Origin of the sequence: Flavobacterium alkalisoli (genome assembly GCF_008000935.1) — a bacterium.
Taxonomy (GTDB): domain Bacteria; phylum Bacteroidota; class Bacteroidia; order Flavobacteriales; family Flavobacteriaceae; genus Flavobacterium; species Flavobacterium alkalisoli.
This window is the reverse complement of sequence record NZ_CP042831.1, coordinates 2,479,027-2,534,862: the sequence shown is the minus strand read 5'-3', so window position 1 is coordinate 2,534,862 and position 55,836 is coordinate 2,479,027. Positions and strand designations below refer to the sequence as shown.

At 39.3% G+C, this 55,836-nt stretch carries 63 protein-coding genes, 2 tRNA genes and 3 rRNA genes; 34 read left to right on the top strand and 34 right to left on the bottom strand.

The window, feature by feature from the left end:
* The first annotated feature begins 177 nt into the window (after positions 1 to 177).
* A complete protein-coding gene (locus tag FUA48_RS11465) occupies positions 178 to 651 on the top strand; it encodes a hypothetical protein (protein ID WP_147583657.1) in 474 nt (157 codons plus the stop codon).
* An 85-nt stretch (positions 652 to 736) separates the two neighbouring features.
* On the opposite strand, the gene FUA48_RS11460 is transcribed toward FUA48_RS11465, so the two are convergent.
* Entirely contained in the window at positions 737 to 1,111 is a 375-nt protein-coding gene (locus FUA48_RS11460) for a Fur family transcriptional regulator (protein WP_129751243.1), read from the bottom strand.
* A 112-nt stretch (positions 1,112 to 1,223) separates the two neighbouring features.
* On the opposite strand from FUA48_RS11460, the gene FUA48_RS11455 reads away from it, so the two are divergent.
* From FUA48_RS11455 to FUA48_RS11435, 5 genes are all read left to right on the top strand, one after another.
* Positions 1,224 to 2,126: an NAD(P)/FAD-dependent oxidoreductase gene (locus FUA48_RS11455; protein WP_147583656.1), complete on the top strand. Its 903-nt coding sequence runs from the start codon at positions 1,224 to 1,226 to the stop codon at positions 2,124 to 2,126.
* A gap of 28 nt (positions 2,127 to 2,154) precedes the next feature.
* Positions 2,155 to 2,973: a helix-turn-helix transcriptional regulator gene (locus FUA48_RS11450; protein ID WP_147583655.1), complete on the top strand. Its 819-nt coding sequence runs from the start codon at positions 2,155 to 2,157 to the stop codon at positions 2,971 to 2,973.
* A gap of 68 nt (positions 2,974 to 3,041) precedes the next feature.
* Positions 3,042 to 3,563 carry a DUF6265 family protein gene (locus FUA48_RS11445; RefSeq protein WP_147583654.1) on the top strand — a complete coding sequence of 174 codons (522 nt, stop codon included), beginning with the start codon at positions 3,042 to 3,044 and terminating at the stop codon, positions 3,561 to 3,563.
* Positions 3,564 to 3,637: 74 nt separating this feature from the next.
* Entirely contained in the window at positions 3,638 to 4,204 is a 567-nt protein-coding gene (locus tag FUA48_RS11440) for a pentapeptide repeat-containing protein (protein ID WP_147583653.1), read from the top strand.
* Positions 4,205 to 4,302: 98 nt separating this feature from the next.
* Positions 4,303 to 4,680, top strand: a complete 378-nt coding sequence (locus FUA48_RS11435; protein WP_147583652.1) for a hypothetical protein — start codon at positions 4,303 to 4,305, stop codon at positions 4,678 to 4,680.
* Between the two features lie 51 nt (positions 4,681 to 4,731).
* Here the strand turns inward: FUA48_RS11435 and FUA48_RS11430 are convergent, their stop codons facing one another.
* The 5 genes from FUA48_RS11430 to FUA48_RS11410 form a co-directional block, all read right to left on the bottom strand.
* A complete protein-coding gene (locus tag FUA48_RS11430) occupies positions 4,732 to 6,975 on the bottom strand; it encodes a hypothetical protein (protein WP_147583651.1) in 2,244 nt (747 codons plus the stop codon).
* Positions 6,935 to 7,960 (bottom strand): hypothetical protein, encoded by a 1,026-nt coding sequence (locus FUA48_RS11425; RefSeq protein WP_147583650.1) that lies wholly within the window; start codon positions 7,958 to 7,960, stop codon positions 6,935 to 6,937. The genes FUA48_RS11430 and FUA48_RS11425 overlap by 41 nt, the downstream gene beginning before the upstream one ends.
* Positions 7,961 to 8,085: 125 nt before the next feature.
* Positions 8,086 to 9,552, bottom strand: coding sequence for an aminoacyl-histidine dipeptidase (locus FUA48_RS11420; RefSeq protein ID WP_147583649.1), 1,467 nt, complete (start codon positions 9,550 to 9,552; stop codon positions 8,086 to 8,088).
* A 134-nt stretch (positions 9,553 to 9,686) separates the two neighbouring features.
* Entirely contained in the window at positions 9,687 to 10,373 is a 687-nt protein-coding gene (locus FUA48_RS11415) for a hypothetical protein (protein WP_147583648.1), read from the bottom strand.
* A gap of 55 nt (positions 10,374 to 10,428) precedes the next feature.
* Positions 10,429 to 10,692, bottom strand: a complete 264-nt coding sequence (locus FUA48_RS11410; protein ID WP_147583647.1) for a (2Fe-2S) ferredoxin domain-containing protein — start codon at positions 10,690 to 10,692, stop codon at positions 10,429 to 10,431.
* Between the two features lie 71 nt (positions 10,693 to 10,763).
* Here FUA48_RS11410 and FUA48_RS11405 point away from each other — a divergent pair, with 71 nt between their 5' ends.
* The 5 genes from FUA48_RS11405 (at position 10,764) to FUA48_RS11385 (ending at position 16,072) form a co-directional block, all read left to right on the top strand.
* Entirely contained in the window at positions 10,764 to 11,825 is a 1,062-nt protein-coding gene (locus FUA48_RS11405) for a DUF3810 domain-containing protein (protein ID WP_147583646.1), read from the top strand.
* Positions 11,826 to 11,865: 40 nt separating this feature from the next.
* A complete protein-coding gene (locus FUA48_RS11400; protein WP_129751232.1) occupies positions 11,866 to 12,360 on the top strand; it encodes an RNA polymerase sigma factor in 495 nt (164 codons plus the stop codon).
* A gap of 12 nt (positions 12,361 to 12,372) precedes the next feature.
* The gene (locus tag FUA48_RS11395; RefSeq protein WP_147583645.1) at positions 12,373 to 13,014 is read left to right on the top strand and encodes a hypothetical protein; all 642 of its coding nucleotides are present in this window, start codon (positions 12,373 to 12,375) and stop codon (positions 13,012 to 13,014) included.
* Positions 13,015 to 13,023: 9 nt separating this feature from the next.
* Positions 13,024 to 13,878, top strand: a complete 855-nt coding sequence (locus FUA48_RS11390) for a TraB/GumN family protein (RefSeq protein ID WP_147583644.1) — start codon at positions 13,024 to 13,026, stop codon at positions 13,876 to 13,878.
* 85 nt (positions 13,879 to 13,963) lie between these two features.
* Positions 13,964 to 16,072 carry a TonB-dependent receptor domain-containing protein gene (locus tag FUA48_RS11385; protein WP_147583643.1) on the top strand — a complete coding sequence of 703 codons (2,109 nt, stop codon included), beginning with the start codon at positions 13,964 to 13,966 and terminating at the stop codon, positions 16,070 to 16,072.
* A gap of 227 nt (positions 16,073 to 16,299) precedes the next feature.
* On the opposite strand, the gene FUA48_RS11380 is transcribed toward FUA48_RS11385, so the two are convergent.
* Entirely contained in the window at positions 16,300 to 17,103 is an 804-nt protein-coding gene (locus tag FUA48_RS11380; protein ID WP_129751228.1) for a lysophospholipid acyltransferase family protein, read from the bottom strand.
* Between the two features lie 45 nt (positions 17,104 to 17,148).
* Positions 17,149 to 17,787, bottom strand: coding sequence for an NUDIX hydrolase (locus tag FUA48_RS11375; RefSeq protein ID WP_147583642.1), 639 nt, complete (start codon positions 17,785 to 17,787; stop codon positions 17,149 to 17,151).
* 63 nt (positions 17,788 to 17,850) lie between these two features.
* Between FUA48_RS11375 and FUA48_RS11370 the strand changes: the two genes are divergently transcribed.
* Both FUA48_RS11370 and FUA48_RS11365 read left to right on the top strand, forming a co-directional pair.
* Positions 17,851 to 18,294 carry a DUF4268 domain-containing protein gene (locus tag FUA48_RS11370; RefSeq protein WP_147583641.1) on the top strand — a complete coding sequence of 148 codons (444 nt, stop codon included), beginning with the start codon at positions 17,851 to 17,853 and terminating at the stop codon, positions 18,292 to 18,294.
* Between the two features lie 5 nt (positions 18,295 to 18,299).
* Positions 18,300 to 18,863 (top strand): hypothetical protein, encoded by a 564-nt coding sequence (locus FUA48_RS11365; RefSeq protein ID WP_147583640.1) that lies wholly within the window; start codon positions 18,300 to 18,302, stop codon positions 18,861 to 18,863.
* Between the two features lie 80 nt (positions 18,864 to 18,943).
* Here FUA48_RS11365 and FUA48_RS11355 read toward each other — a convergent pair whose 3' ends face one another.
* The 7 genes from FUA48_RS11355 to FUA48_RS11325 all read right to left on the bottom strand — a co-directional run bounded on the left by FUA48_RS11355 (position 18,944) and on the right by FUA48_RS11325 (position 28,118).
* Positions 18,944 to 19,309, bottom strand: coding sequence for a hypothetical protein (locus FUA48_RS11355; protein ID WP_147583639.1), 366 nt, complete (start codon positions 19,307 to 19,309; stop codon positions 18,944 to 18,946).
* Between the two features lie 63 nt (positions 19,310 to 19,372).
* Positions 19,373 to 22,621, bottom strand: a complete 3,249-nt coding sequence (locus tag FUA48_RS11350; RefSeq protein ID WP_168196975.1) for a T9SS type B sorting domain-containing protein — start codon at positions 22,619 to 22,621, stop codon at positions 19,373 to 19,375.
* A 323-nt stretch (positions 22,622 to 22,944) separates the two neighbouring features.
* Positions 22,945 to 23,053: ribosomal RNA gene (gene rrf / locus FUA48_RS11345) — 5S ribosomal RNA — on the bottom strand.
* A 135-nt stretch (positions 23,054 to 23,188) separates the two neighbouring features.
* Positions 23,189 to 26,069: ribosomal RNA gene (locus tag FUA48_RS11340) — 23S ribosomal RNA — on the bottom strand.
* Positions 26,070 to 26,200: 131 nt separating this feature from the next.
* Positions 26,201 to 26,274, bottom strand: a tRNA-Ala gene (locus tag FUA48_RS11335).
* Between the two features lie 109 nt (positions 26,275 to 26,383).
* Positions 26,384 to 26,457 (bottom strand) — tRNA-Ile (locus FUA48_RS11330).
* 144 nt (positions 26,458 to 26,601) lie between these two features.
* A 16S ribosomal RNA gene (locus FUA48_RS11325) occupies positions 26,602 to 28,118 on the bottom strand.
* Together the 16S, 23S and 5S rRNA genes with 2 tRNA genes alongside form the textbook arrangement of a ribosomal RNA operon.
* Positions 28,119 to 29,154: 1,036 nt before the next feature.
* Between FUA48_RS11325 and FUA48_RS11320 the strand changes: the two genes are divergently transcribed.
* The gene (locus tag FUA48_RS11320; protein WP_147583637.1) at positions 29,155 to 29,439 is read left to right on the top strand and encodes a polysaccharide biosynthesis protein; all 285 of its coding nucleotides are present in this window, start codon (positions 29,155 to 29,157) and stop codon (positions 29,437 to 29,439) included.
* Here FUA48_RS11320 and FUA48_RS11315 read toward each other — a convergent pair.
* The 12 genes from FUA48_RS11315 to FUA48_RS11260 all read right to left on the bottom strand — a co-directional run bounded on the left by FUA48_RS11315 (position 29,422) and on the right by FUA48_RS11260 (position 36,611).
* Positions 29,422 to 30,015: a hypothetical protein gene (locus FUA48_RS11315; RefSeq protein ID WP_147583636.1), complete on the bottom strand. Its 594-nt coding sequence runs from the start codon at positions 30,013 to 30,015 to the stop codon at positions 29,422 to 29,424. The two genes, FUA48_RS11320 and FUA48_RS11315, sit on opposite strands and share 18 nt — an antisense overlap.
* Positions 30,016 to 30,164: 149 nt before the next feature.
* The gene (locus FUA48_RS11310; RefSeq protein WP_147583635.1) at positions 30,165 to 30,512 is read right to left on the bottom strand and encodes a heavy-metal-associated domain-containing protein; all 348 of its coding nucleotides are present in this window, start codon (positions 30,510 to 30,512) and stop codon (positions 30,165 to 30,167) included.
* Between the two features lie 143 nt (positions 30,513 to 30,655).
* Complete coding sequence (locus FUA48_RS11305) at positions 30,656 to 31,171, bottom strand: hypothetical protein (protein WP_147583634.1); 516 nt, start codon at positions 31,169 to 31,171, stop codon at positions 30,656 to 30,658.
* 567 nt (positions 31,172 to 31,738) lie between these two features.
* Positions 31,739 to 32,110 carry a hypothetical protein gene (locus FUA48_RS11300; RefSeq protein ID WP_147583633.1) on the bottom strand — a complete coding sequence of 124 codons (372 nt, stop codon included), beginning with the start codon at positions 32,108 to 32,110 and terminating at the stop codon, positions 31,739 to 31,741.
* 102 nt (positions 32,111 to 32,212) lie between these two features.
* Positions 32,213 to 32,602, bottom strand: coding sequence for a hypothetical protein (locus FUA48_RS11295; protein WP_147583632.1), 390 nt, complete (start codon positions 32,600 to 32,602; stop codon positions 32,213 to 32,215).
* Between the two features lie 66 nt (positions 32,603 to 32,668).
* On the bottom strand, positions 32,669 to 33,067 hold the full coding sequence (locus FUA48_RS11290) for a hypothetical protein (RefSeq protein WP_147583631.1): 399 nt from the start codon (positions 33,065 to 33,067) through the stop codon (positions 32,669 to 32,671).
* Between the two features lie 14 nt (positions 33,068 to 33,081).
* On the bottom strand, positions 33,082 to 33,474 hold the full coding sequence (locus FUA48_RS11285; protein ID WP_147583630.1) for a hypothetical protein: 393 nt from the start codon (positions 33,472 to 33,474) through the stop codon (positions 33,082 to 33,084).
* 4 nt (positions 33,475 to 33,478) lie between these two features.
* Entirely contained in the window at positions 33,479 to 34,252 is a 774-nt protein-coding gene (locus tag FUA48_RS11280; protein WP_147583629.1) for a hypothetical protein, read from the bottom strand.
* Positions 34,253 to 34,595: 343 nt separating this feature from the next.
* Positions 34,596 to 34,880, bottom strand: coding sequence for a hypothetical protein (locus FUA48_RS11275; protein ID WP_147583628.1), 285 nt, complete (start codon positions 34,878 to 34,880; stop codon positions 34,596 to 34,598).
* A gap of 224 nt (positions 34,881 to 35,104) precedes the next feature.
* Positions 35,105 to 35,365, bottom strand: coding sequence for a hypothetical protein (locus FUA48_RS11270; protein ID WP_147583627.1), 261 nt, complete (start codon positions 35,363 to 35,365; stop codon positions 35,105 to 35,107).
* A 43-nt stretch (positions 35,366 to 35,408) separates the two neighbouring features.
* Positions 35,409 to 35,816, bottom strand: coding sequence for a hypothetical protein (locus tag FUA48_RS11265; protein WP_147583626.1), 408 nt, complete (start codon positions 35,814 to 35,816; stop codon positions 35,409 to 35,411).
* 60 nt (positions 35,817 to 35,876) lie between these two features.
* Complete coding sequence (locus FUA48_RS11260) at positions 35,877 to 36,611, bottom strand: helix-turn-helix transcriptional regulator (RefSeq protein WP_147583625.1); 735 nt, start codon at positions 36,609 to 36,611, stop codon at positions 35,877 to 35,879.
* Positions 36,612 to 36,740: 129 nt separating this feature from the next.
* Between FUA48_RS11260 and FUA48_RS11255 the strand changes: the two genes are divergently transcribed.
* From FUA48_RS11255 to FUA48_RS11220, 8 genes are all read left to right on the top strand, one after another.
* Positions 36,741 to 37,043 (top strand): hypothetical protein, encoded by a 303-nt coding sequence (locus FUA48_RS11255; RefSeq protein ID WP_147583624.1) that lies wholly within the window; start codon positions 36,741 to 36,743, stop codon positions 37,041 to 37,043.
* 93 nt (positions 37,044 to 37,136) lie between these two features.
* The gene (locus FUA48_RS11250) at positions 37,137 to 37,388 is read left to right on the top strand and encodes a hypothetical protein (RefSeq protein ID WP_147583623.1); all 252 of its coding nucleotides are present in this window, start codon (positions 37,137 to 37,139) and stop codon (positions 37,386 to 37,388) included.
* A 108-nt stretch (positions 37,389 to 37,496) separates the two neighbouring features.
* Positions 37,497 to 37,754, top strand: a complete 258-nt coding sequence (locus tag FUA48_RS11245; RefSeq protein WP_147583622.1) for a hypothetical protein — start codon at positions 37,497 to 37,499, stop codon at positions 37,752 to 37,754.
* A gap of 375 nt (positions 37,755 to 38,129) precedes the next feature.
* Positions 38,130 to 38,378, top strand: coding sequence for a hypothetical protein (locus tag FUA48_RS11240; RefSeq protein WP_147583621.1), 249 nt, complete (start codon positions 38,130 to 38,132; stop codon positions 38,376 to 38,378).
* Between the two features lie 228 nt (positions 38,379 to 38,606).
* Complete coding sequence (locus FUA48_RS11235) at positions 38,607 to 38,855, top strand: hypothetical protein (RefSeq protein ID WP_129750317.1); 249 nt, start codon at positions 38,607 to 38,609, stop codon at positions 38,853 to 38,855.
* Between the two features lie 51 nt (positions 38,856 to 38,906).
* Positions 38,907 to 39,701: a hypothetical protein gene (locus FUA48_RS11230; protein ID WP_147583620.1), complete on the top strand. Its 795-nt coding sequence runs from the start codon at positions 38,907 to 38,909 to the stop codon at positions 39,699 to 39,701.
* A 4-nt stretch (positions 39,702 to 39,705) separates the two neighbouring features.
* Positions 39,706 to 40,158: a hypothetical protein gene (locus FUA48_RS11225; RefSeq protein WP_147583619.1), complete on the top strand. Its 453-nt coding sequence runs from the start codon at positions 39,706 to 39,708 to the stop codon at positions 40,156 to 40,158.
* Between the two features lie 428 nt (positions 40,159 to 40,586).
* A complete protein-coding gene (locus FUA48_RS11220) occupies positions 40,587 to 40,895 on the top strand; it encodes a GIY-YIG nuclease family protein (RefSeq protein WP_147583618.1) in 309 nt (102 codons plus the stop codon).
* A gap of 492 nt (positions 40,896 to 41,387) precedes the next feature.
* On the opposite strand, the gene FUA48_RS11215 is transcribed toward FUA48_RS11220, so the two are convergent.
* From FUA48_RS11215 to FUA48_RS11205, 3 genes are all read right to left on the bottom strand, one after another.
* Positions 41,388 to 42,002, bottom strand: coding sequence for a hypothetical protein (locus FUA48_RS11215; RefSeq protein WP_147583617.1), 615 nt, complete (start codon positions 42,000 to 42,002; stop codon positions 41,388 to 41,390).
* A gap of 246 nt (positions 42,003 to 42,248) precedes the next feature.
* Positions 42,249 to 42,668: a hypothetical protein gene (locus tag FUA48_RS11210; RefSeq protein ID WP_147583616.1), complete on the bottom strand. Its 420-nt coding sequence runs from the start codon at positions 42,666 to 42,668 to the stop codon at positions 42,249 to 42,251.
* A gap of 113 nt (positions 42,669 to 42,781) precedes the next feature.
* Positions 42,782 to 43,201, bottom strand: a complete 420-nt coding sequence (locus FUA48_RS11205) for a hypothetical protein (protein ID WP_147583615.1) — start codon at positions 43,199 to 43,201, stop codon at positions 42,782 to 42,784.
* Positions 43,202 to 43,370: 169 nt separating this feature from the next.
* Between FUA48_RS11205 and FUA48_RS11200 the strand changes: the two genes are divergently transcribed.
* Positions 43,371 to 43,874 carry a hypothetical protein gene (locus FUA48_RS11200; RefSeq protein WP_147583614.1) on the top strand — a complete coding sequence of 168 codons (504 nt, stop codon included), beginning with the start codon at positions 43,371 to 43,373 and terminating at the stop codon, positions 43,872 to 43,874.
* 144 nt (positions 43,875 to 44,018) lie between these two features.
* On the opposite strand, the gene FUA48_RS11195 is transcribed toward FUA48_RS11200, so the two are convergent.
* Positions 44,019 to 44,399 carry an endonuclease domain-containing protein gene (locus FUA48_RS11195; protein ID WP_240732447.1) on the bottom strand — a complete coding sequence of 127 codons (381 nt, stop codon included), beginning with the start codon at positions 44,397 to 44,399 and terminating at the stop codon, positions 44,019 to 44,021.
* Between the two features lie 284 nt (positions 44,400 to 44,683).
* Between FUA48_RS11195 and FUA48_RS11190 the strand changes: the two genes are divergently transcribed.
* The 4 genes from FUA48_RS11190 to FUA48_RS11175 all read left to right on the top strand — a co-directional run bounded on the left by FUA48_RS11190 (position 44,684) and on the right by FUA48_RS11175 (position 48,522).
* On the top strand, positions 44,684 to 45,190 hold the full coding sequence (locus FUA48_RS11190) for a hypothetical protein (RefSeq protein WP_147583612.1): 507 nt from the start codon (positions 44,684 to 44,686) through the stop codon (positions 45,188 to 45,190).
* Positions 45,174 to 46,502, top strand: coding sequence for a phage terminase large subunit (locus FUA48_RS11185; RefSeq protein ID WP_147583611.1), 1,329 nt, complete (start codon positions 45,174 to 45,176; stop codon positions 46,500 to 46,502). The genes FUA48_RS11190 and FUA48_RS11185 overlap by 17 nt, the downstream gene beginning before the upstream one ends.
* Positions 46,503 to 47,044: 542 nt before the next feature.
* Entirely contained in the window at positions 47,045 to 47,629 is a 585-nt protein-coding gene (locus FUA48_RS11180) for a hypothetical protein (RefSeq protein WP_147583610.1), read from the top strand.
* A 425-nt stretch (positions 47,630 to 48,054) separates the two neighbouring features.
* Positions 48,055 to 48,522 carry a DinB family protein gene (locus tag FUA48_RS11175; RefSeq protein ID WP_147583609.1) on the top strand — a complete coding sequence of 156 codons (468 nt, stop codon included), beginning with the start codon at positions 48,055 to 48,057 and terminating at the stop codon, positions 48,520 to 48,522.
* Between the two features lie 8 nt (positions 48,523 to 48,530).
* Here the strand turns inward: FUA48_RS11175 and FUA48_RS11170 are convergent, their stop codons facing one another.
* Positions 48,531 to 49,622 (bottom strand): hypothetical protein, encoded by a 1,092-nt coding sequence (locus FUA48_RS11170; RefSeq protein ID WP_147583608.1) that lies wholly within the window; start codon positions 49,620 to 49,622, stop codon positions 48,531 to 48,533.
* Positions 49,623 to 49,800: 178 nt separating this feature from the next.
* Here FUA48_RS11170 and FUA48_RS11165 point away from each other — a divergent pair, with 178 nt between their 5' ends.
* Complete coding sequence (locus FUA48_RS11165; protein WP_147583607.1) at positions 49,801 to 50,340, top strand: hypothetical protein; 540 nt, start codon at positions 49,801 to 49,803, stop codon at positions 50,338 to 50,340.
* 194 nt (positions 50,341 to 50,534) lie between these two features.
* Here the strand turns inward: FUA48_RS11165 and FUA48_RS11160 are convergent, their stop codons facing one another.
* Together FUA48_RS11160 and FUA48_RS11155 are read right to left on the bottom strand one after the other, a co-directional pair.
* A complete protein-coding gene (locus FUA48_RS11160) occupies positions 50,535 to 50,969 on the bottom strand; it encodes a hypothetical protein (protein WP_147583606.1) in 435 nt (144 codons plus the stop codon).
* 10 nt (positions 50,970 to 50,979) lie between these two features.
* Positions 50,980 to 51,447 (bottom strand): hypothetical protein, encoded by a 468-nt coding sequence (locus FUA48_RS11155; RefSeq protein ID WP_147583605.1) that lies wholly within the window; start codon positions 51,445 to 51,447, stop codon positions 50,980 to 50,982.
* A gap of 490 nt (positions 51,448 to 51,937) precedes the next feature.
* Here FUA48_RS11155 and FUA48_RS11150 point away from each other — a divergent pair, with 490 nt between their 5' ends.
* From FUA48_RS11150 to FUA48_RS11125, 6 genes are all read left to right on the top strand, one after another.
* The gene (locus FUA48_RS11150) at positions 51,938 to 52,393 is read left to right on the top strand and encodes a hypothetical protein (RefSeq protein WP_147583604.1); all 456 of its coding nucleotides are present in this window, start codon (positions 51,938 to 51,940) and stop codon (positions 52,391 to 52,393) included.
* On the top strand, positions 52,377 to 52,847 hold the full coding sequence (locus FUA48_RS11145; protein WP_147583603.1) for a hypothetical protein: 471 nt from the start codon (positions 52,377 to 52,379) through the stop codon (positions 52,845 to 52,847). Before FUA48_RS11150 ends, FUA48_RS11145 begins: the two co-directional genes overlap by 17 nt.
* Positions 52,844 to 53,986, top strand: a complete 1,143-nt coding sequence (locus FUA48_RS11140; RefSeq protein ID WP_147583602.1) for a hypothetical protein — start codon at positions 52,844 to 52,846, stop codon at positions 53,984 to 53,986. Before FUA48_RS11145 ends, FUA48_RS11140 begins: the two co-directional genes overlap by 4 nt.
* A gap of 201 nt (positions 53,987 to 54,187) precedes the next feature.
* Positions 54,188 to 54,559, top strand: a complete 372-nt coding sequence (locus FUA48_RS11135; protein WP_147583601.1) for a hypothetical protein — start codon at positions 54,188 to 54,190, stop codon at positions 54,557 to 54,559.
* Between the two features lie 39 nt (positions 54,560 to 54,598).
* Positions 54,599 to 55,093, top strand: a complete 495-nt coding sequence (locus FUA48_RS11130) for a hypothetical protein (RefSeq protein WP_147583600.1) — start codon at positions 54,599 to 54,601, stop codon at positions 55,091 to 55,093.
* A gap of 99 nt (positions 55,094 to 55,192) precedes the next feature.
* A complete protein-coding gene (locus tag FUA48_RS11125) occupies positions 55,193 to 55,729 on the top strand; it encodes a DUF4468 domain-containing protein (RefSeq protein WP_147583599.1) in 537 nt (178 codons plus the stop codon).
* Positions 55,730 to 55,836 lie beyond the last annotated feature (107 nt).

Here is a 55,836-nt window from a genome sequence, read left to right as displayed (position 1 = left end):
TTATTTACAGTATTTTACGCAAACCGTTACAAAGTGTTTGTTAACGCATTGTTTACTAAGTCTTTTCTTACAATTAAACACTTAACTGTCAATTAATTAACATTTGTTACATCTGCAATTCTTTATTTAGCGTATATCTTTGCACCCCCTCCTTACAAGAATACACGTTAAATAATTATGCAAAGCTTAAAAAAAGGATTTTTAACTCTTGCTCCGCTATTTTTACTATTATTGGTTACTGCCTGTAGCGGGGAAGATGACAACACAATGGCAGGAACCGATAAAACATCGCAACAACCAGCATCTATTTTTGGCGTTTGGAAAGCAACAGGAACCATGTATGACGGAGTTTATACTCCTATTGCCGACGAGTGCCAGAGAGAAATTTTCTTAATCCAGCAGGACGGAACCGGAGCCTTCAGGAAAAACTGCCCGGATGGTACGCACATTCAGGCACTAACCTGGACACAGGTAGAAGGTGATGTTTATGCTATTGACACCGAATCGACTTACTGGCCTGTAAACTACAAACTGACTTTCCCTGAAGGGAATAACAAGATGTATTTTACATATGCCAACCCACAGCCTCATGAATTTTCTAAAATCTATGAAAAGATAGCAGAAGTAGAGGCGCAATCATCAACACTATAATTCAAATTCAAATTTTTTTAAAACTTTGTAAGGAAAGGGGCACCTACCAATGAATAAAAAAAGGAGACAGTTTTGTCTCCTTTTTTTATGAACAGTTTTTGCATTCTCCGGTTACCCAGCTGTTTATGCTCTTCATTACATAACCGTCGGGCAGTTTAATGGTTACCTGCTCGTCCAGGCATTCTACCTTTTCACATTTGGTACACCTAAAGTGAAAATGATCGTGGTTGTGTACCTCATCGTTACAGCTGTCGCAAAGCGCAAAATAATATTTACCGTTATCGGCAAGTATCTTGTGGGTTATACCGTCTTCACAAAAGCTGTTAAGCACACGGTATATGGTTACCCTGTCCATATCCCCTTTTACCTTCTCCTCTATCATATCCTGACTAAGGGCCGACTCTGCCGACTTAAGCAGTGTCATTATAGTACTTTTTGCCGGTGTGTTACGTCTTTTCATTACTAATGCAATTTTGTTGCGATAAATTAATGCAATCGCATTGCAATAATACAAAATTTATATACATTTGCCAAACAATCCCGGTTCAATCATCAATCAAAAAATCAAATTTATGCAAACAGATTACGAAGTTATCATCATTGGCGGAAGCTACTCAGGGCTTTCGGCAGCAATGGCATTAGGGCGTTCACAACGAAAAGTTTTGGTTATAGACAGCGGTAAGCCCTGCAACAGGCATACGCCCCACTCCCACAACTTTATAACTAACGACGGTAAAACACCTGCCGATATTGCACAAAGGGCTAAGGCAGAAGTATTGACCTATCCTACCGTAAGTTTTTTAAATGATACCGTTACCGATGCCCAAAAGCGTAACGATACTTTTAGCGTACAAACCAAAGGAGGCAAAACAGTCACTGCATTTAAATTACTTTTTACAACCGGAGTAGCCGATGACCTGCCTGCAATAGACAACTTTGAGGACTGCTGGGGAATATCTGTAGTGCATTGCCCCTACTGCCACGGCTATGAGGCAAGAAATAAAAAAACAGGTATAGTGGGTAACGGCGAAGCTGCCCATCACTATGCTGCCTTACTGCTGCAACTTACCAATGACATTACCATTTACACAAACGGCCCCGCCGAGTTTAACGACGATCAGTTAAAGCAGTTTGCCAAACATAATATTACCATTATAGAAGACAGGATAATAAAGGTAAAACACACTAAAGGACAGGCAGAGGCGCTTATCTCTGCCAGCGGAAAGGCTTTTCCTCTTGGAGTGGTGTATTACAGGCCAACGCCTAAACAGCATTGTACGCTGCCCGAAAAACTGGGCTGCGAGCTGGACGAAATGGGTTACCTAAAGGCAGACTTCCTGCAAAAGACTACTGTAGAAGGTATTTATGCTGCCGGAGATAACACAACACCTATGCGAAGTGTGGCAACCGCAGTGGCAACGGGCAACAAAGCCGGAGCGGCGATAAATGGCATACTTGCTATAGAGACATTTTAATGTCTTTTTTTTTGGTTAATTTGGAGGCATGGAATATAAGACCTACAAACCTAACCCACAATTAACAAAACAGGTAAAGCTGTACTGGAGTATAGAAGATATGGAAGAAGGCTTTCAGCATGAAAGGGAGCGTATTTTTCCCGATGGCTGCATCGAGCTTATCTTTAACTACAGCGACCGTTGGCGGAAATATGATACGGAAACAGAATTCCATATTCAGGAGCCCTGCTTTATACACGGGCAGCTAAAAACCTTTTTTGAGTTACAGGCAATGGGTAAAATAGGCGTTTTTAGTGCCAGGATGCATCCCGCCGGATTACAGCCTTTTATAGATTTTGATGTAGACACCTTTACAGGCAATACTCTTACCACAGCTCAGGTTTGGGGTAAAGACGGTGAGGCGCTGGAAAAACGGATGCTTGCCTGCTCCACAAACGAAGAACGGGTTGCCGTTTTAGAGGAGTTTCTTTTAGGCAAAAGAAAAGAATATAAGGTAGACAATGCCCCTGTGGAGCACTGTGTAGATGCCATGATAAAAAGTGTAGGCAACATAGCTGTAGACGAATTGGCCGATGAGCTTAAAATAAGTAAGCGCCAGCTGGAACGCAGGTTTACTGCGGCTGTGGGTATTACACCAAAACTGTTTGCCCGTATAACCCGTTTTCAAAACATGCTTCAGCTTATAGAGAATAAGGAGTTTAAAAGCTTTACCACCATTGCTTATGAGGGAGGCTTTTATGATCAGGCACATTTTATTAAAGACTTTAAAGATTTTACCGGACTTAACCCTAAGCAATACTTCTCTGAAAATCTCGAAATGGTAAAACATTTCAGTTTTGATGACTGATGACGCTTTTTTACAATTTTTGTTTTAAGGCAAACCTCATCTTTGCCTTATAAAACAAAACTATAATCATGAAAAGAAACATTACCCTATTATTTGCAATAGCACTGGGCTGCATTGCTTTTTCCTGCAAGAAAGAAACAACACAAAATGCCGAAGCCGTTCCTGTTACACAAGCCAAGACTTACAAGGAGCTTGAAAAAGCCAACTGGCTTTTAGGCGAATGGGGAAGCGTAAGCGAAGAAGGCGAACTTACCGAACGATGGAAAAAGGAAAACGATTCGGTTTACAAAGGGGAATCCTACTTTGTAATTAACAGCAAAGACACTGTTTTTGCCGAAAAGGCAGATCTTGTGGAAGCCAACGGAAAGCTTACTTACATTGTTACCGTACCCGGACAAAATAACGAACAGCCTGTAGGTTTTGAAATGACGGCTGCAACCGATGCACAGATTGTTTTTGAAAATCCGGCACACGACTATCCCAACAAAATTGTTTACAACAAGATATCGGCAGACTCAATTATGGCAGAGATATTTGGTACTAAAAACGGTAAACCGGCAACAGAACAATTTCCTCTTCAAAGAAGATAATTTGTTTTTTATTAATACATAAACCCCCTGCTATTACAGGGGTTTTCTTATTTTAGCACTTCAATAAAATAGTTATGGAATTTACAGAAGGTATCGATTTTAAAGGTAAAGATTGCACCACCTCAGCATTTGCCGGAGGCGAATATGAAAACTGCACGTTTACGGGTTGTAATTTCTCGGGAACAGATTTAACGGGTGTAGTATTTACCGAATGTGAGTTTACCGATTGTAATTTTAGTAATGCCAAATGCAAAGGCACAGGGTTTAAGGAGGTGTTTTTTAAAGACTGCAAACTAACGGGGCTTAACTTTAGCATTGCCGATCCGTTTTTGATGGTCATGAATTTTACCGACTGCTACCTAAACCTTACTTCGTTCTATCAGCTTAAGCTTAAAAAGTCGCGCTTTATAAACTGCAACCTGCAGGAAGCCGACCTTACAGAAACCGATTTTACCGAAGCATCGTTTACCAATTGCGATTTTAAAAATGCCATATTTGAAAATACCATATTGGAAAAAGCCGATTTGCGTTCTTCAATAAACTACTCCATAGACCCGGAACAGAACCGCATTAAAAAAGCTAAATTCTCACTACCTGCCGTAACCGGCTTATTGGATAAGTTTAATATCGTTATAGAATAACATTAAGTTAGATTTATTACTATTTTATTTACAAAAAAAGCTTTTGTTTAGTTAAAGTTTTTATATTTATAAAATTATAAACCAAAAACCTTACACAAATGAAAAAAGCTTTCTATTTGATTATTCCGGCATTTTTACTTTTTGCATGTTCAAGCGATGATTCATCAGAAGCCGTTAACGACGGAATAAATCAAAGTTTTATTTACGGAACCTGGTATCCTAACCCTGATAACCCATTAGACTATGCTTCAAAGTATTTTGGAGAAGATGGTGTATACATTCAGGATCAGTCCAATTTCGGATTAGGTCAGGGAGTTGGTCAGTGGGAATGGGTTGACGACCACACACTAAAAGTTACACCTGTTTCGGGTATAGTAGGTGGCTCTGTAGAAGCTCAGGTATTTAAATTAACTGCAGACTCTCTGGTATTTATCAGTTCAAGCTACAGGTATTCGCACACACCGCCACAAGACTAAATAAACAATATCATACTATAAAAAATCCCCGCAATAGCGGGGATTTTTGTTTTATCGTCTTGCTTTAAAATAATCTGCAAATCGTGTACAGTTAGAGGTTAGATCCTCATACATTTCCTTACTTGTTGCAAATTTAAGTAACTCTTTATCATCTTCATTCTTATTACAGTTAGCTATCATTCTTAAGCAAAGTGCCTTAAACTTATCTGTCTTAGCATGTTCAAAGGCTTTGTAATAATACTTTTTAGCCAAAACACAATCGTAATACTCCTCATCATCTTCTAGCCCTCTTACCTCGGCATAACTTTGATAATAACGCCTCATCATCCATGAGTTACCGTAATTGGTCATATTATAATAACAGTTGGCCACAAGGAAATAATAATAGTCCCTGTCCTTTTCATTTTTATCCTCTGCTTTCGCCAGATAATTGATAAGCTGTTTTGTTACCGTATACTTGTTCAATTTAATTGTATCACGCATCGGGATAAACTCCGGAGTATATTTAAGCGTATAGAAAGGATTTTGATCAAACTGATTCCCATTACTAAAAAATGACTTCCTTTCCCAAAAACCATAGTTGTCTTCCCAGTGCCTGTTCCCCGCCTTTTCATATGCAGCGGCAGCTTCTTCAAGTTTATTTAACCTTATATATTTTGTTCCCAATAAGTCATATAGAACACTTAGTTTAGTCGTTATCCAGGAATACTTCCACTCAGAAAACGAATCGTTAGCCTTATTGTTATTTATGTTTTGTATAAGCTCTTCTATTTGCTGCGGCGTATAATTAAAATTAATGTAACTAAACCAGTCGCTATAGTAGTCGTAATCATTGCCTGTATTTTTTCCGTCTTTCCAAAAAACATAACTCCATCTGTTTTCTTCTCCATAATACTCACTATCAAGATTACAGTACATTAAAGCCGCATCGGTAGTGTTGCCTTTATATTCCAACTCCCTGCCAATAGCAAAAACAAACCTTTGGTCTTTCTTAAACTTTAGTAGCAGTGGTTTTACCTTTTCAGGAATTACGGCCTTACCTTTTTGCTGAGAAGCCGTTAGTGCCAAAGCATATATCTTTTCAATCTGGTTTTTGGCTTCGATACTATCAAATTTCTTTTTACTCAGCTTTTTTACAGTCTGTAAACATTCCTTATACTGTTGGGTAAGCAACTCTAAATTAGCCTTTACCTGTAACCAGTACACATCGTCGGTCTTCATAGAATTTACAAACAAGAGCACCTCGCGGGCATACTGTCTGTCTTCCTCCACCCTTTTCATTATAACTCCTTCTGTACTTTCAGGATAATTTTCTGTTGTTACTGCCGGAGTAAAAAGTGTATAGTAAGGTGTATGTATCCAGTCTTCAAGTTTGTTTACTTCCCTTAGCATTATAAAGCCAAGGCCCTCATTATTAGGGTCCAGTTTATATGCTTTCTCCATATAATCTAAAGTCCTGTCAAGTTTCCTAAGAGCAGCTAAAACATAAATATTAGCTTTTTCCTTATCGTTTTGGGCAAAGCGTAAAACCTCATCCAGCGGCTGATCCTTTTCAAACGAGCTATAAACCGCAAAACGTTTGTCGGGTGCATTGGCAAATACCTGTGCTGCATAATAGGCTGCTTCGGCTTTGTCTTCAATAGTTAATGTATAAAAATGCATTGCCCAGTAATATATCACATCTTTGTTTGCCGATTGTGAAAACACTTCTTTATACAAACTGCGAATGGTATCATAATTACCGTTGTAATAAGCCAGGCGTATGGCTAAAAAAGCATAACGCAGCTTAAATTCCTTTTTACCGGATGCCTCACTATACTCAATAGCCTTTGCTATAAGTGCCTGTCTTTGTTTTACCAAGCTTTCTTCATCCTTTTCCCACGGATCATCATAAATCCCGTTAGCAGGCTCACACTGTTTGGCAAATCTTAAATAATTGAGGGCAATGGTATCATTGGCATTAATAAGATGCTGAACCATACCGTTAAGTGAAGCCTTGTCTAAATCATTGGCAGGAAGAGAATAAACACACTCTTTTACAACCGGCATAGGTACTTTACCATTACAGTAGTTATACCAAAAAATATCGTTAGGCAAATCATGTGTGCCGTTATCTGCCTCAATGTCGTTAAAATACTGTGAGGTATAAAAAAATGGTGAATAATAGTCGTAATCCTGACTTTCAGGCTTAAAAAAGCACATGCGTACATCATCGCCATAAGGGTAATACCCGCAGGGATACCCTATAATACAGCTACTTAGTAAAACCAGTATAAAAAGCTGAAATCTCTTCATGGGTATAAGGGCTTAGTTGTGTTTCGTCAAGATGGAAAAAGCTTACCGTAATGTTTTTATCAAAAGGCACTTTCTTAGTTATAACGGCAATCGCTTTATTAATATAGTCGGCGCTCATTTCTTCAATTTTTACTTTATCGCCTTTCCTTAAGTAAAAATCGTTTACCTCTATATCTTCGGTAACTTCATACCACAGGTCTTTTTGTGGTTTAAGGGACTTTTTAAGCTCCTTAATATCAGTATACAATACCTGTACAAACTGATTGTTTTGATACACATGCGCCCAGGAATACAGCGGTAAAGCCACATCAAGGTGAAGCGGGTAATTAAAATCTCCCAGGTAAGACGACAGTTCATCAATATCTAATATCGAATTCTTGTCGTGGTTTTTCATTGGGTTAATAAGGTTGTAGCACATAAGCATGGCGCTGTCTACAGGAGGTACTCCCATCTTATCGGCATACTTATAGGGATAGAGCCTTAGCGTACAGCTTATTTTTTTACCCGAAAGCTCTTTTATCTTTTTAAGGAAATAGAAGTAATTTTCTTTAGTAGACGGTGTCCAGTCGCAATCCATTTGGTACTCTGTAACCGCATCGGGCACCAACTTATCATTGACATACTTATCTATCAGATAGTTTACATTATTAGCCAGGGTATCAAGTGAGGCTTTATCTATTTTAGAAAAAACATCGTTATGCAAATAAACCGTAGGAACAAAAGTAAAGTAATCCTTTACATCGTAAAAACGCAATGATGTTTTTGAAATGGGAATATTACCCATAACATCATTCTTTTCCACTTCAAAAAACTTTACATAAACTTTAGTGACCTGAGCCGAGTCAAGTACCTTTCTTTCCATATCACTAATATACGATCTGTTACTTTTCCAATAGTAAAAGGCACGCTCTACCGTTTCCGGTTTGTTTTGTTTACAGGAAAACAAGATGCAGGCAAACAATGCCGCAAATAGTATCTTTTTCATTAAATAAGGTGGTTTATTGAATAACGCTAAAAGCGATTTAAAGGTATATATTTTACGATAGTTTTTAATAAAAAAAATCCCCGCTGTTGCGGGGATTTTAATTTACTGTAAATAAACAGCTTATATTAGTTTTTCATCGGGATATTTTCTAATATCTCAAGTACGAATTTCCAGTATTTTTGAGCCGATTTAATGCTTGCCCTTTCATCCGGAGAGTGAGCCCCTTTAATGGTAGGGCCAAACGATATCATGTCCATATCAGGGTAGTTAGTACCTAATATACCACACTCAAGCCCTGCGTGGCATGCCACAACGTGAGGTTTCTCGTTATTCTGCTTTTCGTATATCTCTTTTAGTACCTCAAGTATAGGCGAGCTAACGTTAGGTGTCCATCCCGGGTAAGTACCGGAGAAAGTTACCTCACAGCCTATAAGTTCGAATGCCGAACGAAGTGCATTGGCAAGGTCAAACTTAGATGTTTCTACAGACGAACGCGTTAAGCACCCAATGTGTATCTTACCGTCTTTTACAATTACCCTTGCAATGTTGTTTGACGTTTCCACAAGGTTTTCCATATCGGCACTCATGCGGTATACCCCGTTGTGTGCAGCATAAAGCGCACGCACAAGGCCTTCCTGCACACCAAGTTCCATAACCTTAGCAGGTGTATCGCCCGATTTTTCAATCTTAACTTCAAGGTTAGGCTCGGTAGTTTTGAATTCTGTTTTAATATCGTTGATAACCTCCTGCATATCAAACACAAAAGCCTCATCAAATACGCTCGAAATGATAACCTTAGCAAAGCTCTCACGCGGAATAGCATTACGAAGGCTTCCTCCGTTAATCTCAACAATCTGAAGGCCGAAGTTCTCAAAACTGTCAAATAACAGGCGGTTCATAATTTTATTGGCATTCCCTAAACCCTTGTCTATATCCATACCGCTGTGTCCGCCGTTAAGGCCTTTTACGGTAATGGTATACCCTACAGAGTTTTCCGGAGCTTCCTCTTCATTGTATGTTCTTTCGGCAGTTACATCAACACCACCTGCACATCCTATATCAATTTCATCATCCTCTTCGGTATCAAGGTTAAGCAGTATCTCACCGTTTAGCAGTCCGCCTTTAAGGCCCATTGCCCCTGTCATGCCTGTTTCTTCATCAATGGTAAAAAGGGCTTCTATAGCTGGATGCTTAATATCTGTGCTTTCTAAAACAGCCATAATGGTAGCAACACCTAAACCGTTATCTGCCCCCAGGGTTGTACCTTTAGCACGTACCCAGTCGCCATCCACATACATCTCGATACCCTGAGTATCAAAATCAAAAACCGTATCGGCATTTTTTTGGTGCACCATATCAAGGTGCGACTGCATAACAATGGTTTTGCGGTTTTTCATGCCCGGTGTGGCAGGCTTTTTTATAATAACATTACCTACTTCGTCTTCTATGGTTTCCAGCCCCAGTTTAGCACCAAAGTCTTTCATAAAGGCAATTACCCTTTCTTCTTTTTTAGAAGGCCTTGGTACGGCATTCAGGTCGGCAAATTTGTTCCAGAGCGCTTTAGGCTCAAGGTTTCTTACTTCCTGGCTCATTAATAGTGATATTTATCTTTTTAATAATTCATTTCATGTCCGTTACAAAAACGGAGACACAAAGGTAAAAAATTGAAAGTTCAATAGCCTAAGTATTTAAAGAAACAGCTACTATTTATTACCGTTATATATAATTACTCAAAATCTTGATTGGTAAGATTAATTTCAAATTCGGTTGGGGCTGTAGTGTTTGTTGGAGGAAATTCAAAAACAGCTTTCTGGAGGGTTTCATCCGGCAATTCCCTGTAAAACTTCACTTCAACCTTATAGCTTTTACTAATAGCTATTTCCCTTATACTTTGGGTACCTGCTTCTTCAATTACTTCAAGATTTGGGTAAGTGAAATAATGCCCTATGCCTATGGGCGCATATTCAAGATCGGGAGCCGTGTTTATTATCAGGGTAGCAGGATACAAATGAATAAAACTAAAGTTCACTTCGTTAGATATGTCCTGATCAAGCTTTACAGGGCTAATATCATTCGTCCATACAGAATCAAAATCCTGATTTTCATAATCATAATAAATATAATAAGTATCGCCTTCACCTGTGGTCATAAAAGTAAGGTCATAATACCCTTCCTGATCGGTATAAACCGTGCCAACATTTCCTATATATTCTTCTGTATATCCGGGCGGACTAAAAATAGATTCTCTGTTAAACTCCATTACCACGAGTTTAAAATCGTTAAAAGGTTCATCGGTATAGCTATCGGTAACACGTCCGTGAACGTGAATAGGCATGACTTCAAGGGTAGTATCTTCTTTCAGGCATCCTGTAAAGAGTAGAGGAAAAACAAGGCATAAAATAATTTTTCTCATAAGGTGGTGTGATTTAGTCCCTCAAGATACTAAAACACTGATTATGTGACAAAAACTATTTTAAAAAATAATCTTTCACTAGTTGCGGTACGCCCTTTTCGCTTACTTCGGCAAGCCATACGTTTTGCGGCTGCAGGCTTATTACGGGAGCATTCTTACAATTATCGGTACAATCCATACGTATAATCTCCACGTCCTTTTTAAGCCCTGCTTCTTTAAGTTCCTCCTTAAAGCATTTGCGCAACGACTTGTTGTAGCGGCCACATTTTTTTCCGTCACACATAAAAATAACCTTCTCGGGAGCATCAATCTTTTTCATCGGGTTAACACAGTAACAGTTTATCAGTACAAAAATACTACTTATATTTACAACTCATAGACATTAACCTGATGAAGAAAAAGATTATACTGAGTATTTTACTGTTTGTACAGATATTGATTGTAAACGTATTATCTTTTTTCCCCGAATTTGTTGAGAATTATTACAGCAACGGCCTCTACCCTTTTATCGCAAAATGCTCCCGTACTTTTTTCGGATTATTCGGTTTCTCGGTGGGCGATATCATTTACGGTATTGTTATTTTCTTTATTCTTCGCTGGCTCTGGAAAACCCGAAAAACATGGCGCAGGGAGTACAAAACGAATATTTTAAGCATACTTAGCTTTTTCTCGGTATTCTACTTTTTGTTCTATTCACTTTGGGCGGTAAATTACCACAGGATTCCCCTGAATAAAAAAATGGGATTTGAAAAAAAATACACTCAGGATGATCTGCTGGCCTTTACCAAACGCCTTATTGTAAAGGCCAATAACATGCATAACCTTATTGAGCCAAACGACAGCCTGAAAGTGGTAAACCCGTATACCGTAAGCCAGATTTATGATAAGGCCCTAAACGGATACGATAACCTTTCAAAGGTATATCCGTTTTTTACTTATAAGACCGAAAGCGTTAAGTCCTCGCTTATAAGTACGCCGCTGTCTTACATGGGCTTTGGCGGATACCTTAACCCTTTTACCAACGAGGCTCAGGTAAACTACAACCTACCGTTGTACAATTATCCTACCACCACCTGCCACGAGATGTCGCACCAGTTGGGTTATGCCAGCGAAAGCGAGGCCAACTTTATTGGGTATATGGCATCTATACATAACGACGATTTGTACTTTAAATATTCCGGATACGTGTTTGCCTTAAAATACTGTTTAAGGAATATAGAAAAGCTGGATGAAGAACAGGCAAAAAGCCTGCTGCCGCTTATTAATAACGGCATACTGCGCAACTTTGAGGAAAGCGAACAGTTTAACGATTATTACTCCTCTTTTATAGAAGTTATTTTTAAAGGTTTTTATGATAATTACCTGAAAATGAACCACCAGAAAGACGGACTTGAAACCTACAGTAAGTTTGTGGGGTATTTGGTAAATTATTATAAAGAAAAAGATTTATAACAACGTGTAACATTTTTACATTTCCATATACCAATACATCATGGGATCGGAATTAGAAAGGTCATTTGTCGAACAGCTTCAGGAAAATCAAAACCTGATACACAAAATCTGCAGGCTCTACACGGATAGTGAAGACGCCCACAAAGACCTTTTTCAGGAAATTACCATACAGCTATGGAAAGCGTTTCCGCAATTTAGGGGCGACTCTAAATTTACTACCTGGGCATACAGGGTGGCACTTAATACGGCCATTACCCTATACCGAAAAAAATCCAGAACGGTTAATACCGTAGAGTTTAACAACACCATACATAAAGTAAACCAGGAGGAATATGATTATGAAGAAGAAGAACACCTTAAACTCCTCTACCAGGCGGTGCATCAGCTTAACGATATAGAAAAGGCACTGGTGTTTATGTACCTTGAGGATAAGGACTATGGCGAGATTGCCGACACCCTTGGTATCAGCGAAGTGAACGCAAGGGTAAAAATGAACAGAATAAAAGGGAAACTCAAAAAAATATTAAATCCGTAACAAGGATATAAGATGGACGTATTAGATAAATTAAAAAATGACTGGCAGAAGAACGGAGACCGCTACCCAAGGATCTCTGAGCACGAAATTTATGGCATGCTCCATAAAAAGTCGTCTTCTATAGTAAAATGGATATTGCTTATAAGCATTATTGAATTTGCGGTTTTCCTAACACTTTCATTAATGCTAAGCGATACTCAAAACGCAAAAACAATGGTAAACTATATGGGTGAGGTTCTAAACATAACCTTTACCGTTATAGATATGGGTATAAATGTAGTTTTCATGTACCTGTTTTATATTAACTACAAAAAAATTAAAAATACAGATAAGGTTAAAAACCTAATGGCTAACATTTTAAAGTCCAGAAAAATTGTTTCCCGTTATATAATGGTAAAACTTATTGCTACTTTTATCCTGGCATTAATTTCCATTCAATATGTACATACTTATGACCCTAAGTGGATTGAATTATTCCAGGAAGCAGAACAGGAAGGAAAAGGTTTTGTAATTAACCTGCTTTATTATGGTGTAGGTATAATAGCTATTTTGCTGTTTGTAGCACTATTTTGGTTATTCTATAAGCTTATATATGGCTTCCTGCTTAAACGCCTTAACAGAAACTATCAGGAACTTAAAAAAATAGAAATATAAAGAGATACCATGAAGAAACTTCTTATCGCCGCTATATCACTTTTTACCATTGGCTTAAATGCACAGCAGCTTGAAAAATCACTGTTATGGAAAATTTCCGGTAACGGTATTAAGGAGCCTTCCTATATTTTTGGCACCATACACGTTACCTGCGATGCCACTCTGGACGAACACGTAATAAAAGCCCTAAACGATACCAAGCAGCTATACTTAGAGCTCGATATGGACGACCCTGCCATGAAAGCGGGAATGATGGGCGGTATGATGATGAAAGATGGCGTAACCCTCGATTCCCTTGCTACAACAGAAGACCTTGCGGTATTAGATACTTTTATTACCAAAGAACTGGGTATACCGCTTAAAATGATGAATCGTTTTAAGCCTTCTATGATAAGCATGTCACTTATGCCTAAATACATGGACTGCCCTATGCAATCTTTTGAAGATGAACTCATGAAGGTTACCCACGAGCAGAAAGAAGAGGTTTACGGACTGGAAACTTTAGAGGAGCAGTTGGCAGTATTTGACGATATTTCCTATGAGGAACAAATGAACGAACTGATTAAAACGGCAAAAGACGGTATTGAAAAAGACAAGGCAGAATTTGATAAAATGCAGGAGGTTTACCGTACTAAAGACCTTAACGCGATTATGAAATTTATGGCCGACAGCGAAAATAAAATGTACGGCGACAATGCCGACGTGCTGCTTAATAACCGTAACAAAAACTGGATTCCTAAAATAGAGGAAACAGCTAAACAAACCCCTACCTTTTTTGGTGTAGGCGCTGCCCACCTGGGCGGTAAAGAAGGCGTAATTATGCTCCTTAGAAAAAAAGGTTATAAGGTAGAAGCGGTTAAGTAATTATCTGCTAAACATATCGTTTTGGCAATTAGTACAATAAATCCTATATTTATTGCCAATCATCAATCAACCTAAAACACGCCTTATGAAGTTCTTCTACACGCTACTGTTTACAGTACTATCAATCAGTATGTTTGCTCAGGATAAAACCGCAAACGACAGCATTAAGCAAATGGACTCTGAACTTAATGAAGTGGTTATTGATAAAAAGAAAAAAGCTGTAGAGAGAAGAGCAGACCGTGTTATTTTTGATTTTTCCGAACAGGATTATCTTAATTCGGGTTCACTTATGGAAGGGCTTAGAAAACTTCCGGGGCTTTTCATTTCAGAAGTTGGCGGTGCGATATATCAGGGTAAAGCCCTTCAGGTTTATATGGATGGCCGTCCTTTAAACATTTACTCAAACGAGTTAATGACCTATTTAGAGTCAATGCCCGCTAATACCGTAGAAAAGGTAGAGATAATTACGAATCCCGGTGCAGAATTCCCTGCTACTTCCGGCGGGGCAATTATAAATATAATAACCGCTAAAAATGCTAAAAAAGACCTGAGTGCCACCTACTCTAACGGATACAGTTATACCAATTATGACAAGGCAAGACACAGGTTTAACAACAGTGTTACTTTAAGTGCCGCAAACAAACTTTTTAGCTGGCAGATACAGGGTGGGCAATCTTACGGCGAAAGCTACAACAGAGGCAATTTTTACAGCCCTGACGTAATTATTACCAATAACTATTCTGACAGGTATAACAGGTTCTACTACCTGAGAACAGGTGTAAAGTTTGACTTTAAGTACGACAGGTTGCTTGTTAACTACAACATTACCACAAGCAATAACAGCTCTTATGTTGAAGCATCGGGTCTAGGGTTTACCGCAAGCGACAAAAGCCATACTAAGAACTTTTATAACGATGTGGCGCTTACTTACCAAAAACGCTTTGAAAACCCTTTAAAAAAACTGGACTTCCTTTTCAATTACAATAACAACGACGGTAATTTCGATCAGCAGTCAAGAATCACCCAAAACGATGTTTTAAGCAACGACAGCAATCAGGATTTCTATCAGTTTAAGACTGATTATTCGCAGGACATAAGCCTTTTAGACAAGGGAAAAATAAGTGCAGGGGTCTTAGCCGATCTACTCGATTTTCAGGCAATGAGTTTTGGTACTACAAATCTGGATTACAGGCGAAGCACGTATGCTGCCTATGCCGAAGCACAGACTACCTACAAAAAGCTTGAGTTTATTGCCGGCGGTCGCCTCGAGTCCTATAACATAGAAGGAAATACCGATACCGATGACCTTATTCCGTTTAACCAAACACGTTTCTTTTACAACGGTACAGTACAATACACATTAATTCCTCAAATATATGCCAAGGCAAACTATAACAAAAAGATAAGCCTGCCCGATACATCTGCACTAAATCCAAACAACACGAACTACCAGAACCCCAATATAGAGTTTTACGGAAATCCTAACCTGGAGCCTACCATATACAACAATTACGAAATAGAATTAAATGCTTTTGAATACTTTTTTATAAACTACTCCATTACCGAAGCCAATAACGAAATTACAACACGTGTTATAACTACCGATGAAGGCACAGCCGCGAGAGTTTCGGAAAATGTGGATAAGGTAACCACCCGTAGTTTTAATTTTGGTATACCGGTGCCTTATATGCTTTTTACAAAAGGCCTTACCGAAACCCTGAAAATGAATTTTAATCCCGATGAGATAAACTTCCTGTATATTTATGCCGGGTCGCGAAAAAACATCATTCCGGGTTTAGATACAAAAGCCGTTTGGAACTTTAACCTTATGTCTCAGCTTATTTTGCCAAAAAAGGTAAAGTTCACCGCAAACTTTAACACTACGAGCGCTGGTGGTAATTATTTGTACTACACGGTAAAACAACCTATTTATCAGCGACTGGACCTAACCTTTTCAAGAAAGTTCCTTTCAGATAACCTTTCCGTTTCGGTTTATGTAAACGATGTGTTTAATACCAACACACAAAATTATGGCCTGGTAGGCACAAACCTTTCTTCAGATAATAAATATGACTCCAGGCGTGTAGGTTTTTCATTAAACTATAAAATACCGGGTAAAAACAAACAGGATAAGCAGGAAGATATATTAAACAACAATACTCCGCAACAAAAGGAAAATACTATAGGGAATTAAAAACCTGAATTATATAATTGAGATTTCTCCACAAGGTCGAAATGGAAAACCTTTATAAAATTAAGAGATTTTTCATTCCGCTACGCTACATTCAAAATAACACCATCATCTGTTAAAGGGTTTGAGTGTCATTTCGACGATAGGAGAAATCTTTTTTTGAGGCTGTTTACACTCTCTATACTATATCAAGAAATAAAAAAAAGAGGCTAAATAGCCTCTTTTGTATTTTAATAATCCCACTGTCGCTTTTTGTTTAGTTCTTCCTGTGCTTCCAGCTCTTCGGCAGGAATAACCTTTAGGAAAGAAGGGTGTTGCTCAATGGCATATTCAATTTTTTCTACAATCTCATCTATGGTATCGTTATCATAATCAATCTCTAAAGGCTCTTTAATAATAAAGGACTGCAATATCCCTTTCTTTTTCATCCTTAGCCCTTTCTTGTCAAACGAACGCCTAAAACCATCTATCACTATAGGGACAACAATTGGTTTATGCTGCTTTATAATGTGTGCTGTACCTTTACGGATAGGCTTAAACGGTTTTGTGGTTCCCTGAGGGAAGGTAATAACCCATCCGTCTTCCAGTGCTATTCTTATATTTTCTGTGTCGTTCGGATTCACTTCTCTTTGTACATCCTGTCCCTTTGCCCTCCAGGTACGCTCTACAGTAATAGCGCCGGCATAGGCCAGTATCCTTGGCAATAGTCCGGACTTCATGGTTTCCTTTGCCGCCACATAATAAATGTTAAGCTTAGGGTGCCACAGATAGCCCACATTCTTAATGCTGTCTACCCTGCCCTTTAAACTGGCGTTAAACACATGAAACATTGCCACTACATCGGCAAAATAGGTTTGGTGATTAGAGATAAAAAGAACGTTTTGTCCCGGCAGAGTTTTAATAATTTCAGAACCTTCTATCTGAAGCTCATTAAAACCGCGGTAACGCCTGTGGGTAAGTACGCCAAAAGTGCGTATAAGCCATCTCTTTAAAAATAATATATGTCCAAACGGATTTCTTTTAAATAAACCCATACTTTATTTACTATATCAAACAACAAAATTACGAAATCGTACTCATTATAGTGCGTTTTTTATTGTTTCTTTAAGCTCGCTCATTATCATGGCGGTAGCTCCCCAAACTATATAGTCTTCAAACTTAAATGCCGGAACCGCTATTTTTTGTGCATAAGAGGTTTTCATCTCGGTATTTATAACTATCGAATCGTCCAGAAAAACATCCAGCGGAAGTTCTATAAGCGCCGTTACTTCATCCGGATTTGGAACAAAAACAGGGGTTTGTGCCGCCAGCCCCATAAAGGGTTTTACCAAAAAGTTACTGGGCGGTATATAGATCTGGCTAAAGGGCATAACCACATCAATTTCTGCAGGTGTTACCCCTATTTCCTCATAAGTTTCTCTCAGGGCCGTATCTTTCAGGTCTAAATCCACCGGGTCTACCTGCCCTCCCGGAAAGGATATTTGTGCCGAATGCACTCCCGGATATTCGTTACGCCTTATCAAAATAAGGTGTGTTTGCTCCTGTTTAGGGTAAAACAGCATCATTACGGCACTTTGCTTGGGGTTGCTATCTTTATAAAAATCAGGGTTTAGCGATTGTATTCTCTCACTGGGAGCCATTTTTGCATGCGCATTAAGGGCTGGTAACTCCTGATTTAGTATTTTTGGTACATAATTTAAAAAGTCAGTAAACTTCATTAGGTAATAATCTATTTACCTATAAAGGTACTCCAAAAAGAGGACATTTAAAACCCTATAAGCATGTTTAGCAAAGCCGAAGCACAACAGATGAAAAAGGAATTTTGGACCGCATTTGCCGATGCCTATCCGAGAAAATGGCTGTTGTATGATACCAAGATCAAGGATGTATCCTTTAAATTTTATGTAGATAACAAAAAGGCACGCGTAATGCTGGACATCGAACCTAAAGAGGACGAAAAGCGTAAAATTTATTTTGAAAAGATAGAGTCGCTAAAAAACATACTGCTTGAAGAGTATCTGCCGGATGCCATACTGGACAGGGAACATTACCTGGAAACGGGAAAGGCCATTAGCCGTATTTGGGTTGAAAAAACAGGGATAAGCCTGCATAACAGGAATACGTGGAATGAGATATTCGACTTCTTTAATGAAAAAATGGGGGCATTTGAATTGTTTTTCTACGAATACGAAGACTATATAAGGGATCTTGAAATAAATACCTAACAACTATGGTTTCAAAACAAAAGTTACTTAAAGTGGGTAAACTGCTTTTACTGATTTGGGGTGCTATTTCGCTCTTTGGCGTAATTGTTATTGGAGGTTATACATATTATACATTAACATGGGGGAATAAAACCGAAATCAACACGGCAACAAAATCAGATGTAAGGTTTGTTTTAAACTGCTGCGGTCTTGGTGATGATAGAATTGAGAATGTGGTGAACAGTTACACTTCCGCCCAATCATTTACAGGCGATTACCTTGATGCCTATGAGATACAAATAAGCAACGTAAGTATAGATGAACTGACAAAAAAGGGTGAAAATGAGATTTTATCTGCTAAGTTTTATCGTATGGACAACCTTCCTGAAGTTTTAAACGAAGCTGTAACGTTTGTTGATGGTTGGCATCATGAAATACCCTGGTTTCCAAAGGAATATGAATTAAGGACAAAAGATTTTTTTGTTTATCCGAGAAGAATTAACTGTTACGGACTTACACCCAATGCGGCAGAACTGATATTTATAAATCCGGCAGAGAAAAAGGTTTATTATTTAGGTACAAAAATGTAGTCTTATTTTAAAAAAATGGGGGCATTTGAATTGTTTTTCTACGAATACGAAGATTACATCAGGGATCTGGAAATAAATACCTAAAGCGACTCCAGTAGTTCTGCTTTGGTACTGTAAAGCTCTTCTTCCCTAAATGTCTTGCTGTGCAGCGGCCCGCAGGGATTTTTGTCTACCACACACCAAATATCGGTGGCTTTCCTACTCTTTTTGATGACAACATTGGTTACTATAGCTTTTCTTACGCCATTCATGTACATAAAAAAAACTTCTTCGCCTACATTATGCCTGTAGCTAATGTGGTGTTCATGCGGGGGTTTGGAATCAGTTTGGTTTTTAAAGAACGGTCTCATTTTAAGGTGTTGTATTGGTTTGGTTATGAGGTGGGGAACCGCGATAAAAGTAACCATTTTTTCCTTTAGGTGAAAATAACCTTTAGGGTATAACATTATAAGTTATTACGTAATTTCTTATAACATTATACCCTTAATTTATTCTTTAAGTAATTTCCTCTATCTAATTAGTGAGAAATGCCCCCTGTGTTGTCTTCCGTCCTGTCTGGTCACTACAAACCAATAATCGGTAGATGGCAGCGGATGTCCGTTATAGGTACCGTCCCATCCTTCATACTGAGGGCCGAAAGTTATAAGCAGTTTGCCATATCGGTCATAAATATCCACCTTTAAGTTAGGTTCTTTTAGCGAATATTCAATCCTCCATCTTTCATGATGGCCGTCTCCGTTTGGTGTAAAGTAATTAGGATAATGCAGCAGTGCCACTTCGTCACTACCTGTTCCGCATCCGTTTTTATCCCTTACATATACCTCATAAATACCTGTTTCAAGATTATAAAACGTATTGTCATCCTGATAGTTAATTCCGTCTATGGAATATTCATAATCGCCAGATCCTATTGCTGCAACGGTAATGGTATTATTCTCGTTTGTCCAGTCGGTTATAGAGACCTCAATGCTTTGTACCGCTTCCGATGTTAACACCTCTACTGATGATGAACCTTCACAATACCCATCGCCATAAGCACGCTGTACCGTAACGGTATAAGTTCCCGGTTCGGTAACTGTTATAGTACGCGTAGTTTCTCCGGTAGACCAGCTGTAGGCAGCAAAACCACCCTGTGCCGTAATTTGTGTAGAAGTACCAATACAAATAACCCCTGTGGTATTAATTTCCGGTTCCGGAATTTCCCCAACAAAAAGTCGGAAAGAAGTAACATCAAAACAAAGGTCTATTTGGTTATGCTCTACCCTTGCATATATATTTTGTCCGTTAATGATATTGGTGTATAACGATGGTAACGGATTAGTTCCTGCTTCTGCATCCTGAGGCGTTGCATAATAAGTAATGGTATATAACGATGCCGACTGGTCGCCTAAAAGGGTTGCATTCTGTTCGGTAAGGTCAAACTCATTAGTGTTTCCTGAGCCTTCCGGCACACAGGCAATCATATCGCTTACCTCATTTGCCGTAGCGATAGATGGTAACGACTGTACGTTAAAAGAACGTATCACTATATTACCACAGTTGTCCTCTACCCTAAAGGTATATTCGGCTTCCTCTAAATCGGTAAAAATAGGGTTATCACCATTGTCTACCACAAAAGGGCTGCCGTTCATGTGTGTAATCCTTATAGAGGTAGGATACCCTAAAATATCAAGATAAACATCATTCGGATTACCGGCACAAGCCATAGTGTAAGCACCTGCTACCGAAAGCGTTTCTGTATAATTAAATTCTCCGAAATCTTCTACACAAATAATAGTCTCTGCACCATTACCATAGCTTTCATGCTTTTTAATGATCCTGAAATCTCCCGAATAGTTAAGGTTATTCATTGCCTGATTATTCGTTAGCTGAATGGAATTAGAGCTATCCGGCACAGTACCATCTATATAGGCTACTCCTGTTGCCGGGTGTCCCCAGGTTTGTGTAGCGGTATCAAAATGCTGAAGCCAGTACTGGGCAGCATTAAGTCCGTTACTGCTGTCGGTAACCATAATACTAAAGTTACCACATTGCGGAGTGAATATAAAAGTATCTGTAGGAGGATGGTAACCCTCTATAAGTATTGAAAATGTCTTGGTAAGGTTACAGTGATCGGTACCCTCAAAAGTATACTGTCCTTCCGGAAGATCAGACATAAACAAATCTCCGGCATCAGTATCTATAAACGATGTAACATCATACGGTAAAGACTCCGGAAACGCTGCGGGTGCCGATGTTATCTGCATCGACAATAATGGCCCGTTACCGCTGGAAACCATAACACTGCCTATTCCCTCTTCACAAGACGGGGAAGTGTTTCCGTTAAAATCCTGTTCTACAAACTCAGGCACTTCCACTTCTTCTGTGTATTCATACCCACACTCGTCAGTAAACTCTATGGTATAAAAGCCTATAGGCAAATTATTAAGGGCAACATTCCCAGCCTGTGTAATGCTTCCCGTTACATCATGAGGAAGCGTTTGTGTATAAGTTTCGGGCGCAGAAACAATAGTTGCAGAAACAATTTCTATTTCAGGAATACTTATTCTTATTCTCCCAAATAAAGAAAAACAACCGTTATTGCGTCCTGAAGCTGCCGGTACATAAGGCTCAAACTCAACCTCTATAATATCTTGTGCAGTACGGCCACACTCGTCTTCAATTATTACTTCATACGTTCCGTAGGGTATAGGATTTTCTTCATCACCATAAGCAATACTCCCCTCTGTAAACGGACCGTTAGGGTTAGGCATAAAATCGGCCGGATCAAAATCATCCGGTGCATTAAGGAAGGTTACCGTGTACGATCCCGTAAACCTTTGAGCATTAAGTACCAAATAACGGGTACCACATATACCTCGCTGACTCAAAAGGGTTAAATCTATATCAGAATCTATAAAATTAGCCGAAGATGTTACCGTATCACCACAACCATTAGTAATGGTAATATCATAGCTAACACCATCTATAAGAGGCATCTCTTCTGAAACTTCTAAGCTGTTAGGTGCTCCCGATTCGTATACCTGAGTAGTAATTACATCGTCTTCACCGGGTATATGAATAGTATATTGAATGGTTACCGGATAAGAGATTGTAGCCGTTTCCAGGCTTACCGTATTACTAACCGTTATGGAATCACATGAATTGATAACCACATCCGGGTAAAAAGAAGCCGAAATATCCGGATCTAAATCCAGAACCTCCAGCACAAAGGTTTTTACCTTACCTATACCACAGGCATCAAATGCCCTTATATTATAAGTTCCGGCAGGTAAACCGGTAAATTCATGTTCTGTTTGTAACGGACGTGTTTCGGGTCCTGATATAATTTCACACTGAAAAATCTCGCCTTCTGTCGCAGTTACTACAATCGTAGCTCCCGATGAACAGGCTTCATCAGCAGAAGAAACCGAAATTGCAAAATCCTGAATAAGGTCTTCTATAACAACATCCTGCTGTTGTGTGTTAGATTCGTCGTCTAAAGTTTGTGTTGCAACAACCCTGTAAGTACCTGATGTTAAACTGCCTAAAGTGTTTTCTGTAATTACTGCAATAGGAGTATCAGTGTCGGGTAACAGGTATATGCTATAGAATACCGTTGCATCCGGGGTTAGGTTTGAAACTTCAAAAGTAAGGCTACCATTACCAAAACATGTCTCGTCGGTATGGTTAACATCCAAGGTAAAATCAGATAATTGTGCATTAACTGAAGCTGTTGAAAGTAACAGTAAAAGTAATAAGAGCTTAAATAATTTCATTTCATAGTGGGTGTAATCAAATAATTTAGATGCAACCATATACGCATTTATAACGCTTTGAGTTTAAATTAAGTGCACAATAATATAATTATTTATTAAATAATAAGCAGCTAAATCGTTATAAAGCGTTAATTTATCGATAAATAACCGACATAATAGTTATATTTTAAATATAAGTTAAAATATGGTTTTCGCTAATATGCAGTAATAAAACAGTTATAAATACAAAAACCCTATTTAAGTAATAGGGTTTTGCTTATAATATATATCAGAATATCTACAAAACAAAAAACCCTATCCGGTTATGGATAGGGTTTTCAAAAGAAAGGCGGTGACATACTCTCCCACAAGATGCAGTACCATCTGCGCAGGCGGGCTTAACTTCTCTGTTCGGAATGGGAAGAGGTGAGCCCCGCCGCAATAACCACCTTAAGTCGTTATGTTGCTTTGGGCAACATGATTACAGGTACAATGTAACTGTAAACAAATATCTTAACATACTGAGATAAAGAATAGTATACTTAAATTAGAAAGTTTCTCCCCTCCCCCTGGAGGGAGGGAAAGAGCGTACATAAGCTTACGGGTTATTAGTACTACTCGACTATGACATTACTGCCTTTACATCTATAGCCTATCAACGTGGTCATCTTCCACGACCCTTAAAAGAAATCTCATCTTGTGGTGGGTTTCGCGCTTATATGCTTTCAGCGCTTATCCCTTCCAAACGTAGCTACTCTGCGGTGCCCCTGGCGGGACAACAGATACACTAGAGGTTTGTCCAACTCGGTCCTCTCGTACTAGAGTCAGATCCACTCAAATTTCTAACGCCCGCAGTAGATAGAGACCGAACTGTCTCACGACGTTCTGAACCCAGCTCGCGTGCCACTTTAATGGGCGAACAGCCCAACCCTTGGGACCTTCTCCAGCCCCAGGATGTGACGAGCCGACATCGAGGTGCCAAACCCCCCCGTCGATATGAGCTCTTGGGGGAGATCAGCCTGTTATCCCCGGCGTACCTTTTATCCTTTGAGCGATGGCCCTTCCATACGGAACCACCGGATCACTATGCTCTACTTTCGTACCTGATCGACCTGTATGTCTCTCAGTCAAGCTCCCTTATGCCATTGCACTCTACGCACGGTTACCAAGCGTGCTGAGGGAACCTTTAGAAGCCTCCGTTACTCTTTTGGAGGCGACCACCCCAGTCAAACTACCCACCAAGCAATGTCCCGCACAAAGTGCGGTTAGGCCTCAGATAAGCAAAGGGTGGTATTTCAACAATGACTCCACAACGCCTGGCGACGCCGCTTCAAAGTCTCCCACCTATCCTACACATCACTTATCCAAGGTCAATACTAAGCTATAGTAAAGGTGCACAGGGTCTTTTCGTCCCACTGCGGGTAATCGGCATCTTCACCGATACTACAATTTCACCGAGCTCATGGCTGAGACAGTGTCCAGATCGTTACACCATTCGTGCAGGTCGGAACTTACCCGACAAGGAATTTCGCTACCTTAGGACCGTTATAGTTACGGCCGCCGTTTACTGGGGCTTCAATTCAATGCTTCTCCGAAGATAACATCTCCTCTTAACCTTCCAGCACCGGGCAGGTGTCAGGCCCTATACTTCATCTTACGATTTTGCAGAGCCCTGTGTTTTTGATAAACAGTCGCCTGGACCTTTTCACTGCGGCCAGCATTGCTGCTGGCGACCTTTCTCCCGAAGTTACAGGTCTATTTTGCCTAATTCCTTAGCCATGAATCTCTCGAGCACCTTAGGATTCTCTCCTCGACTACCTGTGTCGGTTTACGGTACGGGTGCTTATAATCTAAGTTTAGAGGTTTTTCTTGGAAGCCCTTAGGTACACTATCACTTTGTCCGAAGACTCCGTGTACTATCGCATTTCACCAAAACCTGCGGATTTGCCTACAGGCCTTATAGCTAGGTGCTTCAACGAACTATTCCGTCAGTTCGCGGTACTTTCATCACTCCGTCACCCCATCACAATTATAAGCAGTACGGGAATATTAACCCGTTGGCCATCGACTTCCCCCTTCGGGTACGCCTTAGGTCCCGACTAACCCTCAGCTGATTAGCATAGCTGAGGAAACCTTAGTCTTTCGGTGTGCGGGTTTCTCGCCCGCATTATCGTTACTTATGCCTACATTTTCTTTTCTATCCGCTCCAGCAATACTCACATATCACCTTCGACGCTGAATAGAATGCTCCCCTACCACTTACGCCTAAACGTAAATCCATAGCTTCGGTAGTATACTTATGCCCGATTATTATCCATGCTCGTCCGCTCGACTAGTGAGCTGTTACGCACTCTTTAAATGAATGGCTGCTTCCAAGCCAACATCCTAGCTGTCTGGGCAGACAAACCTCGTTTATTCAACTTAGCATACATTTGGGGACCTTAGCTGATGGTCTGGGTTCTTTCCCTCTCGGACATGGACCTTAGCACCCATGCCCTCACTGCTGGTAAACATTATATAGCATTCGGAGTTTGTCAGGAATTGGTAGGCGGTGAAGCCCCCGCATCCAATCAGTAGCTCTACCTCTATATAACTATATCCAGCGCTGCACCTAAATGCATTTCGGGGAGTACGAGCTATTTCCGAGTTTGATTGGCCTTTCACCCCTACCCACAGGTCATCCGAAGACTTTTCAACGTCAACCGGTTCGGACCTCCACTATGTGTTACCACAGCTTCATCCTGCCCATGGGTAGATCACACGGTTTCGCGTCTACCATTACTGACTAAAGCGCCCTATTAAGACTCGCTTTCGCTACGGGTCCGTGACTTAATCACTTATCCTTGCCAGCAACGGTAACTCGTAGGCTCATTATGCAAAAGGCACGCCGTCACCCCACTAAAGGGCTCCGACCGCTTGTAGGCGTATGGTTTCAGGATCTATTTCACTCCGTTATTCACGGTTCTTTTCACCTTTCCCTCACGGTACTGGTTCACTATCGGTCTCTCAGGAGTATTTAGCCTTGGCGGATGGTCCCGCCGGATTCAGACAGGGTTTCACGTGCCCCGCCCTACTCAGGATACCACTATGTATTATATCTCTTACTCATACGGGACTATCACCCTCTATGGTGCAACTTTCCAGATGCTTCTGATTCAATTTACATACAATGTCGTGGTCCTACAACCCCAGTATTGCCGTAACAACACTGGTTTGGGCTAATCCGCTTTCGCTCGCCACTACTCACGGAATCACTTTTGTTTTCTCTTCCTCCGCCTACTTAGATGTTTCAGTTCAGCGGGTTTGCCTCCTATCGGATACTATATCTTCAATATAGTGGGTTGCCCCATTCGGATATCTGCGGATCAATTCGTATGTGCCAATCCCCGCAGCTTTTCGCAGCTTATCACGTCCTTCTTCGCCTCTGAGAGCCACAGGCATCCCCCATACGCCCTTATTTTGCTTATTGTACTTTATATGTGTGTTATAAATAACACACAACTGTGCTTTCTATATTTTTCTACTTGTATTTATCTCAATATGTCAATGAACGTGTGGCATCTCGCCACTGACAATAATATCAGCGACTTTAGCCGGATGTGGAGAATATCGGAGTCGAACCGATGACCTCCTGCGTGCAAGGCAGGCGCTCTAGCCAGCTGAGCTAATCCCCCGTTTTTCAGTAAGCAGCTAACTCTTTTCAGTTAACAGTTTAAAACGGTCACTAAAAGTGTAACTCAACTTCTAAAATTTCCTTTGTATCTAAAATAAGAAGAGATTTAGTAGTCCCGGGCAGACTCGAACTGCCGACCCCTACATTATCAGTGTAGTACTCTAACCAGCTGAGCTACGAGACTATATTTCTTTAGAATCTTACCTACTTAGCAACTCTGTTACTCAGCAGCTTTCTTCCAGCTCTCTTACTTTAAATTTTTGAACTAACAGCGAGAGTAAGTCTTTTACTTATCACTCATTACTTAACCTAACGATCGTGTCTCTAGAAAGGAGGTGTTCCAGCCGCACCTTCCGGTACGGCTACCTTGTTACGACTTAGCCCCAGTTACCAGTTTTACCCTAGGCAGCTCCTTGCGGTCACCGACTTCAGGTACCCCCAGCTTCCATGGCTTGACGGGCGGTGTGTACAAGGCCCGGGAACGTATTCACCGGATCATGGCTGATATCCGATTACTAGCGATTCCAGCTTCATGGAGTCGGGTTGCAGACTCCAATCCGAACTGTGACCGGCTTTATAGATTCGCTCCCTGTCGCCAGGTGGCTGCTCTCTGTACCGGCCATTGTAGCACGTGTGTAGCCCAGGACGTAAGGGCCGTGATGATTTGACGTCATCCCCACCTTCCTCACGGTTTGCACCGGCAGTCTTGCTAGAGTTCCCGACATTACTCGCTGGCAACTAACAACAGGGGTTGCGCTCGTTATAGGACTTAACCTGACACCTCACGGCACGAGCTGACGACAACCATGCAGCACCTTGTAAAGTGTCCGAAGAAAAAACTGTTTCCAGTCCTGTCACTCTACATTTAAGCCCTGGTAAGGTTCCTCGCGTATCATCGAATTAAACCACATGCTCCACCGCTTGTGCGGGCCCCCGTCAATTCCTTTGAGTTTCAAACTTGCGTTCGTACTCCCCAGGTGGGATACTTATCACTTTCGCTTAGCCACTCAGTCTTGCGACCGAACAGCTAGTATCCATCGTTTACGGCGTGGACTACCAGGGTATCTAATCCTGTTCGCTCCCCACGCTTTCGTCCATCAGCGTCAATATAATGTTAGTAACCTGCCTTCGCAATTGGTATTCCATGTAATATCTAAGCATTTCACCGCTACACTACATATTCTAGTTACTTCACAGTAATTCAAGCTCTACAGTATCAGAGGCAGTTCGACAGTTGAGCTGCCGGATTTCACCACTGACTTATAAAGCCGCCTACGGACCCTTTAAACCCAATGATTCCGGATAACGCTTGGATCCTCCGTATTACCGCGGCTGCTGGCACGGAGTTAGCCGATCCTTATTCTTACGGTACCGTCAGCCCTCTACACGTAGAGGGGTTTCTTCCCGTATAAAAGCAGTTTACAATCCATAGGACCGTCATCCTGCACGCGACATGGCTGGTTCAGACTTGCGTCCATTGACCAATATTCCTCACTGCTGCCTCCCGTAGGAGTCTGGTCCGTGTCTCAGTACCAGTGTGGGGGATCTCCCTCTCAGGACCCCTACCCATCATTGCCTTGGTATGCCGTTACCATACCAACTAGCTAATGGGACGCATGCTCATCTTGTACCGAAGTTCTTTAATATAGAAAAGATGCCAGTTCTATATACTATGGGGTATTAATCCGGATTTCTCCGGGCTATCCCCCAGTACAAGGCAGATTGCATACGCGTTACGCACCCGTGCGCCGGTCTCAAGGAAGCAAGCTTCCTCTACCCCTCGACTTGCATGTGTTAGGCCTGCCGCTAGCGTTCATCCTGAGCCAGGATCAAACTCTTCATCGTATGTTTTTAATATTTTTACGATCTTTATTGCTAGGTCTGTGTTTTTCGATAAATCGAGTTTCTTACTCTCTCTTTATGCTGTCAATCCAATATGTCTATGAACGTATTCTTCTGTTTTATTCTCACCTCAATCACTCAGCCTTTCGGCGTTTGTTTCTCAAAGCGGCTGCAAAAGTACAACTTCTTTTTAATCCCGCAAGCTTTTTTCAAAAAAAAATTTCTTTTTTATTTTTAAAGCTTTTCCGATAAAGAATCAGTGATTGCGGCTCGTTTCATCTCCGAAACGGGAAGGCAAAGATACTATCTTTTTTCCTTAACCTGCAAATCTTTTTTCTTATTTTTTTCAGATTCTTTTAAGCTTTTCTTCACTTAAAAAGTAAAGCTCAAAATGCGGTTTCATTATCTCAAAGTACGTCGCTCGTTTTGCGGTTGCAAAGGTAGACAAGTTTTTCATTTCTGCAAATATTTTCTGAACTTTTTTTTCGAAGCCTTTTTAAGCTCCTCCCTTTATTTAAAAGGGTTTCCAGATAATATCACTCTCCAAAAGAACTCGCTGTTATTGCGGGTGCAAAAGTAGCAAACTTTTCTTTTCTCACAAACTTTTTCCGAATTTTTTTCTGATTATTTTTTCTCAGTAATTCCACTCCTATAATAAGCGGTCCGGTAAGCTGTTTTTCTAAGAACGTGTGCCTCTAATGCGGGTGCAAAAGTAGCCATCTTTTCCACTCCCGCAAACTTTTAATGCCCTTTTTTTAATCTTTTTTTAACCTTAATTCATAACTCATTGATAAGGTGGTTTTTGACATTGAAAGTTTTTTTTAAGTAAAGGGAAAAGGAACTCCTATATATTATAGTGTGGTATCGTAAAGCAGCAGAGATTCCTCACTCCATTTCATTTCGTATCGGAATGACACCTCTACCTATTTATATTATAGTGTGGTATTCTTTACTCCTATATATAATATAGATTGCCGCGTCGTACCTCGCAAGGACACTACACTACTCTATTATATAAAGTATTTATATATTTGAGTCTATGAAAAAATTTGCTTTTATACCTGTTTGGCTAATATGCACTATTATTAGTACCGTTATACTGTATATGATAGTAACTATAGTTTGGATGGAGCACCTGTATGAAGCCGACATAAGCAATGAAATTGCAGATAGTTTCCTTTTTAAATTGTTTGCAGAGATATCCTCGAACACCGGATATCATACCGAGCCCACTTCATTTACATTATTCATTATCTTAATTACAGGTATAGGCTGTGGATATTTGATAAGTAAATTGATACTCAAACTACAGTCCGCCTATTGATATACTCCATTTTCCGTTTTCCTCATGCAGGTAAAACTGCATATTATGATCGTTTGGACACGGAACCTTCATGTAGTCTTTGGGAAAAATATGATAGGAGATGGCATTTACCTCTTTATTACGGTGTCCTTTTTGAAGTAAATCTTCATAAGAAATTCTTGAAATGATGTTTTTAAGCACGTCATCAAAAATAAAATCAAAACAACGGGACATATCACTCTTATAGATATCTACATCAGCATACTTTTCCTCATCTTTAATATAAGCAATAGTGTCACAGCTATAGGAATATTTAAATATTACCGGATGAATAGCCCTTACAGGATAATCCAGCCTATTGGCTACTCCTTGTTTGTTTGCTGAAAAAATATCTTTTTGAAAGCCTGCCCAAAATTTTTTAAGCCCTACGGTATCCAGAGGCGCAACCCCTTTTGATGCTGTTTCCTGAGGTTTCGGTTCAGCTTGTGGTTTTATTCTGTAAGAATCTGTAGTTTCATTATGAAGCATTTCAAGCTGCTCCTTATTATTACAGGAAACCAAGAGCAAAAGAAAACTAAGTAAGGTGATGTTTTTCATAATATAAGGTCTTATTCAAATATAATGATTTAACTGAGATTCCTCATTCCATTTCATTACGTATCGGAATGACACCTCCTAATCTAATATTTATATAAAATAAAAAAGCACAGAAAAAATCTGTGCTTCTATACCTATATATAATAGTGTTATTTTTTGCAGCAACCGTCCAGCGAATCATAAGCCACTTCATCAGCCTTAATATCATCAGCATCATAACCTAATTTGCTTATCGCTGTTTTTATAGTAGCCAAATCAGTCTTCTTCGTATTGTAGGTTACCGTGATTGTCATTGCTTTTTCGTCAAGCACCACCATTTGTACTCCTTTAGTTTTAAGAAGTCCAACATTAAGTCGGTCTCCGCACGACTCACATTGCTTGCAGTGGTCGCAGTAAATGGCCGTTTTAATTACAGTGGTTTCCACCTTTTTTTGTGCAAAAGCATTTGCCGATAAAAACATAGCAAATACAAACAGTACTGTTTTAAGTAGTTTCATAATGGTAATTTAGTTTTTGCGAATATAATGATTTAACTCAGATTTTAAACAGTAGAGATTCCTCGCTCCATTTCATTAGCCTACCCCATAATAACAGCAGCAATAATTAAGAAAAGATAGTGGTGTTTTTTCATGCCGTTTATCTAGGGATTTTTCTTTTTGTATCGCTTTTGCAGTTTATGTAGCTTTCTTATTTCTTTTTCAGAAAACCTGTCATACGGCTTAGTATACCCGCAAATGTTAGTTTCTAAAAACTTTTTTTGTTCAGTTTCTCTTTCAAAATACGCTTGTGTATAGTAACTAAACACAATATACTTTTCTCCCGTTTTAAATCTATAGCCACAATCACCTTTTCCATAACCTGTTATAACTTTTATAGTATCGGTTACGGCTTTACCCTTATGAAGTTCTTCCACCAAAAAGGTAAACTCTTTACTAAATGTGTAATAAAATCTATCTCCCAAATGTTCGTCCTCCTCTTCAATTTCAGGGAGTATTCTCTGTTTTATATCCCTTTCTGCCAATACCCTGCCTGTAAACACAACATTAACATAGTTAAATTCATGTTTTAAAACCGATTTACCAATACAGCTGCACGCCATAGCCGGTGACGGAAAGAGAATTAAAAGGGAAACCAAAAAGATTGATAATTTTTTCATGGTGTGTGGTTTACCCAAATATAATGATTTAGTTGAAACCTAGGAAAAGTGTTCAGTATTCATTGTTCAGTCGTAAGGAACATTAGATTGCCACGTCGTCCCTCCTCGCAATGACAACCTGAGTAATTTTTAAATATTAAATCTTTCGATCTTTAATGATTTACCCCCCTACCCCTCTTAGATTGCCGCGTCGTACCTCCTCGCAATGACAGGGCAACTCACAACAGTATAACAACCGAGTGAAGCTAAGGCATTAGGTTCCGTAGCGTAAAGAAAATTATAAGCGAAGCGTTAAGAAGCATCCGCTGTTTGAGGCGACAGCCGAGTTCGGATGGTTTAGCTGAGTGTAATAATTTTTAGCTTAAGGAGTCGTAGCCGCAGTCACGCCATAGCGTGATGGTTCTTTTGTGTCAAGACAAAAGAAGAAGATGCAGGGAGATATCTCAATTAATAAACTGGCTAGAGATTTATTTTATCAGTTCGGCTTTCAGCCTCGTGCCTCCACTTCACTACGTTTCGGTCGAAATGGAAAAGATTGCTTCGTGCCTCGCAATGACAAACTCAATATTACTCTATCTTTTTATAATATTGATTTAAATCAATATCTAACGGAATTTTGACAGCTCCGAAAAAGAATCTCCTGCTTACCTGTGATGAAAAACTACTTTTTCCGGCTTCATCTGTATAAAGCAACTCTATTGTAGTACCACTTACATCATATGATAAGCTATAAGTCCCTTCTCCGTAGAAATTACTTTTAAAACTATTGTCCTTATATAGTATTAATGTATCCGGTGTATGAGGAATATCAGCTATAAAATTGTTCCCAAAATTTTGATTTACATAAGTACCCTTTACCATACTATCAGAAAAAAAACAATTCATTAAATAGGCTGTAATAAAGAACAGGATAACTAATGCATAAATTTTCTTTTTCATGGTGTGCGATAAATGATTAATAGATTGCTTCGTGCCTCGCAATGACACACCCCTACCCCTCTGAGATTGCCGCGTCGTACCTCCTCGCAATGACAGAACCTACTAATGTGCTTTTTTAACCAAATCTATAAGGTACTCCTTATATATATCACGGGTATAAGCCAAACGCATAAGGTCTTTTGCGGGAGAATCGTCTACTTTTTTCATGTGTTTGTTCACCTTTGCTTCACAACGGGCTTTCCAGTCAAGGTTCTTTTTGGTTGGTGCTGCCGCTACCATATTTTCTATTACCTGGGCAAGCTCCTCAATGTGCCTGTTAAGGCAGCGGGTGCCTTCTTCAAACTCTTTACACTCCGGCTCTAAAGTACTGTCGTGTAAAATATACCATCCCGGGTAATGTTGCTCTATGTAGTGTTTGTCTATATTTTGCTGGGCGTTTGCAAGTTGCCCTATTGTGGTAAAAACAAGTAAGAAAAGTAGTTTTTTAATCATTTATGTTTGGTTTTGAAGGCAATAAATATAAGAATTTCTTTATTTAACCAGTAAGGTTGCCTGTCCTTATATATTAAAGGACTCTATAATATCTTTAAGGTTACTACATTTATTAAGCTCCTCTTCACAAACAGCCTTCAGTTCGCTATCTGTAAGAAAACCGATTCCTTTAACTATATATTCCTTCACTTCATTAAAAGTAACCTGTTTGCTTTGATGCTCAAACAAATAACGGTGTGTTTCCATAAAAGGAACAAACCTGCGCCATGAAGCCAGCTTTTCCCTGCCTTTAATTTTAAACAGGTTTCCGTTACCGTCTGCCAGAAGATTACCAAACAGATGGTCTTTAAAATCCTGATTGCTACCCCTTGTGGTATCGGCACTCATTATAATAGTAGGGAATACATCGGTACTCCATTCGGTTATCGAGAGGTCTATCAAAGGAAATTGCGGTTGTTTTGTCATCTTAATTGTTTGTTCTAAAAGAATTCAAAAAAATCTTTCAGGCTATGGCATTTACTAAGCGAGTCTTCGCCAATACTCTTATACTCGGGATCCTCAATAAGAGCAATGCCGTTAGCCAGGTATTCTTTAACCTGATTAAAAGTAACCTGCCTGTTTTGGTATTCAAAAACACAACGATATTTTGCCATAAAAGGAATAAGCTTTCGCCATGAAGCCAGCTTTTCCCTGCCGGTAATTTTAAAGACATCTCCATTACTGTCTGCTACAATATCATCCAGATAATACTCTTTAAAAATTTCTTCGGTTCCGTATAAATTGCCATTATCAATAACTATAGTTTCCGTTTCGTCACTATTCCAGTCATTAATGGAAAGAAACAGTACAGGAAATTGCGGTTGTTTTGTCATCTTTTTATAATTCTTCAATTTTAAAATATCCCCTTACCTCCTCTTCATCAAATTCCGGGGTCCAGTTTGGATTCTTATTTAGTATCTCGGCAGGCCAAAGTGTTACATCCAGTTGCTTTAAATTTTTAAAACCTTCTATAAGCTCATCGGCATTTTTAAAGTAGCCTTCACTCATATAAGTTAGTGCGCCATCTAACAGATTTTGCCTTGACCACATCAAAAAATCATCCTGATTTTCCTTTACCATATCTTCATTATAGAAATAACAACGTTGGCACTCTGCCCCTTTTGTTATAAAGGAAACCCTGTTTTGAAGCAGTCCCGACAGTTCTGTATTACCACAAACCGGACAAATAGCAGGAATGGCTTCATACCCTTCTTCGACCGACTTTATTAAAACAGTCGCTATCTCCTCCAGATTTTGAGTACCAATAGTTTCGCGGGTAAGCGTTATTGTCTTTTTTCCTTCCTCTTTAAGGCTAAACGATTTTTCATCGACAGAAGTCCAGTCGGCTTTCACATAATTAATAGTATAGCTATAAGTAGCCAACTGAAGTATGCCCCTGTAGTTTGCCGTAAGTGTTTTAGCAGCGGTATCTATACTCACACTTGTAAGCCTTTTAAAGGCTACTATATATATTACAAGCACAGCCAAAGCAATAAAGCTATAGTTACTTACCTGCATTATGGAGAAAACATACAGAAAAACGAAAAGCACAACTGTATACAAAACAAGCCTAAGCAGGGTGCGCAAAGGCGCTTTAAAAGTATATTTCATAACATTTTTTAAGATGCGCTAAAATAGGTATTTCTTTTTGTTAGGGAAATAATATAAATACTTCAGTCGCAGTAAGCAGCAGATTGCTTCGTGCCTCGCAATGACACACCCCTAACCCCTCTCAAGAGGGGAACTCACAACAGCATAATAACTGAGTAAAGCTAAGGCATTAGATTCTTTAGCACAGGGAGACATCTCAATAAATAAACAGATTAAAGATTTATTTTATCAGTTCGGCTTTCAGCCTCGTGCCTCCTCTTCACTACGTTTCGGTCGAAATGGAAAAAAACAAAAAAGCCCTGAAGAAAACTTCAGGACTTTTGTTAAGTGTGTGTATACTAAATTATTGAATTTGGCTAAACTCCTCGATGCATTTTTTAGCGCTTTGCTTGGCAACTGCCAGTGCTCGGCGGCGTGCTTCGGGGTCATTTTCAAGTTTATGCTTTTTAAGGTAAAAGGTTTTTGTTTTATCAAACTCCTTTTGTAATCCTTCAATAAAGGCTTCCAGCTTTCCGCCTCCGGCAGAAATATAGGTGCTGTCGCTGTTAAACTCTTTTAAGAACTCCTTGTAGGCTTCGTTACAGCCTGTTTCAAGATCTTTTTCAAACTTCCCGTAATCAAAACTCATGGCAAATACTATTATTAACTTATCGTGAACATGCCGCAAAATAAATTATAATATCTGTAAGAGAAGTTACAAAATTGTACATGAAAATAGTAAAATTTTTCATACGAAGTTTTGAGGTTGGTGTTTGAAGTCGAGATTGAGATTCCTCACTACATTACATTCCGTATCGGAATGACATGGTTGCTGTCATGTCGACTGCAGGGAGACATCTCTAAAATATAAGCCTATTCAAGATAGATATAGTTAAATCGTGAACAAAACCCACCAAGCCTGTTTGTTATATCTACCATTGTTTCATCCTGATAAAACGTTAAACCATCTTCATTATCAGCTATATATTCATATACCACTTTTATAATCTCATCCCGGCTTAAACTTTTATTAAAATCATACATAACGACAATCAGTTCATCCATTTTTTCTAATCTGTTTGAACTGTTGATTTCAGACATTATCTGTTCCAGTATTTTTCTGAATTCATTCATTATCCATTAATCAATCGTTTATTATACTTACAAAAGATACGGCTTACTCTATATCATCTTTAATTCTTCCCTGCCCCAATTTATAGACTTTTATACAGTCTTTACAATTGGCCAGAAGCTTATTAAATTCTTTTTCGGTTACCTTTTTTTCCTTAAAATAATCATATTTCCCTAAGCCATCTAGTTCATAAACATGATACGGCTCATACTTCTCGGCTTCTTTTGCATAAATAACCTTATTCTTCCTGTCAAAAATCACCACCTCACAATATTCAATCAAATAACGATAGGTGTATTCTCCATCCTGCTGAACAAGGCTTACAATTTCATCATTTCCAAGCATCTGATAAAGATAAAACCTGCCTGTAATATGTTGATGAATTTCCGGAGCATCAAAAGCACAGCCCTGTAAAAGAGAGGCTATAAACGTAAGTAAAATAAACTTTTTCATTAATTGTAAGGTGTTGTATAATATGATTGAATTATTTGAGCGAAAATTGATTACTGAACACTAATAAACCACTTTCTTACTCACACTCCTGTTTACATCAATAACATAAAACAGAGCCTGAATATCGTTTACATGAAGTTTAAAGTCGGTAAACTCAGGGCTGTCGTTTAGGGAGTGGCACATAATATAGCCTTCTTCGGTATTGTGCTCAATAATCTCTTTAAGGAGCGGCATCTTGCTTTGGGTAGTGTAAATAACCCAGTACGGAAAATCGCGATAACGCAGCTTGTTTACCCAGTGCTGGCGCTGCAGCTCGCGGGTGCTAACTATACTGTTTCGGCTAATGGCGTTGCTGCTGCCGTCGTCCATACTGTCGCCGTTTACCTTAAAGGCCACATAACGGCCCTGCACCGGCTTATCTACCAATATACCGTGCTGACTCAAATCCATAAGGAAGTCGGCATCCTGATAATTGCTCAGCAAACCCGCCTGCACATTAAAGTCGGCAAGCGGCATAAGCATATAAAACTGTCCGTTAGGCAGCTCAATAAACTTGTTGCCGTTTTTGTTTTCAAAATCAACAGGCAGCTTAACCACTTCGCTGCTCCTTACTATAGTAGTGTAAGCAGTGTTGCCGTAAAGCACCTTGTTAAGGATCTCTATTTTAGACTTGGGTATGGGTTTTCCTTTCTCATAATTAATAATCGTTTCGCGGCTGGCACCTACCAGGTCGGCAAGCTCTTTTTGGGTTAGCCCAAGCTCCTCGCGTTTTTGTTTTATCTCTACTGCGTCCATACTCAATACTTTATCCTAGCTGTTAATAACTTTTGAATGTTAAAAGTGATTTTTTACACTTTTGAATTTGTAAATGTGGAATATTACACTTAATTTTGTACTCGATGTTTGAGCAAAGATACACATTAAATGCACATAAACAACAATATTACACATGAAATTGTGGAATTAAGTGAAATTAAGAAAGCCTATAACCATTATTTAAGTTCGTATGAAGCACAACAGGATATTGAAAACTACACCTATATTGTAGAGAACAGAAACACTTTAAGCATCCATTTACGGGAGCTTTACACAAAGCTCGCTATACAGCAGCAGGCACAAAAAGCACTGAACCAAAATGTTCGCTACACAAAGTACGCCCCCTGCCCGCTAGAAAAAAGTGCAATACTACACTTTAACAGCGACAACAGGTTTAGTATAACAGAGTAAGTCTGTTCGACAATGCGGTTATTCGGTTATTTGATTCCGCATACAAATCAACAAATAACCAAATCCACTAATCAACTAAAAAAATGCCACACCATGAAAAACCTTATCAGCCAACTCGAATCTCTTAACCGCCTTATCTGCGAATGCGAACAGGAAATAGATTCACTGCAAAACCTCCCTTATTATTCGGTATTTAAACTGGAAGACCAGCGCACTGCCGATATCACTCAACTTACTTCTCAGTTAAAGGGATACCATTCCCAAAAAATTATCCTGCTTAATCAGCTGGAATCTTCCCTAAAATTTGAAAAAGCCGCCAGCGAGCAGTATGCCCTTGCGGGGTAATTCGATTATTTGATTATTCGGTTATTCGATTTCTCATTCAAATACACAAATCGGCAAATAACCAAACCCACAATTCTTCAATCATTAAATCTTTAAAATCTAAATCCCATGACAATTACAGGAAACATTGAAAGCATTGAGTACCGCAACACAGCTGGACACGAAAAAAAAGTAGTAACCATTATCCCCGATCATCGCCAAAGGGCCTTTGTGGAGTTTCGCGGACGCAAAATGGATGACCTTCACGGACTGAAAGAAAACGACGAAATACAGGTTAGCGTAATGCTGGAAGGAAAGATATCTAAAAACAGTGGCATACAGTACAACAACTTTGTTGCACAAAATGTAATGCAAGTAATCAGGTAAACAATATTGGGGAATTAGAGCTCATAAAAAAAGCCCCAAAAGGAGCTAAAAACTTTTACAGTTATTTAATTTTCTTGACTAAATCGCGAAAGAATAATATCAGAAGCTCTTCACGATAAATCAAAAGAAAAACCAATACCAAAAAAACAACAATATTGGTAAGGCTTTTTTCAGAAATTTTGAGGTCTATTCCCCAGTTTGCCTTTTCTTTTGGCATAAAAATTAAGTTATGCAAGTATCAAAGCCTATAACTTAATTATAAGCTTATTGTAAAAATACAATTTTACAGACCAATCTTATCATTGAGTATCAAAAAGTTACAAACATTTTATAAACCTTTTATGCCTTTTCACTAATCAACTAAAAAATTAAAACATGAAAACTAAACAGGAAGAATACACTAATAAGATATTAGACCAACTGGAAAACCTTTTTAAGGAAGACAACGAAAACAAAATTGACCTTACCGAACTGGAAGACAACAACAATGCCGCCGACTTTTTTCATGCCCTGGCAAACCTTGCCCCAACGGTAGTGTATGTAAACCTCACCAAAAAAGAGGTAGGTACGCTCGATTTTAACCACGTGGCAAACAGGCTGTGTATGATGAACGCCAAGCGGTAATACGGTTATTTGGTTATTCGGATTCACATGACCAAATCAACAAATTATCAAATAAACTTTTCTAACCAACTTTTAACATTTACTTGAGAAATCGTTAAAGCATAAATGGTTAATTTCATTTTTATAAGATTGAATTGCTGAACGTTTAAAATTAAAAAACACCTACCCCGCAAAGGGTCACCATTAATCGTTAAATATTTAAATTATTAAATCTTAAAACCCACAACCATGCAATACAAAATAAGAGGTATCGTAGTAGCTGTAGGCGATACAAAAACCACAAAAAAAGGAACAGCCATTAAACAAATGCAGTTTGAACAGGAAGATGGTAAATTGTTTTACCCATCGGCTGTAGGTACAAAAATCGAACTGCTTAACGACATGCTTCCGGGCGATGTTGCCGACCTTGAATTTCACATTAGCGGATCTAAAGGTGTATACAACAACGTAATAATTGACAATGTTGTAAGAGTCTAGAACATCTGCAAAACATCTGCAAAAAATATTTGATGCTAATTTTTGCACGTAATGAGCAAAAAAAACCTGCCCCATATTCAGCTTTATATTGGTGATTGGGAGCGTGATTGCAATGTTTTATCGCTGGAAGCGGAAATGGCCTGGATGAAAATTGTGTTTAAAATGCACCTTTCAGGTAAAGAACCCGTTTACAAAACATCTGCAAAAGGGTTACAGATTTTATGGAAGTGCTCACCTCAAAAAGTACAGGAAATAATTGCCGAACTGGATATTAATCAAATTTGCGGAATACAATCGTTAGCAGATGGTTATGAGTTTAAATCCAGACGTCTTGAAAAGGAAAACACGACTTCTAAAACAAGGTCTGAAGCTGCTAAAAAGCGATATAGTAAAGACCAAAAAGATACAAACCCTACCAGCAAAACACCTGCAAAAGTGTTGCAAAACACTGACATTGACAATGACAATGATATTGACATTGATAATAAAAATGTCAATAACGGAAAAGAGGGTATGGGAGAAAAACCAACCGTACTACTTCCCTACACTTCGGCCGAGTTTGCCACCCAATGGCAATTGTGGAAAAACTACCGCCACAAAGAACACCGCCAAAATTACCATAGCCCCGAAAGCGAACAGGCCGCACTGGCCGAACTAAACTCCCTGGCACAGGGACAGCAAACCACTGCCATAGCCATACTGCACCAAAGCATGGGCAAAGGCTGGAAAGGACTATTTGAACTGAAACCACAAGGCAATGCGGGAAAACCACCTGCCGGAAAGTCGAAAGTTAAGTATAGCGACGACTTCAAGCGAAAAATTGCTCAGCGTCTACAGTCCGGTTAACTGCATGCGCCACAGCGGCAAACTTACCACCATAGATAAAGCACTAAATGCCCCCGCCCCTACACTGGGCACACTGCAACGCGAAAAAACCAAAGACTTTGCCATAGGGCTTACCATGGGTTGGCTGGTGTACCTAAACGACATCCTTAACCTTAACAAGCCCATGACCGAAGATCAGATTGAGCTGTGTGCCATAGAAATTAACGAAACCTATTACTCCCTTAAAATCAGCGACCTTACCTTTTTGTTTAAAAAGATAATAAGCGGCACTTATGGCGAATTTTACGAAAGCCTTACCATACCCAAGGTGCTGTCGTTTTTCCGTGAATATTTTGAAGAACGCTGCCAGCTCGCCGAACAGCAGTCGCAACGCACTCACTGTGACACTAAAAGCCACGCCGAGTTTAACTATTCTAAAAACATAAAAAGGATTTTTACAGGAAGCAGCAGGTATTAGTAAGCAGTGATCAAAATGTAGTAATCAAAATGCAGTAATCAGTTTTAGGATGCAGTTACTAGTTCCTCTCTTGAGGTGCCTGCCACGCCACAGCGTGGTCATTGCGAGCGAAGTGCAACGTAGCGAAGCAATCTAACTTCAATAGTCAGTTTGAGTGATGTATAAACATCCAACTGACAACCGTTCTTTGACATATTGTTTTTTTCTTTTTTTTGTCTTTGCGAGCGTAGCAAACAAGATTGCTTCGTACCTCGCAATGACACAGCAGTATAATTAAGCTCTAACTGTCATTTCGACGAAAGGAGAAATCTCAACTAACTATATATCAATTCTGTCATTTCGAACTGGAACGAAGTGTAAGGAGAAATCTCACAAATCTATAAATCATAAATCTCATTTTATTATGTTTGTTCCCTAACACCTTACAAATGCATAAAACTTTAGGAACTCATAATTACTACGTTTATATACTAACAAACAAAATAAAAACTGTTCTATACATTGGGGTTACGAATAATCTTAATGAGCGATTATATTATCACCAAAATCCCGAAGCACATAGTAAAGCCTTCACTGCCAAATATAAATGCTCTTACTTATTGTACTGGGAACATTTTACAGATGCTGATATAGCGATCGCCAGAGAAAAAGAAATCAAAAAATGGAGACGGGAGAAAAAAGATAAACTCATATCTGGGTTTAACCCTGATTGGAAATTTTTAAACGATAAAATCTGAGATTTCTCACTCCGCTACGCTACGTATCGAAATGACAACAACAACAACAACAACAATATAATTAAGTTCTATTTGTCATTTCGAACCGTAATGAAATGTAGGGAGAAATCTCAAATAACTTTAAGTGAATTAAGCCCTCCCAAAACAAAAAAAGTTAACTCATGTGCCTGGTTATTACTTAATAATCAAACACATAAATTAACGGTAGTAAGATTTTTCGAAAAATGGTTTAAGGACTATAATCTGATATTACGGTGTTCTTTAATCTCAAAACGAACAATATCATAAAGTACCTCAATAAGCGATCTAAAGTTCATAGCACCTCAGTTTAAGTTAGTTACGGCTAATATAGTAAATTTAACTTTAGGTTAACAAAACACTTCAACATTTAACAATTAAATATTTCAACACCCTTTGTTAATAAGGTTTTTGGAGCATAGTAATTTGTCAGTTTGATGATTTGGTTATTTGTTTATTCGATTATCCTGGTAATTAATAAACTCCATAAGATGTTATAATAGCCTTACCTTTAGCTACTCTGGCAGTTAGAGCTAAATTTGTTTCGGACATAAAAAAATGATAGCTGTTATCCTCTGTTCTTGATACATATAACTGCTGATTCATGATCTCGCCCTTTGGATTACCTTCAAAATCACCTTCAACTTTCTTAAACATAATAAACCTACCAGAAGGCAATTTAAACCTGCAGTCTAAATCGTGAGAAAAATTTTTATCAGGATAATTAACCTCTATAATTTCCTTTTTAAAATGGATATCTAACTTAAAATACTTGGTAAACTCAGGATCAATCATAATTTTTTCTATATCAGCACACTCATCTATAACAGTAACTTTTTTAGCATAATACTGAGTTAAGTGTCCCGGCTCACCTACAAAACGAATAGTCCTGTAACTTCCTCTAATAATTACACTCTTACCGGCATATTTACTGTCCCATTTAGGATTATCAATAACCCGAAAAATATCGCCGTTAGGCATTCTTATTTTAGATTTTTCTAATGCAAATCCATAACTATCAATGTACGAATTGGAATGCGATTTACATCCGGCAACAACAACCAATAAAAGTAAAAGCAGGTTTTTCATAAAGTGTGGTTTAAACCACTAAAATAGCTTTTTTTTATGTTTATGTGATTGTTTGTTTATTCGGTTATCTGATGATTTGATTTCAGATTGCTTCGTGCCTCGCAATGACACCTCAATATCCCTGAAGAGAGGAATACTTAGCGTTATAACAGCAGAATGAAAGCCGAGGGAAATAATTTTTAGCTTAAGGAGTCAGAGCCCTGAACTTTTGGTTCTTTTGTTTCAAGACAAAAGAACATCTGCTTTTTAAAATGAGTTTCTTTGGCGAAAAGCCTTAAACCCCGAAAACATAACTACCAGTTCCAGCATTACGGCTAAAATTAATGCCGAAAGACTCGCTATTAAAAAGGTTAGCCATGCATCGTGCGGAATGCTCTTGCCCATTATTCCAAATATACGGATATAACTTTTAAAAACAGGCGTAGTTATATTCTCGGTAGTCGTTAAAAAGTAGGCTACAAACAAAACGTTTATTACAAAAAAACCTGCGGCACAAGGTATACGCCTAAGCTCTTTTAAAAAGCGTTGTTGTAAAACAATATTATAACCCAGCCAAAAAAGGGCAAAAACATCGAGTATGTAAACCTTTCCCCACTGGAAAAACATTATAACTGCCAGTACAAGGCAAAAAACAAATGTAACTGTTGTAAAGCGTAGTAAATTCATAAGGCTAATATATATAAGCCTAAAAGAGTATAGGTAAGTAATTACCGAAATTGAAGCTTAATATTTTTACCTGTTTTTGTTAACCTAAACATAACAGTCTAAAAATCAGTTCATCAGGAAACTTTAATTTCGCGGTACTTGGCTAAAAACAGCGTTACTATAGCCAGCTCAATAAAAGCAGCGGTAAAAAAGGCATAGTAGCTTATGGCAAAAAACACTACCCACAGTTCCTGCGGACCCTGTAACCCCATAATTTCAAAAAGGCGTATGTAGCTGCTTGGCGGATTATAGGAAATGTAATGTGTAGTACATAAAAAGTACATCACATACAAAATATTAATTCCGTAAAATCCCCAGGAGAAAGGGACCCTATTCAGTTTCTTCATAAGCCTGCGCTGCAAAAAAACATTACACAGCAAAGCAGTAACCGCAATGGCATCTATGGCAGAAAACTTATCCCTTTGTAAAAACATTACAACCCCTAAAACAAGGCCTAATGCAAAGGTAATCACGGTAAATCGCACAAGTGTCATAGGGGCTAATATACTGTTTTTAATATAATTGCAATATTAAGTTTGGTTTGCCTTTTTTTTCATGCTAGTGGTTTTAACTCAAAAAACACCACTAGGTAAAATTACCTGTTTTAGTAAAACAGGTAAAAACCCCTACTATTTAATAAAGCTTTAACAGTAGGTTTGCTACATGGATATAACAAGATATTCATACTACAGGGACATACTGCCTTTTCTTGAGTCCGTTGGGATTGGGGTAGCTGAACGCCCCCTTACAGCAACAACTTTCCTTCCGGGACTCGAGCTGGGGCCAAACGTTATTTATGTAGATCCTGACAAACTAAAATATCCCGGCGACATACTGCATGAAGCCGGCCATATAGCTGTGGCGCAACCACACCTGCGCAGGCTTATGGGTACAGATAAAATGCCGGAAGGCTGGCCCGAAATGGGCGAAGAGATAGCTGCCATACTTTGGTCGTATGCGGTACTTACACACCTTAACATTCCGCCGGAATTTGTATTCCATCCTGATGGATACAAAAACTGTTCGCAGTGGTACATAGAACAGTTTACCGGAAAAAACTATATAGGCCTGCCCCTACTTCAATGGATGGGTATAGCCTACACCAACCAGGAAATTGAAAATGGACATCCTCCCTTTCCATCCGTAAAAAACTGGATGCGGCCGTAATCTGCTGAGTATATCATACGGCTACCTTACAGAAAGGGCTTGGGTGTTACAGTTTTCTTATTCTAAGTTTTGAATCTTGGATTTTAGATTGATGTTATACTCAAGTGAGTGAGGGCTCCCCTCTGGAGAGGGGTTGGGGGTGTGTTATAATACATTACCCTCAAACTCATATATAAAATGCTCAATAGCTCTTATTACATTTTCGGTATCCTTTAAAACCTGATAATCTGTAAAACGTAAAATGGAAATACCAAAATCTGCCATTTTCGCTTCCTTAACCAAATCCTTCTCATAAACTTCGGCAAACTCATGAGAATAACCGTCTACCTCAATGCCCAGCATTAGTTCATAACAAAAAAAGTCAAGTATATAATTATCTACAGGCTTCTGCCTATGAAAATCATAACCATACATTTGCTTTCGCTTAAGCTTTTGCCAGAGTATAATTTCAGATTTGGTGCTCTTATTACGGAGCTGACGCGCTAACTCTTTTAGGTTAGGGTTATAAGGAATTATTTTTCTCAAGGTAAGGTGTATTGATATTCAAATGTAATACTTTTTAATAAAAAGACACACCCCTAACCCCTCTCCAGAGGGGAACTGCATACTCAGACCCTTCTACACAAAGTGTAAATACAAAAACACATCATTATCAACTCTCCGAAGGGGAACTGTTTGCTCTTACCTGAAATTATTAGTCTTTTTAAGAGCTCGAGTGGCTCCCCTCTTGAGAGGGGCGGGGGTGTGTTATCAAGGCCATGACAATCTATTATCTCACATCTAAAAAATATTTCCTCAAACCCAACACCATGCCCGAAGCCAAAGCTTCAACCAAGAAACCCAAAACACTTTACAATAACAACTTTCCTGCTCAGGCACACAAACTTTGCCTGTTGGGCGCTACCGATAAAGACCTTGCCTCATTTTTTGGTATTTGCAAAAGCACCTTAGCCAACTGGAAAAAACAGCATACCGACTTTAACCAGGCTGTACTTCGCGGTAAAAAGGCAGCCGACATGGAGGTTGCCGCATCGCTGTATCAGGCAACGCTGGACAGGATTATCACTACCAAACAGGCCATAAAATGCAAAGAGGTATATTATGACGAAAACGGTAAGCGCGTAGAAAAGGAACGCGTGGAGATTGTAGAGGTGGAAAAACACATTCCGGCCGACTTCCGTAGTCAGCAGTTTTGGTTAAAGAACAGGAATCCGCAGCAGTGGAGCGATAAGTATGACGACGATGATACCGACTCCGCTAAAAGTATAACCCTAAATCTGGGCTCAGGCCTAAACCCCCATGAAACTGCTGATTAAGCAGGAACACGCCATATTTTACCTTAAAGACACAATAACCGAAGAGGTGCTGTATGGCGGGGCAGCCGGTGGCGGCAAGAGTGCCCTGGGCTGCCTTTGGCTTATGGAAATGTGCCTTACCCACCCCGGCACGCGCTGGCTTATGGGGCGCAGCAAGCTCAAAACACTTAGGGAAACCACGCTCAATACCTTTTTTGAGTTGGCTGCACAACTACGCTTGGGTAGTCAGTTTACCTATAAGTCGGCCGATCATATCATACTGTGGAAAAACGGCAGCGAGATTATCCTTAAAGACCTGTTCCTCTACCCTTCCGACCCAAATTTTGACTCGCTGGGTTCTCTCGAAATCACCGGTGCGTTTATAGACGAATGCAGCCAGGTGGCTTATCCGGCATGGCAAATCGTTAAGTCGCGTATCCGATACAAACTCAACGAATACAAGCTTATCCCTAAAATGCTGGGCAGTTGTAACCCTGCCAAAAACTGGGCGTATAAGGAGTTTTACAAACCCGCCCGCGATAATGCCCTGCCTCCCTATCGCAGGTTTATACAATCGCTCCCTACCGATAATCCGCACCTGCACCCCAGTTATTTAAAGTCGTTGCTTCGGCTTGATAAAAACAGCAGGGAAAGGCTGTATTACGGCAACTGGGAGTATGACGACGACCCTGCCACATTAATTGACCACGACAGCATTGCCGACTATTTTAACCCCATACATCTAAAACCAGAGGGTGCCAAATTCCTCACTATAGATGTTGCCCGCAAGGGAAAAGACAAAACCATTTTAAGGGTATGGCACGGGTGGGTTTGCATAGCTCGGGAAGAAATTGCAAAGTCGGGGCTGGATGTGGTTGTAGGCCGGGCGAGGATACTGCAGTCCAAATATGGTATTGCACCCACTAACACCATTGCCGACGAAGACGGTGTGGGCGGCGGCGTGGTAGACTTCCTTAAGTGCAAGGGGTTTGTAAACAATTCTTCGCCATTGGAAGTCCGTGAGAACAATGTTTATGTAAAACCCAATTACGACAACCTAAAGAGCCAGTGCTCCATAAAAATGGCCGAAATGATTGTAAACAGGCAGGCAGGCGAAGTATGTGACAACCACCATGTACAGCAAATCGTAACTGAAGAAATGGAACAGGTGAAACTAAAAGACATAGACCGCGATGGTAAGCAGGGTATTATCCCCAAAGAACGCGTTAAGGAACTCATAGGCCGCTCACCCGACGAGTGGGACAGTATCATGATGCGCTACTGGTTTGCCCTGCGCAAAGACTACCGAGCGAGAGTAAGAATAGCCCCCTAACCCCCAAAGGGGGAAGTAGTATTAAGTCGCAGTAGGCTGTATCTTGTCATTGCGAGCGTAATGCTATGAAGCGCGGCAATCTGTCAGAGCTCATATAGATTGCCACAACTTGCCACGCATTGCGTGGTCGTTCCTCCTCGCAATGACAACACCGGGTGTCATGTCGACCGCTGGGAGACATCTCAATTTAAAATTCATCGTTTAAAATAGATTACTTCGTACCTCGCAATGACCACGCTGTAGCGTGGCAGGCTTAACACCCCTAACCCCTCTCAAGAGGGGAACTCGTACCCGTAACCAATAATAATACGTAACAGAACATCATAGTGAAGCTCCGGCATCAGGCTCTGTGGCGTGAAGAAAATTACAAACGAGGCGTGAAGAAGCATCCGCTGTTTGAGGCGAAGCCGAGTTCGGATGGTTTAGCCGAATGCAGTAATTTTTAGCCTAAGAAGCCATAGCCTTGAATTTTTGGTTCTTTTGTTTCAAGACAAAAGAATAATTAAAAGATTCACTATTTTTACATCACAATAAAATTTGCAATGAAAACACTATACACCTTAGCTTCAGCACTACTTTTACTTACATTCTCTAATGCAAAAAGTCAGGAATCACAATCTTTAGTTTTACAAAATCAAGTAACTATATTACAGTATCTTGATGAGAAAGGAGTAAACTATGATAAAACCGATATTGCGGTAATAAGTAAATTTGATGCATGGGCATACCTTTTAGAAAACGGAAAAAACGAGTTTCCTGCTGCTTTTTTCTTTAACAGTAAAGGTGAGAATGTAAAACTTAAAGGAGACAAGTGTTCTCAGGAGCTTAAGAAACTTGAAAAACTAAATACCGCTAAGATAAATAAAGATGAAGACCCTTTAAGCGACTGGTTAAAGCATTATATAACTTTTCTTGAAGAAGATACAGAACAAAAAAACTACAACGGCTATATAATTGTATTATGGACCAAATATGTGAGTCCGGAAATAAATGAAACTGCATTTAACTGGTACAAATCTGTTAAAGAGAATAAGGATCTTAACATCAAAATTATACTTTTAAACTTCGATTTAATGGATACATGGGAGATAAGCGATGAAAATAAGAAAGTATTGGGGCTGGAGTAAGCAGTAAGCAGTCTTCAGTCGCGGTGAGCTGTCATGTCGACCGCAGAGAGACATCTCAATTTTAATTTTAAAATTCATCATTTAAAATGGATTGCTTCGTACCTCGCAATGACCACGCTGTAGCGTGGCAGGCTTAACACCCCTAACCCCTCTCAAGAGGGGAACTCGTACCCGTAACCAATAATAATACGTAACAGAACATCAGAGTGAAGCTCCGGCATCAGGCTCTGTGGCGTGAAGAAAATTACAAACGAGGCGTGAAGAAGCATCCGCTGTTTGAGGCGAAAGCCGAGTTCGGATGGTTTAGCCGAATGCAGTAATTTTTAGCCTAAGGAGCCATAGCCGTGCCTTTTTAGTTCTTTTGTTTCAAGACAAAAGAATGAACAAAAGAGATTCACTATTTTTACACTACCAAACTAACTGTTATGACTTTAGCACAACAAACCGCAAAACACTTTCGCGACGTACACTTTGGCGGAAACTGGACCTGTGTTAACCTTAAAACCACGCTGGAAGATGTAACCTGGCAACAGGCAACACAAAAAACAGACGGTATAAATACCATCGCCGCTTTGGTTTACCATGTAAACTATTATGTGAGTGCAGTTTTAAAAGTGTTGCAGGGTGGTGCGCTCGAGGCTCATGACAAGTTTAGTTTTGACGTACCCGAAATAACCTCTGAGGAACAATGGCAGCAACTGGTAACCAAAGCCCTTACCGAAGCCGAACAGTTTGCCAATGAAATAGAAAAACTGGACGACAGCGTTTTCTTTCAGGATTTTACCGATGCCAAGTATGGTAGTTACTTTCGTAACCTACATGGTATTATAGAGCATACCCATTACCACCTGGGGCAAGTTACCATACTTAAAAAACTGGTGGTAAATAAATAGACGAAAGCTTACTTTAAAATTACGTTTTTGGTACCGTCATAAACACCTATACCATTTATGGAAGTGAGATATATAAGCCTGTTGTCCCTAGTAAATTCCATCTTTTTAATTGCCATTTGCCAACCTATAGCATGATTTTCGCGAACAGTGAGCAATTCAGGAGAGAACAGCAACTCTAACTCTTTTATTGTACTTTCTTTTGGTACAGTTGCCCGGTATATACCTATTTGAGTAGCAAAATATAGCTTTTGCTCTGTAACATTAAAAGTTCCCGGACCTATAAATAAATTACTTTCAACCGATTGTTTATCTTCAACATTCCTAGTGTAAAAAAGAGTTGAAACGTTAGTATTCTCTATTTTATATATACTGCCAGAATTTGAAAAATGCTGCAATCCGGAGGTTATATAAACATTTTTTTGATCATCTTCAAATACTGACTGTAAATAAAGTCCGTTGTAATTAGTCCAAAAATCTAGATCAACTATTTTCTCATCTTTCGCATCAAAAACATAAAATGCAGTTCCAAACTCACCAAACATTTTCCCCATCCATATTCTGTTGTTGCTATCCATAAAGGCATAATCTGGAGGTATAAAATATACGTCGGTGGGTACGTTATAAGAAAAAAATAAAAACCTTTTACGTTTCATACCTTGTAATTCCAGCTTTTTGTTTTTAAACTCAGACCATAATTTATTATTAACAGGATCATATATACCTGACTCAACTACTACAAACATTTTATTATCAGAATTAAAAAAGATATTATAAACCTGTTTAGAATGTTTAACCTTTAATTTTGAAACTATTCTGACTTGAAAAGTATTAGGATCTAATTTGGCAAGAAAACCCGTTTTAGACCCAAGATGAATGACTCCGTTTCTATCCTTGCTAATAGCTGTATAAGTAACGGTATCGGTATCAATTATTTGTTTTTCCAGTGTATTAAGATTCCAAACACTCAGTTTTCCCTTATCACTGATAGCATAAAGATTATCTACATTAATAACCATGTCTTTGTAAGAAACCAAAGAATCTGATTGCGAATAACAATAAATACCGGAGAATAACAAAAGAAAAGCGATAAGGTGTTTCATGGTAAAGGTTTAGATTCTAAAAATAGCAAAAATTACTCACTCTAATAACAATCTTCCGCAGGGAGACATCTCAATTCAAAATTTAAAATTCATCATTTAAAATAGATTGCTTCGTACCTCGCAATGACTACATCGAGTAATTTTTAAATCTTCAATCTTTCAATTCAAATGCATTATATTGAAAAACATCTCCCTAAAACAATACACCACCCTTCCCGACACATTGCTGTATGATGCAATACTGGAGCACCTGCAACCCAAAAACAGTTTTGCAGGAAAAAGCATGAACACCAACCTCATGCCCTACGCTAACGTAAAATACTGCATACGCCTGTTACCTAAAATAGAAAGCTGGGAAGGCATTTGCCAACTCTTTACCATTTGTTTTGATGTTACCAAAGATGAGTTTTGGAATGCTCCTATAACCGACTACTTTGCCGCAAAAAAACATGTGGTAAGTCAGTTTGAGGAAGTGATCAAAACCGAAAGCCACGTACTCGCCTCATACTCCACCGACGCACATTTATGGCAAATGGCAGGCGCCGACAGGCTAAAGCCTTACAGCGACACGCTTCCGCTGGTACAGTTAGGTAAAATGTTTGGTCAGTACCCGTTTGATTTAGGCCGTAAACCCTATGGCGAAATATTCAGCCTGCTGGCACAAACCAAAACCCAAAACGAAGTGGAAAACGATTACCAGAAACTGGCAAGGCAGTAGAATAGTGTTGAGTTTACAGTCGTAGTGAGCAGTTTATTCTCAGTATCGAGATCTTTGCCATCCTGCTGTCATTGCGAGCGAAATGCAATGCAGCGTGGCAATCTCAGGTACTCATTATATAGATTGCTTCGTACCTCGCAATGACTACGCTATGTCATGTCGACCGCAGGGAGACATCTCAATGGCAGAAAATATTAGTCGGCATCCAAACGGCAGTAACGCATAAGCAATAAGATAACCGTATAAAGTTTTATCTCTGGGGTTACATCAGTATTAAAAACAATTGTAAGCTTACTGCATATAAACCTGTTTACACTAACATTGGCAATAGGTTCATTATTATAAAAAACAGTGCAAAGCCTTCCGGTAAAAAAATATCCTCTATAATGTTGTGAGTATAAATTATCAGAATCAAAAAACAGCTTTTTATCTTCAAGAATGAGCTCCTTATCCAAATCCTGAAAAATTATCTCTGACTGACCGCTTACAGGGTGCTCCGACTTAAAAATGATATTCCCGGACTTCTTTACGCTTAAGGTGACTTTATTACTCCACGATGTATTTCTTTCAGCACTTAATGTAATGTCTCCCGTAATGCTTATGTCTCCGTTAAAACTTAATGTTATCATATCAATTCAGCTATTTCACAAACTTTCCTTCGCTGTTAAACTTACTCTTATTAATAAAATTAAGCTTCCATCCATAGTCAAGGCGTTCCATTAAAATAGTATCAGGAGTGACAGATAGCAGTTTAAGAGGTATCTTATTAAATATTAAAATGCTATCCTCTTCATTAAATGACCATTCCTCCTCCGGTTCAGGCTCAGACATTCCACAGTTAAAAGGATTATACTTTTCATCCGATTTAATATAAAGAGTCTTATTGGTTCCGTCTTCATTAAATACCATGTAAAAAGTAAAACTACCATTATCTATACTATCCAGCGTTTCGTGGTTATAATACACCCACTGGTTAGCTATCAGCATTTTCTCAAAATCTGTCCGCTTTTTACAGGAAGTAACCAGTAAAGAGCAAAGGCATAAAAGGAAAATAGTATAACGCATAGTAAGAATGGTTTCTATTATTAAAAGTAGGGATTTTTTCAATTAAAACAGTAATTAGATTGCTTCGTGCCTCGCAATGACCACGCTGTAGCGTGGCAGGCTTAACACCCCTAACCCCTGAACCAATAGCACGCCCCGTTATTACATCCGAGTGAAGCTCCGGCATCAGGCTCTGTGGCGTTAGGAAAATTACAAACGAGGCGTTAAAAAGCATCCGCTGTTTGAGGCGAAGCCGAGTTCGGATGGTTTAGCCGAATTCAGTAATTTTTAGCCTAAGGAGCCATAGCCGTGCCTTTTTGGTTCTCTTGTGGCAGGACAAAAGAATAATATAACACACCCCTAGCCCCTCTCAAGAGGGGAACTTCATTCTCGTAACAGCACCGGGTGTCATGTCGACCTCAGGGAGACATCTCAATTCAAAATTTAAAAATCATCATTTAAAACAGATTACTTCGTACCTCGCAACGACACACCCCGTCTATCATCTAGACATCTCATTTCCAATACTAACTTCAAAAAAACTCAAAAAACAATGGACATTGTACGCCTTCTTCAGCTTATGGCCGAAGACCACAACCTCATTTACCATTACGGTAAAAAAGCCGCATTAAACCTATTGGAAGGTTCGGTAAACGCAGGGGAAACCTACCTGCTGCACGAATTTACAAACCGCAAAAGCGAATACAACAACAGCGGGACCCGCATTATGGCACATCAGTATACCGGGAAGTTCTTTTTGGTAAAGCAGTCGGATTTCGATCAGCAGTATTTTGCCGAGCGCGATACTGCTCAGGCAGGTAAATATGCCACAAACATAGAGCCCCTGCTTACCGTTTTTGAAACCCTGGGCAACAGGCTTTCCGCAAAAGATTATACCGTAAGCCAATGGGAAAACATTGATGTAACCGATGCCCTTGATGCCAATATGGATGGACTGTTGTGTTCCTATTCCGTTACAATACCGGTAAAGTATGATATTAACCAGTAGCATTTTATCGGCAGAGTTTGAATTGCTTAAAAGCGAACTCATTGCCAAGTATGACGAACTGGGTATGCGCGCCACAGGAAACTGGGCCAACAGCCTTACCGTAGAACTTGCCGAAAACAGTGTAAGTATTAAGGGCGAAGAATATACCAACTCCCTTGAGTACGGACGAAAACCCGGCAAGCAGCCCCCCAGCGAAGCTATAGAACAGTGGCTGGTGGCAAAAGGCATAGCGGGCACTATAGAGGGCGATATAACCCTTAGCAGCCTGGCCTACCTTATTGCCCGAAAAATTGCCCGCGAAGGTGATGACCGCGACCAACACGGCGGCACTCAGCTAATAAGCAGTGTGGTAACCCCACAGCGCATTCAGCAGATTATAAACAAGGTTAGCTATAACGAGCTGGCCAATCTTACCCAAAACCTTATCTCTTTTATAAACAACACTTTTTTATGATCGTATTTACAAACCCTATAGACATTTACCGTGTGCGTATGGCATACAATAACGATGTGCTTAACTTTTACAGTACCCTGCCGGGTAAGCCCAAATACTGCGACCTTACCTTTAATAATAAGCCTATGCGTATTTACCCCGCGCCAGACGGTACTTTCTTCCTAAACCTAAAGCCTTATGTAACCTCATACATCAATACCCGAAATTTTGAGGATACCCTAACCCCAAATCTGGAAGGGCTTAACACCAACAGTTATGTTTATAATTTTGAAAACGGGTCGTACTTTAATACCAACCTGTATTTTACCATTTGGATGAACGACGATGCACACGACGATAACGGGTATAACCTAACGTGGATTTCGGGAGCACATCAGCTGGATGATTACAACCGCCGCACTACTTCCGATTACTTTTTGCTTTCTCCCAATAAGGCTAACAGTACGCAGCATTATTACCTCAAATACTGGGAAGGCTATCCGTTTGATGTTAGCTTATTTATGCCCAACTTCACTTACTTTTACCTAAAGAATACCACTACGGCATTATCGGTAAAGCTACCTACAAAAGCACGTGTAAGCCGACTTGTTTTTAGCGATGGCCGTACCGATGAAACACTGGAGAGTCTGTTCCCGCTAGTGGAAGGTTTTAACGAAATACGTTTTAAGAAAAGTACGTTTGACTATAGTACAGATAAATTTATTACGCTGGAAAAAGTGCCATACAAAAAAGGTGTTTACCTAAAATGGCTCAACAACTACGGCGGGTACAGCTACTGGCTTTTTGAAAACACCTACAGCATAGACCGCAGTACGCAACAAATAGGCGAATTAGACCGTGATTATTTTAATTTGGAAAACTCCTTTGGCCGCACTACCCAAATAGGTAAAGAGAGTATGGATACCCTTAAAATTACCGCCGAACTGCTTAACGACGACGAACGCCGCATTGTACAGGGTATACTGGAAAGCCCCAAAGTGTATCTGTTTACGGGGAAACCCCTTAGCCAAAACGGAAAAAACAACTGGATGGAGGTTACCCTTAAAACATCAAACGCAAGGATTAAAAACCCTAAACAACAGCTTACCAACTTTACTTTTGATATAGAGCTTCCGCAACGATACACGATAACGCTTTAAGTTTTGAGTTTAAAGGGATAAGGCAAAAGATAGCAAGTATTATCATTGCCACGCTGCATTACATTCCGCTCGCAATGACAGCACAGTAAAGCTTGCCACGCCTTAGCGTGGTCATGTCGACCGCAGGGAGACATCTCAACTTACAATTTGATATTAATAATAATTCTGTTATTTTAGTTTCATCATATCAACCTGTTAGCAATGGAAATCAATACAAATCAGACTGTAGCCGAATTTAAAAATTTTATCGAGAATAACCTTAATTACCCTGTTCTTTCGGTTATGAGTTTTGATGATTATAAGTCTTTTGTTATTAAGGTATTTACTCGGTTAAATGAATTAAAAAATATGGGGATTACCAAAAATGAAATTAATTCCTTTATCAATAAACATTATTCAAATGTAATGGTTGATGCTAATGACAATGATATCCTTTTTGAAAGAAGGTTTTCGGCTATAACAGAAGACATTGTGGAATTTTGTGTAAACCCATTCTTTTGGAGTATTGATTTTGATGTATATATGAAAAAATGGGATAAATTGTTTGCTACAGACTGGTGTAAGAAAGTTTAGTTACTTATTTTAGCCTCGTTAGACCAAAACCTTACCATTATGAAACAATTCTTTTTTACAGCCCTTTTCTTTTTTACGGCAAACATTATACAAGCTCAGGAGTATACCGTTGTTGGCCTTGACGGCGAAGTTGAGAATGCCAAACCAAAATTAACCGATGAATGCGAGGAAAAAATGACTGCACTTAAAGAGCGGTTTTTAAAAATGTATGAATCGCCCGAAGCTGTTAATCACAGGAAACTAACCGAAGAGTTTTTTGCCAAAGTACATAACAAAGAGCCTATGGACCACCCGAGGGCTACCAATTTTAATGAAAAGATTCTTTTTTGGATAGAAGCACATCTTGACCAAACCGATTTTTCCAGCGCTGAAGAAGCTAAAGATGCCTGGAATAAAAAAGATAAAGCTCTGTTAGCCTATACCAAAGCCAATATGGATTATTATGTCATGTTAATGCAAACTATGGAAACTTGTGGCTCAGACACTGTTGAAGAGTTTGAGACAGAAATGCGTATGGTGTATGGAATGTATTAAAAAACTCTTATTTAAAGAGTAGCCAATCTAATTCATAAAGCTGGCAATAAACTAAATTTCAAAGAGTTATAATAGCTAACTATTACAATTTACTTTGCAATGAAAAAACACCTTACACTGCTGTTTGTTTTTGTGTGCGTTTGCCTTTTTGCACAGGAGGAAAAAATTACCTTTAGGTTTGATGCCGATACCATTAAAACTATCGTAATAAAAGTGCCGGGAATGAAAGCTTCAGAGATCTATGACCGTACTGTAGGTTGGAGTAAAAGCTTTTACGTAAAAAATTATGACCTTATACTTTCAAGAGACTCGATAAATTATACATTGAGTTATAGTGACACCTTTTATATGCCTTTTGACACCGATCTCAAAGCCGGACTGTATAAAGAACACAATCATGCCTATTATAAATTAAGTATAGAATGCTATGATAATCGATACTTAGTATGCTTTGAGCACATTAAATTTGTAGACAATTTTTTAGAGGACACTTACTTTAAATTAACTGATTTCTTTTGGGATCCTCGGAGGTATAAGGAAAAGCTTGAAGGTTATGAAGCTAATATATCACTCGTTATAAACTCAATAAATACCTATATAAAAACTCAGGAGTTTGTACAGCCGCGTAAATGGTAAAATTCCAGTTTAGGCAGTAGATTACCGCGTCGTTCCTCCCCGCAATGACATAGATTTCTCCACTACACTGCGTTTTGGTCGAAATGGAATAACCGAGTGAAGCTCAC

What these genes read in the sequence shown, in the direction of transcription:
- FUA48_RS11465 (WP_147583657.1), top strand. Translation starts at nt 178, where the DNA reads ATGCAAAGCTTAAAAAAAGGATTTTTAACTCTTGCTCCGCTATTTTTA.
- FUA48_RS11460 (WP_129751243.1), bottom strand. Translation starts at nt 1,111, where the DNA reads ATGAAAAGACGTAACACACCGGCAAAAAGTACTATAATGACACTGCTT.
- FUA48_RS11455 (WP_147583656.1), top strand. Translation starts at nt 1,224, where the DNA reads ATGCAAACAGATTACGAAGTTATCATCATTGGCGGAAGCTACTCAGGG.
- FUA48_RS11450 (WP_147583655.1), top strand. Translation starts at nt 2,155, where the DNA reads ATGGAATATAAGACCTACAAACCTAACCCACAATTAACAAAACAGGTA.
- FUA48_RS11445 (WP_147583654.1), top strand. Translation starts at nt 3,042, where the DNA reads ATGAAAAGAAACATTACCCTATTATTTGCAATAGCACTGGGCTGCATT.
- FUA48_RS11440 (WP_147583653.1), top strand. Translation starts at nt 3,638, where the DNA reads ATGGAATTTACAGAAGGTATCGATTTTAAAGGTAAAGATTGCACCACC.
- FUA48_RS11435 (WP_147583652.1), top strand. Translation starts at nt 4,303, where the DNA reads ATGAAAAAAGCTTTCTATTTGATTATTCCGGCATTTTTACTTTTTGCA.
- FUA48_RS11430 (WP_147583651.1), bottom strand. Translation starts at nt 6,975, where the DNA reads ATGAAGAGATTTCAGCTTTTTATACTGGTTTTACTAAGTAGCTGTATT.
- FUA48_RS11425 (WP_147583650.1), bottom strand. Translation starts at nt 7,960, where the DNA reads ATGAAAAAGATACTATTTGCGGCATTGTTTGCCTGCATCTTGTTTTCC.
- FUA48_RS11420 (WP_147583649.1), bottom strand. Translation starts at nt 9,552, where the DNA reads ATGAGCCAGGAAGTAAGAAACCTTGAGCCTAAAGCGCTCTGGAACAAA.
- FUA48_RS11415 (WP_147583648.1), bottom strand. Translation starts at nt 10,373, where the DNA reads ATGAGAAAAATTATTTTATGCCTTGTTTTTCCTCTACTCTTTACAGGA.
- FUA48_RS11410 (WP_147583647.1), bottom strand. Translation starts at nt 10,692, where the DNA reads ATGAAAAAGATTGATGCTCCCGAGAAGGTTATTTTTATGTGTGACGGA.
- FUA48_RS11405 (WP_147583646.1), top strand. Translation starts at nt 10,764, where the DNA reads ATGAAGAAAAAGATTATACTGAGTATTTTACTGTTTGTACAGATATTG.
- FUA48_RS11400 (WP_129751232.1), top strand. Translation starts at nt 11,866, where the DNA reads ATGGGATCGGAATTAGAAAGGTCATTTGTCGAACAGCTTCAGGAAAAT.
- FUA48_RS11395 (WP_147583645.1), top strand. Translation starts at nt 12,373, where the DNA reads ATGGACGTATTAGATAAATTAAAAAATGACTGGCAGAAGAACGGAGAC.
- FUA48_RS11390 (WP_147583644.1), top strand. Translation starts at nt 13,024, where the DNA reads ATGAAGAAACTTCTTATCGCCGCTATATCACTTTTTACCATTGGCTTA.
- FUA48_RS11385 (WP_147583643.1), top strand. Translation starts at nt 13,964, where the DNA reads ATGAAGTTCTTCTACACGCTACTGTTTACAGTACTATCAATCAGTATG.
- FUA48_RS11380 (WP_129751228.1), bottom strand. Translation starts at nt 17,103, where the DNA reads ATGGGTTTATTTAAAAGAAATCCGTTTGGACATATATTATTTTTAAAG.
- FUA48_RS11375 (WP_147583642.1), bottom strand. Translation starts at nt 17,787, where the DNA reads ATGAAGTTTACTGACTTTTTAAATTATGTACCAAAAATACTAAATCAG.
- FUA48_RS11370 (WP_147583641.1), top strand. Translation starts at nt 17,851, where the DNA reads ATGTTTAGCAAAGCCGAAGCACAACAGATGAAAAAGGAATTTTGGACC.
- FUA48_RS11365 (WP_147583640.1), top strand. Translation starts at nt 18,300, where the DNA reads ATGGTTTCAAAACAAAAGTTACTTAAAGTGGGTAAACTGCTTTTACTG.
- FUA48_RS11355 (WP_147583639.1), bottom strand. Translation starts at nt 19,309, where the DNA reads ATGTTATACCCTAAAGGTTATTTTCACCTAAAGGAAAAAATGGTTACT.
- FUA48_RS11350 (WP_168196975.1), bottom strand. Translation starts at nt 22,621, where the DNA reads ATGAAATTATTTAAGCTCTTATTACTTTTACTGTTACTTTCAACAGCT.
- FUA48_RS11320 (WP_147583637.1), top strand. Translation starts at nt 29,155, where the DNA reads ATGAAAAAATTTGCTTTTATACCTGTTTGGCTAATATGCACTATTATT.
- FUA48_RS11315 (WP_147583636.1), bottom strand. Translation starts at nt 30,015, where the DNA reads ATGAAAAACATCACCTTACTTAGTTTTCTTTTGCTCTTGGTTTCCTGT.
- FUA48_RS11310 (WP_147583635.1), bottom strand. Translation starts at nt 30,512, where the DNA reads ATGAAACTACTTAAAACAGTACTGTTTGTATTTGCTATGTTTTTATCG.
- FUA48_RS11305 (WP_147583634.1), bottom strand. Translation starts at nt 31,171, where the DNA reads ATGAAAAAATTATCAATCTTTTTGGTTTCCCTTTTAATTCTCTTTCCG.
- FUA48_RS11300 (WP_147583633.1), bottom strand. Translation starts at nt 32,110, where the DNA reads ATGAAAAAGAAAATTTATGCATTAGTTATCCTGTTCTTTATTACAGCC.
- FUA48_RS11295 (WP_147583632.1), bottom strand. Translation starts at nt 32,602, where the DNA reads ATGATTAAAAAACTACTTTTCTTACTTGTTTTTACCACAATAGGGCAA.
- FUA48_RS11290 (WP_147583631.1), bottom strand. Translation starts at nt 33,067, where the DNA reads ATGACAAAACAACCGCAATTTCCTTTGATAGACCTCTCGATAACCGAA.
- FUA48_RS11285 (WP_147583630.1), bottom strand. Translation starts at nt 33,474, where the DNA reads ATGACAAAACAACCGCAATTTCCTGTACTGTTTCTTTCCATTAATGAC.
- FUA48_RS11280 (WP_147583629.1), bottom strand. Translation starts at nt 34,252, where the DNA reads ATGAAATATACTTTTAAAGCGCCTTTGCGCACCCTGCTTAGGCTTGTT.
- FUA48_RS11275 (WP_147583628.1), bottom strand. Translation starts at nt 34,880, where the DNA reads ATGAGTTTTGATTACGGGAAGTTTGAAAAAGATCTTGAAACAGGCTGT.
- FUA48_RS11270 (WP_147583627.1), bottom strand. Translation starts at nt 35,365, where the DNA reads ATGAATGAATTCAGAAAAATACTGGAACAGATAATGTCTGAAATCAAC.
- FUA48_RS11265 (WP_147583626.1), bottom strand. Translation starts at nt 35,816, where the DNA reads ATGAAAAAGTTTATTTTACTTACGTTTATAGCCTCTCTTTTACAGGGC.
- FUA48_RS11260 (WP_147583625.1), bottom strand. Translation starts at nt 36,611, where the DNA reads ATGGACGCAGTAGAGATAAAACAAAAACGCGAGGAGCTTGGGCTAACC.
- FUA48_RS11255 (WP_147583624.1), top strand. Translation starts at nt 36,741, where the DNA reads ATGCACATAAACAACAATATTACACATGAAATTGTGGAATTAAGTGAA.
- FUA48_RS11250 (WP_147583623.1), top strand. Translation starts at nt 37,137, where the DNA reads ATGAAAAACCTTATCAGCCAACTCGAATCTCTTAACCGCCTTATCTGC.
- FUA48_RS11245 (WP_147583622.1), top strand. Translation starts at nt 37,497, where the DNA reads ATGACAATTACAGGAAACATTGAAAGCATTGAGTACCGCAACACAGCT.
- FUA48_RS11240 (WP_147583621.1), top strand. Translation starts at nt 38,130, where the DNA reads ATGAAAACTAAACAGGAAGAATACACTAATAAGATATTAGACCAACTG.
- FUA48_RS11235 (WP_129750317.1), top strand. Translation starts at nt 38,607, where the DNA reads ATGCAATACAAAATAAGAGGTATCGTAGTAGCTGTAGGCGATACAAAA.
- FUA48_RS11230 (WP_147583620.1), top strand. Translation starts at nt 38,907, where the DNA reads ATGAGCAAAAAAAACCTGCCCCATATTCAGCTTTATATTGGTGATTGG.
- FUA48_RS11225 (WP_147583619.1), top strand. Translation starts at nt 39,706, where the DNA reads ATGCGCCACAGCGGCAAACTTACCACCATAGATAAAGCACTAAATGCC.
- FUA48_RS11220 (WP_147583618.1), top strand. Translation starts at nt 40,587, where the DNA reads ATGCATAAAACTTTAGGAACTCATAATTACTACGTTTATATACTAACA.
- FUA48_RS11215 (WP_147583617.1), bottom strand. Translation starts at nt 42,002, where the DNA reads ATGAAAAACCTGCTTTTACTTTTATTGGTTGTTGTTGCCGGATGTAAA.
- FUA48_RS11210 (WP_147583616.1), bottom strand. Translation starts at nt 42,668, where the DNA reads ATGAATTTACTACGCTTTACAACAGTTACATTTGTTTTTTGCCTTGTA.
- FUA48_RS11205 (WP_147583615.1), bottom strand. Translation starts at nt 43,201, where the DNA reads ATGACACTTGTGCGATTTACCGTGATTACCTTTGCATTAGGCCTTGTT.
- FUA48_RS11200 (WP_147583614.1), top strand. Translation starts at nt 43,371, where the DNA reads ATGGATATAACAAGATATTCATACTACAGGGACATACTGCCTTTTCTT.
- FUA48_RS11190 (WP_147583612.1), top strand. Translation starts at nt 44,684, where the DNA reads ATGCCCGAAGCCAAAGCTTCAACCAAGAAACCCAAAACACTTTACAAT.
- FUA48_RS11185 (WP_147583611.1), top strand. Translation starts at nt 45,174, where the DNA reads ATGAAACTGCTGATTAAGCAGGAACACGCCATATTTTACCTTAAAGAC.
- FUA48_RS11180 (WP_147583610.1), top strand. Translation starts at nt 47,045, where the DNA reads ATGAAAACACTATACACCTTAGCTTCAGCACTACTTTTACTTACATTC.
- FUA48_RS11175 (WP_147583609.1), top strand. Translation starts at nt 48,055, where the DNA reads ATGACTTTAGCACAACAAACCGCAAAACACTTTCGCGACGTACACTTT.
- FUA48_RS11170 (WP_147583608.1), bottom strand. Translation starts at nt 49,622, where the DNA reads ATGAAACACCTTATCGCTTTTCTTTTGTTATTCTCCGGTATTTATTGT.
- FUA48_RS11160 (WP_147583606.1), bottom strand. Translation starts at nt 50,969, where the DNA reads ATGATAACATTAAGTTTTAACGGAGACATAAGCATTACGGGAGACATT.
- FUA48_RS11150 (WP_147583604.1), top strand. Translation starts at nt 51,938, where the DNA reads ATGGACATTGTACGCCTTCTTCAGCTTATGGCCGAAGACCACAACCTC.
- FUA48_RS11145 (WP_147583603.1), top strand. Translation starts at nt 52,377, where the DNA reads ATGATATTAACCAGTAGCATTTTATCGGCAGAGTTTGAATTGCTTAAA.
- FUA48_RS11140 (WP_147583602.1), top strand. Translation starts at nt 52,844, where the DNA reads ATGATCGTATTTACAAACCCTATAGACATTTACCGTGTGCGTATGGCA.
- FUA48_RS11135 (WP_147583601.1), top strand. Translation starts at nt 54,188, where the DNA reads ATGGAAATCAATACAAATCAGACTGTAGCCGAATTTAAAAATTTTATC.
- FUA48_RS11130 (WP_147583600.1), top strand. Translation starts at nt 54,599, where the DNA reads ATGAAACAATTCTTTTTTACAGCCCTTTTCTTTTTTACGGCAAACATT.
- FUA48_RS11125 (WP_147583599.1), top strand. Translation starts at nt 55,193, where the DNA reads ATGAAAAAACACCTTACACTGCTGTTTGTTTTTGTGTGCGTTTGCCTT.